Annotated in this window: 40 protein-coding genes, 1 pseudogene and 1 CRISPR repeat array (1 of these 42 cut by a window edge); of the genes and pseudogenes, 14 read left to right on the top strand and 27 right to left on the bottom strand. The window is 34.7% G+C overall.

What is annotated here, in order from left to right:
• Nucleotides 1-6897: a CRISPR direct-repeat array (repeat unit 30 nt; unit sequence GTTTTTACAGTACCTATGAGGAATTGAAAC); it reaches 3403 nt to the left of the window's first position.
• Between the two features lie 79 nt (nt 6898-6976).
• From HVS_RS04945 to HVS_RS04935, 3 genes are all read right to left on the bottom strand, one after another.
• Nucleotides 6977-8062, bottom strand: coding sequence for a transposase (locus HVS_RS04945; protein ID WP_242971690.1), 1086 nt, complete (start codon nt 8060-8062; stop codon nt 6977-6979).
• A gap of 122 nt (nt 8063-8184) precedes the next feature.
• On the bottom strand, nt 8185-8625 hold the full coding sequence (locus tag HVS_RS04940) for a transposase family protein (RefSeq protein ID WP_159063347.1): 441 nt from the start codon (nt 8623-8625) through the stop codon (nt 8185-8187).
• A 220-nt stretch (nt 8626-8845) separates the two neighbouring features.
• The gene (locus HVS_RS04935; RefSeq protein ID WP_101299764.1) at nt 8846-11692 is read right to left on the bottom strand and encodes a glycoside hydrolase family 9 protein; all 2847 of its coding nucleotides are present in this window, start codon (nt 11690-11692) and stop codon (nt 8846-8848) included.
• A gap of 272 nt (nt 11693-11964) precedes the next feature.
• Between HVS_RS04935 and HVS_RS16485 the strand changes: the two genes are divergently transcribed.
• Complete coding sequence (locus tag HVS_RS16485; RefSeq protein WP_157942989.1) at nt 11965-12123, top strand: hypothetical protein; 159 nt, start codon at nt 11965-11967, stop codon at nt 12121-12123.
• Between the two features lie 419 nt (nt 12124-12542).
• Here the strand turns inward: HVS_RS16485 and HVS_RS04930 are convergent, their stop codons facing one another.
• On the bottom strand, nt 12543-13682 hold the full coding sequence (locus HVS_RS04930; RefSeq protein ID WP_101299761.1) for a pyridoxal-phosphate-dependent aminotransferase family protein: 1140 nt from the start codon (nt 13680-13682) through the stop codon (nt 12543-12545).
• A gap of 261 nt (nt 13683-13943) precedes the next feature.
• Here HVS_RS04930 and HVS_RS04925 point away from each other — a divergent pair, with 261 nt between their 5' ends.
• The gene (locus tag HVS_RS04925) at nt 13944-15683 is read left to right on the top strand and encodes a DUF6583 family protein (RefSeq protein ID WP_101299759.1); all 1740 of its coding nucleotides are present in this window, start codon (nt 13944-13946) and stop codon (nt 15681-15683) included.
• Nucleotides 15684-15709: 26 nt separating this feature from the next.
• Here the strand turns inward: HVS_RS04925 and HVS_RS04920 are convergent, their stop codons facing one another.
• Genes HVS_RS04920 through HVS_RS04910 form a run of 3 tightly spaced genes read right to left on the bottom strand, consistent with a single transcriptional unit; the run spans nt 15710 to nt 18902 of the window.
• Nucleotides 15710-16906 carry an ABC transporter permease gene (locus HVS_RS04920; RefSeq protein ID WP_101299757.1) on the bottom strand — a complete coding sequence of 399 codons (1197 nt, stop codon included), beginning with the start codon at nt 16904-16906 and terminating at the stop codon, nt 15710-15712.
• A 39-nt stretch (nt 16907-16945) separates the two neighbouring features.
• Entirely contained in the window at nt 16946-18154 is a 1209-nt protein-coding gene (locus tag HVS_RS04915; RefSeq protein ID WP_101299755.1) for an ABC transporter permease, read from the bottom strand.
• Nucleotides 18155-18185: 31 nt separating this feature from the next.
• A complete protein-coding gene (locus HVS_RS04910; protein ID WP_101299753.1) occupies nt 18186-18902 on the bottom strand; it encodes an ABC transporter ATP-binding protein in 717 nt (238 codons plus the stop codon).
• A gap of 319 nt (nt 18903-19221) precedes the next feature.
• On the opposite strand from HVS_RS04910, the gene HVS_RS04905 reads away from it, so the two are divergent.
• The gene (locus tag HVS_RS04905) at nt 19222-19578 is read left to right on the top strand and encodes a nucleoside triphosphate pyrophosphohydrolase (RefSeq protein WP_101299751.1); all 357 of its coding nucleotides are present in this window, start codon (nt 19222-19224) and stop codon (nt 19576-19578) included.
• A 171-nt stretch (nt 19579-19749) separates the two neighbouring features.
• On the opposite strand, the gene HVS_RS04900 is transcribed toward HVS_RS04905, so the two are convergent.
• Nucleotides 19750-20499, bottom strand: coding sequence for a TrmH family RNA methyltransferase (locus HVS_RS04900; protein WP_101299749.1), 750 nt, complete (start codon nt 20497-20499; stop codon nt 19750-19752).
• A 280-nt stretch (nt 20500-20779) separates the two neighbouring features.
• Here HVS_RS04900 and HVS_RS04895 point away from each other — a divergent pair, with 280 nt between their 5' ends.
• Entirely contained in the window at nt 20780-21334 is a 555-nt protein-coding gene (locus HVS_RS04895; protein WP_101299747.1) for a helix-turn-helix domain-containing protein, read from the top strand.
• A gap of 17 nt (nt 21335-21351) precedes the next feature.
• A complete protein-coding gene (locus HVS_RS04890) occupies nt 21352-23007 on the top strand; it encodes an AMP-binding protein (RefSeq protein ID WP_101299746.1) in 1656 nt (551 codons plus the stop codon).
• A 61-nt stretch (nt 23008-23068) separates the two neighbouring features.
• On the opposite strand, the gene HVS_RS04885 is transcribed toward HVS_RS04890, so the two are convergent.
• From HVS_RS04885 to HVS_RS04840, 9 genes are all read right to left on the bottom strand, one after another.
• Entirely contained in the window at nt 23069-23875 is an 807-nt protein-coding gene (locus HVS_RS04885) for a sugar phosphate isomerase/epimerase family protein (RefSeq protein ID WP_101299744.1), read from the bottom strand.
• Between the two features lie 34 nt (nt 23876-23909).
• A complete protein-coding gene (locus HVS_RS04880; RefSeq protein ID WP_101299743.1) occupies nt 23910-25574 on the bottom strand; it encodes an AMP-binding protein in 1665 nt (554 codons plus the stop codon).
• Between the two features lie 61 nt (nt 25575-25635).
• Nucleotides 25636-26496, bottom strand: coding sequence for an amidohydrolase family protein (locus HVS_RS04875; protein ID WP_101299741.1), 861 nt, complete (start codon nt 26494-26496; stop codon nt 25636-25638).
• A gap of 138 nt (nt 26497-26634) precedes the next feature.
• Complete coding sequence (locus tag HVS_RS04870) at nt 26635-27366, bottom strand: NAD-dependent protein deacylase (protein WP_101304074.1); 732 nt, start codon at nt 27364-27366, stop codon at nt 26635-26637.
• A 111-nt stretch (nt 27367-27477) separates the two neighbouring features.
• Nucleotides 27478-27975: a sensor histidine kinase gene (locus tag HVS_RS04865; protein WP_101299738.1), complete on the bottom strand. Its 498-nt coding sequence runs from the start codon at nt 27973-27975 to the stop codon at nt 27478-27480.
• The gene (locus HVS_RS04860) at nt 27906-28559 is read right to left on the bottom strand and encodes a substrate-binding domain-containing protein (RefSeq protein WP_101299736.1); all 654 of its coding nucleotides are present in this window, start codon (nt 28557-28559) and stop codon (nt 27906-27908) included. Before HVS_RS04860 ends, HVS_RS04865 begins: the two co-directional genes overlap by 70 nt.
• 197 nt (nt 28560-28756) lie before the next feature.
• Nucleotides 28757-30046 (bottom strand): pectate lyase family protein, encoded by a 1290-nt coding sequence (locus HVS_RS04855; RefSeq protein WP_101299734.1) that lies wholly within the window; start codon nt 30044-30046, stop codon nt 28757-28759.
• A gap of 294 nt (nt 30047-30340) precedes the next feature.
• Entirely contained in the window at nt 30341-36688 is a 6348-nt protein-coding gene (locus HVS_RS04850; RefSeq protein WP_159063395.1) for an RHS repeat-associated core domain-containing protein, read from the bottom strand.
• Complete coding sequence (locus tag HVS_RS04840) at nt 36655-37836, bottom strand: S-layer homology domain-containing protein (RefSeq protein ID WP_101299729.1); 1182 nt, start codon at nt 37834-37836, stop codon at nt 36655-36657. Before HVS_RS04840 ends, HVS_RS04850 begins: the two co-directional genes overlap by 34 nt.
• Before the next feature lie 1127 nt (nt 37837-38963).
• Between HVS_RS04840 and HVS_RS04825 the strand changes: the two genes are divergently transcribed.
• The 3 genes from HVS_RS04825 (at nt 38964) to HVS_RS04820 (ending at nt 41571) form a co-directional block, all read left to right on the top strand.
• A complete protein-coding gene (locus HVS_RS04825; RefSeq protein ID WP_101299723.1) occupies nt 38964-39284 on the top strand; it encodes a nucleoside triphosphate pyrophosphohydrolase in 321 nt (106 codons plus the stop codon).
• Between the two features lie 11 nt (nt 39285-39295).
• A complete protein-coding gene (locus HVS_RS17080) occupies nt 39296-39556 on the top strand; it encodes a hypothetical protein (protein WP_235827614.1) in 261 nt (86 codons plus the stop codon).
• Between the two features lie 92 nt (nt 39557-39648).
• Complete coding sequence (locus HVS_RS04820; protein WP_242971689.1) at nt 39649-41571, top strand: DEAD/DEAH box helicase; 1923 nt, start codon at nt 39649-39651, stop codon at nt 41569-41571.
• A gap of 229 nt (nt 41572-41800) precedes the next feature.
• Here the strand turns inward: HVS_RS04820 and HVS_RS04815 are convergent, their stop codons facing one another.
• The 3 genes from HVS_RS04815 to HVS_RS04805 form a co-directional block, all read right to left on the bottom strand.
• Nucleotides 41801-45067 carry an endo-1,4-beta-xylanase gene (locus HVS_RS04815; RefSeq protein ID WP_101299721.1) on the bottom strand — a complete coding sequence of 1089 codons (3267 nt, stop codon included), beginning with the start codon at nt 45065-45067 and terminating at the stop codon, nt 41801-41803.
• Nucleotides 45068-45202: 135 nt separating this feature from the next.
• Nucleotides 45203-46393 (bottom strand): AbfB domain-containing protein, encoded by a 1191-nt coding sequence (locus HVS_RS04810; protein WP_101299719.1) that lies wholly within the window; start codon nt 46391-46393, stop codon nt 45203-45205.
• A 143-nt stretch (nt 46394-46536) separates the two neighbouring features.
• A complete protein-coding gene (locus HVS_RS04805) occupies nt 46537-47274 on the bottom strand; it encodes a sigma-70 family RNA polymerase sigma factor (protein WP_101299717.1) in 738 nt (245 codons plus the stop codon).
• A gap of 289 nt (nt 47275-47563) precedes the next feature.
• On the opposite strand from HVS_RS04805, the gene dinB reads away from it, so the two are divergent.
• The 3 genes from dinB to HVS_RS04790 all read left to right on the top strand — a co-directional run bounded on the left by dinB (nt 47564) and on the right by HVS_RS04790 (nt 49831).
• Nucleotides 47564-48805 carry a DNA polymerase IV gene (gene dinB, locus HVS_RS04800; RefSeq protein ID WP_101299715.1) on the top strand — a complete coding sequence of 414 codons (1242 nt, stop codon included), beginning with the start codon at nt 47564-47566 and terminating at the stop codon, nt 48803-48805.
• A gap of 145 nt (nt 48806-48950) precedes the next feature.
• Complete coding sequence (locus HVS_RS04795; RefSeq protein ID WP_101299713.1) at nt 48951-49187, top strand: hypothetical protein; 237 nt, start codon at nt 48951-48953, stop codon at nt 49185-49187.
• A gap of 29 nt (nt 49188-49216) precedes the next feature.
• Nucleotides 49217-49831: an SOS response-associated peptidase gene (locus tag HVS_RS04790; RefSeq protein WP_101299710.1), complete on the top strand. Its 615-nt coding sequence runs from the start codon at nt 49217-49219 to the stop codon at nt 49829-49831.
• Nucleotides 49832-49849: 18 nt separating this feature from the next.
• Here the strand turns inward: HVS_RS04790 and HVS_RS04785 are convergent, their stop codons facing one another.
• The 4 genes from HVS_RS04785 to tnpB (HVS_RS04770) all read right to left on the bottom strand — a co-directional run bounded on the left by HVS_RS04785 (nt 49850) and on the right by tnpB (HVS_RS04770) (nt 53190).
• Nucleotides 49850-51178 carry a hypothetical protein gene (locus tag HVS_RS04785; protein ID WP_159063394.1) on the bottom strand — a complete coding sequence of 443 codons (1329 nt, stop codon included), beginning with the start codon at nt 51176-51178 and terminating at the stop codon, nt 49850-49852.
• Nucleotides 51179-51239: 61 nt separating this feature from the next.
• Nucleotides 51240-51590: a hypothetical protein gene (locus HVS_RS04780; protein WP_159063393.1), complete on the bottom strand. Its 351-nt coding sequence runs from the start codon at nt 51588-51590 to the stop codon at nt 51240-51242.
• Nucleotides 51591-51703: 113 nt separating this feature from the next.
• A complete protein-coding gene (locus HVS_RS04775; protein ID WP_101299704.1) occupies nt 51704-52843 on the bottom strand; it encodes an IS66 family transposase in 1140 nt (379 codons plus the stop codon).
• A gap of 95 nt (nt 52844-52938) precedes the next feature.
• A complete protein-coding gene (gene tnpB, locus HVS_RS04770) occupies nt 52939-53190 on the bottom strand; it encodes an IS66 family insertion sequence element accessory protein TnpB (RefSeq protein ID WP_101299702.1) in 252 nt (83 codons plus the stop codon).
• A 140-nt stretch (nt 53191-53330) separates the two neighbouring features.
• Between tnpB (HVS_RS04770) and HVS_RS04765 the strand changes: the two genes are divergently transcribed.
• The 3 genes from HVS_RS04765 (at nt 53331) to HVS_RS04755 (ending at nt 56255) form a co-directional block, all read left to right on the top strand.
• Nucleotides 53331-53924, top strand: coding sequence for a hypothetical protein (locus HVS_RS04765; RefSeq protein WP_101298571.1), 594 nt, complete (start codon nt 53331-53333; stop codon nt 53922-53924).
• Between the two features lie 169 nt (nt 53925-54093).
• The gene (locus tag HVS_RS04760; RefSeq protein ID WP_101299562.1) at nt 54094-55452 is read left to right on the top strand and encodes a DDE-type integrase/transposase/recombinase; all 1359 of its coding nucleotides are present in this window, start codon (nt 54094-54096) and stop codon (nt 55450-55452) included.
• A 2-nt stretch (nt 55453-55454) separates the two neighbouring features.
• Nucleotides 55455-56255, top strand: a complete 801-nt coding sequence (locus HVS_RS04755; RefSeq protein WP_101299048.1) for an ExeA family protein — start codon at nt 55455-55457, stop codon at nt 56253-56255.
• A 326-nt stretch (nt 56256-56581) separates the two neighbouring features.
• On the opposite strand, the gene tnpB (HVS_RS17735) is transcribed toward HVS_RS04755, so the two are convergent.
• From tnpB (HVS_RS17735) to HVS_RS04745, 3 genes and pseudogenes are all read right to left on the bottom strand, one after another.
• A complete protein-coding gene (gene tnpB, locus HVS_RS17735) occupies nt 56582-56704 on the bottom strand; it encodes an IS66 family insertion sequence element accessory protein TnpB (protein WP_108593939.1) in 123 nt (40 codons plus the stop codon).
• On the bottom strand, nt 56698-57033 hold the full coding sequence (tnpA, locus tag HVS_RS04750; RefSeq protein WP_101299566.1) for an IS66 family insertion sequence element accessory protein TnpA: 336 nt from the start codon (nt 57031-57033) through the stop codon (nt 56698-56700). The genes tnpB (HVS_RS17735) and tnpA overlap by 7 nt, the downstream gene beginning before the upstream one ends.
• Before the next feature lie 51 nt (nt 57034-57084).
• Nucleotides 57085-57399 (bottom strand): annotated as a pseudogene (locus tag HVS_RS04745) (MBL fold metallo-hydrolase); the annotation flags it as partial.
• Nucleotides 57400-57671 lie beyond the last annotated feature (272 nt).

Genomic DNA, 57671 nt, shown 5'->3' with positions numbered 1-57671 from the left:
ACAGTACCTATGAGGAATTGAAACTTTCAGAGAATACAAAGATCGATTCAACCTCGATGACGGTTTTTACAGTACCTATGAGGAATTGAAACGTTAAAAAATCCTTTAACTCGTCAAAAGATTCTTGTCCGTTTTTACAGTACCTATGAGGAATTGAAACTCTATTTCGTGATCGTTGAAATGTGCGATAAAGTTGGTTTTTACAGTACCTATGAGGAATTGAAACTATTGATAGAGCCAATTTGATTCAATGTTTCTATGGGGTTTTTACAGTACCTATGAGGAATTGAAACGATACAGCTACAGCAGGATCAACATATACAGCCACAGGTTTTTACAGTACCTATGAGGAATTGAAACGGCATCGTGTTCGACCTCACTTTCCTTAAATCTTAGTTTTTACAGTACCTATGAGGAATTGAAACATAATAGAAATAATTTTTTCTTTTATAAACACAGATGGGTTTTTACAGTACCTATGAGGAATTGAAACTTCTTTTGGGAATATTTTTCCCGTATACTATATCTACGTTTTTACAGTACCTATGAGGAATTGAAACAAGACGGTCGGTATGTAATAATTAAAGGAACCGACTGTTTTTACAGTACCTATGAGGAATTGAAACTCATACTTTCCAAATCTATAGAAGGGGCAGACATGCGTTTTTACAGTACCTATGAGGAATTGAAACGATTCCAACCTTTTTCACAACCCAAACAAATCATACGGTTTTTACAGTACCTATGAGGAATTGAAACCAGCAATAGTCCTACACTCAACAACTTCATAGCATGTTTTTACAGTACCTATGAGGAATTGAAACTCCGGTGGCGTCGTCAATTAAAACTTCTATAGATGTAGTTTTTACAGTACCTATGAGGAATTGAAACAGCTGTTAGGTAAAACCGCTCTTGCTTCTTCTGGTGTTTTTACAGTACCTATGAGGAATTGAAACAGCAAAGGTCAAAGGATGTGGTCACCCTTTCAGGTGGTTTTTACAGTACCTATGAGGAATTGAAACCAATACAGGAATAAAGCAGGAATGGAATACTAGACCAAGTTTTTACAGTACCTATGAGGAATTGAAACCAATTCGTTGTTTCATATCGTTCACTCCCGTTTATTTAGTTTTTACAGTACCTATGAGGAATTGAAACTTCTTACTATAGATGGACTAGGCAGCCCTAAAAATGGTTTTTACAGTACCTATGAGGAATTGAAACTTTTTCTTCCGCCCCCGGCGCGCCCTTTCCGGTCCGTTTTTACAGTACCTATGAGGAATTGAAACTGGTGCAAATATTCCAAAGCACCACTATTCCTATTAGTTTTTACAGTACCTATGAGGAATTGAAACTGTTGTCAATATTAATTTTATAATTTTATATCACTTTGTTTTTACAGTACCTATGAGGAATTGAAACCTATTTTGGCAATCCGCGGTGAGCTTGGTATTGACAGTTTTTACAGTACCTATGAGGAATTGAAACGCATTTACAATCCCTCCATTAATTATATTTACTATATAGTTTTTACAGTACCTATGAGGAATTGAAACTTGGAATCCTCCTAGCTCCTTTATTCTCACTAGAACTGTTTTTACAGTACCTATGAGGAATTGAAACTTCTAAATTGCTATACTCAGTATAATCACAACATATAGGTTTTTACAGTACCTATGAGGAATTGAAACAGCCTCTAATCAGTCTTTTTTAAAAAACTTGAATTAGTTTTTACAGTACCTATGAGGAATTGAAACTCCTCTGAATCCGTTTCCTGAATAAACTGGTATATCGTTTTTACAGTACCTATGAGGAATTGAAACCATAGAATGTTATTGTTTTGTAACTTTTTATTACAACGTTTTTACAGTACCTATGAGGAATTGAAACAAAATCCCTTGTATTTTTCCCTCAACTCATATAGCATCGTTTTTACAGTACCTATGAGGAATTGAAACTTTTGTAGTTGGTATTTTCAATAATGAAAAAGAAGCAGTTTTTACAGTACCTATGAGGAATTGAAACATACGGCAATAAACCGCATCAGGCGAAAGTCCATATATGTTTTTACAGTACCTATGAGGAATTGAAACCAGATTGAGCAACAACTACTGTTTTTCCTTGTCCTGTATAGTTTTTACAGTACCTATGAGGAATTGAAACATGTTTTTTCGGATTCGTCAATATATGGAATAGAAAGTTTTTACAGTACCTATGAGGAATTGAAACTCATGCTATGTATTGCCCTTGTGGCAATATATATAGTTTTTACAGTACCTATGAGGAATTGAAACCTATGTTGCTTACGTGTACTATTACTTTTAATGTATGTTTTTACAGTACCTATGAGGAATTGAAACGTGCAAGTTCTATTGCTTTATCAAAACTTGTTGTAACGTTTTTACAGTACCTATGAGGAATTGAAACGTGATGATGCGGTGGATGCAGGTGTACAATTCACCGACAGTTTTTACAGTACCTATGAGGAATTGAAACGCTCTACAGCCACTTCCTCTGTAGATACCTCTATTTGTTTTTACAGTACCTATGAGGAATTGAAACACTCCTGCAATGTGGCAGGCCTTTCTTAATCTAGGCCAGTTTTTACAGTACCTATGAGGAATTGAAACTTTGCATCATCAGATCCGCGCCTACCTTGTTTGCGTGTTTTTACAGTACCTATGAGGAATTGAAACCTGTAAGCAGGATGTAGTAGTTGAAAGGGAAATTCGAGTTTTTACAGTACCTATGAGGAATTGAAACATCGCTTCATCGACTAGAGTGTCATAATAAGACCTGGTTTTTACAGTACCTATGAGGAATTGAAACGTACCTGGATGAATTTCTTTATTGAGATTTCGCTTAGTTTTTACAGTACCTATGAGGAATTGAAACTCCGCGAACTCGTCCTCCTCGATGGTTACATACATGTTTTTACAGTACCTATGAGGAATTGAAACAGCCAGCTCATACGAACAGCTTTTATTCCTTCTCCTGTTTTTACAGTACCTATGAGGAATTGAAACTTGATTTCTCTTTTAATTATATCGATTTCCCTCTGAATGTTTTTACAGTACCTATGAGGAATTGAAACATATATAAGTTGTTTAAATGACTTTTACTGATACCATGTTTTTACAGTACCTATGAGGAATTGAAACTTGAACCGACATAACTATGACCATTCCTGGAGGTCCATGTTTTTACAGTACCTATGAGGAATTGAAACCTACCCTAGTAAAAACTTGAGATGTCGCCACTATTTGTTTTTACAGTACCTATGAGGAATTGAAACGAAAATAAGTACCTGTAAGGAAAATCATTAAACCAGAGTTTTTACAGTACCTATGAGGAATTGAAACAGCGTAGTTCCGTCATTTTTCTTAAATACATGATACGAGTTTTTACAGTACCTATGAGGAATTGAAACCCCCGCTATTGTTTACAGTCTCGATAATATTGAGAACGTTTTTACAGTACCTATGAGGAATTGAAACTTGGTTTTGCGACACGTCCGAAAACTTGGGACGTGCAAGTTTTTACAGTACCTATGAGGAATTGAAACAACTTCATGCCTAAGGGTATGATCAACAAAGCTACCGGTTTTTACAGTACCTATGAGGAATTGAAACTAAGATTGCTTTGAAGTAATTTTACATATTCTCCCTTGTTTTTACAGTACCTATGAGGAATTGAAACCTGCTTGGGCAAAAAGCAATAAAGTAAATGTTTATATGTTTTTACAGTACCTATGAGGAATTGAAACAACAACAATAAAAAGTTAAGGAGGATTGAGGAATGCTGTTTTTACAGTACCTATGAGGAATTGAAACTCATATTTTAGCTTTAATTCTTTTATCATTTTTTTTAGTTTTTACAGTACCTATGAGGAATTGAAACCTGCTTGGGCAAAAAGCAATAAAGTAAATGTTTATATGTTTTTACAGTACCTATGAGGAATTGAAACAATCTCCACAAACACCGCATCTTTCCCGAAAATATCCGCGTTTTTACAGTACCTATGAGGAATTGAAACTGCAATTATACCAGACCGACTAATTACCATTATATTAGTTTTTACAGTACCTATGAGGAATTGAAACTTCCATTCGGTAAGGCTATGAAAGAGTTCTCCCTTTCGTTTTTACAGTACCTATGAGGAATTGAAACTCCTGTGGTTCAGGAAGGCCTTCGGGTTCAAGGAAAGTTTTTACAGTACCTATGAGGAATTGAAACTTACATATAAAAATAAAAAGTAAATATAAGGAGGTGTTTTTACAGTACCTATGAGGAATTGAAACGCCTCCCTTATACGGCCTGTGGTCAGAGACGCAAATGGGTTTTTACAGTACCTATGAGGAATTGAAACGCAACAGCAGTACGCCCACCGATATTTCCAACCATCGTTTTTACAGTACCTATGAGGAATTGAAACAGAAAATCCAGGAAGTTCTGGCAACAAAGACAAAAACGTTTTTACAGTACCTATGAGGAATTGAAACCCAAACAATAGGTATAATGCATATAGCACTATACTAAGTTTTTACAGTACCTATGAGGAATTGAAACTCCACTTCTGTTGGTAAAGTCAAATCTATACACTTAAAGTTTTTACAGTACCTATGAGGAATTGAAACTTCATCGCCTCACCCCTTTGTATTTAATCGTTTTCTAGTTTTTACAGTACCTATGAGGAATTGAAACAACATACCATTTGAGTGCCAAAAATGGCATCTTAACCGGTTTTTACAGTACCTATGAGGAATTGAAACTAAGTGAAGCTAACAGAATATTAACTGAGAAAAAACGGTTTTTACAGTACCTATGAGGAATTGAAACCAACATTCCAACATTAACATTTATTGCTATATCCAGTTTTTACAGTACCTATGAGGAATTGAAACTAAATATCAGCCAAATCCTCGTAGGTCAACATAATCGTTTTTACAGTACCTATGAGGAATTGAAACTCCAGAAGACGCCCGCAAGACGAAAATGGCGCCGGAGTTTTTACAGTACCTATGAGGAATTGAAACAAATTTTTTCGGCACCGGGTTTTAAAAGTGTTGGCGTTTTTACAGTACCTATGAGGAATTGAAACCCGTAACCCTGAATATCGCTGAGTATGCGTAAACCGTGTTTTTACAGTACCTATGAGGAATTGAAACTCAGCATTTTTCAAGACATCTGCAGTATGCTCCATGGTTTTTACAGTACCTATGAGGAATTGAAACACCAAAGTATCAATTGTAATTCTTAGCCTTGCATAAGTTTTTACAGTACCTATGAGGAATTGAAACTCTTTAATTATGGAGGTTTTAATATGATAGATTTAACGTTTTTACAGTACCTATGAGGAATTGAAACATGACAGAAACACAGGTGAAAATGTAACGGGATCAAGTTTTTACAGTACCTATGAGGAATTGAAACATTTCCCTAATAAGTTTCCTCGCCTCAATAGAACCCAGTTTTTACAGTACCTATGAGGAATTGAAACGAGTTAAAATCTGATTTTTAATTTGTCTGCCTTTTAGTTTTTACAGTACCTATGAGGAATTGAAACTGTATACCTCCTTATTTTTTTTTTAAATTCCTTAATTGTTTTTACAGTACCTATGAGGAATTGAAACGTTTTTGTTGTCTTAGTGATAACTGTTCCGTTAACAGTTTTTACAGTACCTATGAGGAATTGAAACTTATCTCTGCCAACTCACTTTCGCCTATTTTATATATTGTTTTTACAGTACCTATGAGGAATTGAAACCCACACTTACACCTCCAACACTGTGTTTCCTATCTGAGTTTTTACAGTACCTATGAGGAATTGAAACTCCCATACTCTAAATTTAATTTTCATTTAAAAACCCGTTTTTACAGTACCTATGAGGAATTGAAACATGAGTTGGCCGAACTGGTACTGCCACTTGTCATGAGTTTTTACAGTACCTATGAGGAATTGAAACTCAATGCCTGCCCAATGGAGGGCAAGCTTTTCAACATCGTTTTTACAGTACCTATGAGGAATTGAAACAAAGATTGCCTGGTATTATAAGAGGGAGACAATAGGAGTTTTTACAGTACCTATGAGGAATTGAAACATTTTAACATTGGTATTCGTGGTAAGTTTATTAATCGTTTTTACAGTACCTATGAGGAATTGAAACTTTGTTGCCCAAGCTGTGATTATTTTTATGGCATCTGTTTTTACAGTACCTATGAGGAATTGAAACTTTCCTACATCGTTCTGAATTATAACACAGGGACGAATGTTTTTACAGTACCTATGAGGAATTGAAACGACGCCAATGAATTAAACCAATTTTGGACTTCATCCAGTTTTTACAGTACCTATGAGGAATTGAAACTTACCTATGATGACGGAACCTTAATTAAACCAAGAGTGTTTTTACAGTACCTATGAGGAATTGAAACAACCACAAAAACCTCCAACGTTTGCAGCACCTACAGTTTTTACAGTACCTATGAGGAATTGAAACATATATAAAAGTGGGGGGAAGTAGCCATATCCCCCCCGTTTTTACAGTACCTATGAGGAATTGAAACGCCTGCGGGATAATATTTCACCATATAGGGTGATTTGTTTTTACAGTACCTATGAGGAATTGAAACTTGTTCAGCTAAATTAATCATGTTTTTCCTCCTTCCGTTTTTACAGTACCTATGAGGAATTGAAACACCCAAATTGACAAATAGGTTAACAATCGGATAACGTTTTTACAGTACCTATGAGGAATTGAAACTTCAATAACTTGCAAGACTACCTCAATATTATATAAGTTTTTACAGTACCTATGAGGAATTGAAACTGGCGCTGTCTGCCGTAACCGCTCGATAAACACAGCTGTTTTTACAGTACCTATGAGGAATTGAAACCTAGATGTCAGGTAGAAAGAAAACAAATAGACAATATGTTTTTACTGTTGTTGTCAATAATAATTGGTTCTTTCCATAGTTAGTTGAATAACCTCATTTTTTCAAGCTGGAGAATTTTGGTTTTTAATGTCTCAAAACTACAACGGCCATACATAATTCGTTTTATTACCTTTAGTTTATTAATACACCCTTCTACAAGCCCATTACTATATTCATATTTTATCGCATTCCTTACAGCCTCCATATCTCGTTCAACTCCATTCATAAAACTGTTTATTTCCGGTATGTTTAGATTTTTAGCCCGCTCTATCCATTTATCGAAGGCTTCAATATTTTTATTAGTTAGCATATCCTTAAATTCCCATGTTATTTTATATATTTTTTCAAAAAACGGATATTCTTTGCATATCATTTCAAATTGTTTCTCACTGATTATTTTTACTTTTTCTATTGGGTGGTACAATAGCTTAAATATATTTTCTCTTTTTATTATTTCTGTTTTTGTCCCATCTTCTCTACTTCTATCGTAATATTTTTTTCTCCGTTTCTTCCAGTCTGTCATATAATGCCGCACAGTTGATGACGAACCATCATATCCCATTTCATGTATCTTTTCCACAATATATGAACCCATCATTCCTCTCTCAAGGTATTCGTCAATCGTTTTTATATATGGTGTCAGTTTCCCATTTCTCTTTTTGCCATAGGAAGCATGAACCGGATTAAAGTTTTCATCAAGATATCTTCTAACTGTTTTTCTATCAAGTCCGGTACGTCTGGATATCTCTATATTACTCAAACCTATTCTCTTTAACTCCCGCACCTCATTTATACGTTCCATTTTTTGCTTTACTTTTTCTTCATGTATGATCATATTTTTTGTCTGGAACAACTTTTCCCTTTCTTCAGGGGTCATTGCTATTAATTTATCATAAGCTCGTATATCCATATTTAAGCTTCGGCAAATTTCTGTCTTACATCTTCCTTCTAATGAAAGTTGTTTTATCTTTTCATATTTTTCTTTCAATGTGAGTTTTCTGTTCTCATTCGCCTGTTTTATTGTTTCTACCTCTTTAATTTCCTGACTGACAGATTGTATTGAAACTTGCGGTTTTAATCTCTTTTTTAGATACTCTGTTACATAGGAAGTCAAATTCTTTAGCAAATGAAAACGGTCACTTATTTGTAAAGCTTCCGGGTGTGCAAATGTCTACCATAATTGTTCCATAGCTTCTACGCTTTTTAATAGCAAAATCATCAATACAAACAGCTGTTATAGTCTTTTTATCAATTACCGGTGTTTCTTTTTTTTAAAAGATTACAAACTGTACTTTTACCAATATCCACAACATTTTCCTTTAGTATTTTTGATGCTGTAATGGAACTGCAATTTATTGATAGTCGCACAATTTCATCCTCAAGACGGCGGGTTTTCTTCGCTTTATAGGAGATAAAATCAAACCTTTCTGCAAAGGTAGTATGATTACAATCAGAATTATCACAAAAAAATTTTCTGTTACGTATAATAATAAATACCTTATTACCTTGTACTGGAAGGTCCTGAAAGGTTCTGTTATATGTGGAATGTATTCTGGATGATGGCCAGCCACAAAATGGGCATGTTACTTCTTTTCGATTGGAAGTTACTGTTATATAGCATTTGCCATCTTTTATTTCATGACTAATATAGTCTAAGTTTGGGTCTAATTGTTTAATAAATTCATCCATGGAATATAATCCTCTTTTCTTTTGTTTAATTTTCATTTATTTTATCATATATTGTCATTTAATTCAATTAACCCTGGAAAGAACCAATTAAATTTTACCACTGACAGTTTTTACAGTACCTATGAGGAAAAACGCAAATTGAAGCTAAGAAATGCTAAGTTTTTGATTAAAAAAAGGCTGCTGTACCGTCTCATTGGCACAGCAGCCTTTTTTACTTAAATCATTTGTTTACAGGGAATGAAGTAATTATCTCCAACACATATCTACCTAAAATTACTGCATCAATGGAGTCTACTACACCATCCCCGTTTAAATCTGCACTTTCCAAAGGCGCCGGAAAACCATCTGATATTTCTAGTATATACCTTGAAAGCAATGCTGCATCAACTGAATCTATCATACCGTCTTCATTTAAATCACCATAAATTATGTCTCCTCCCGGAACCTCAACCGGTTCATTTCCATATACCAATTTTGATTTTACATATACTGTGATGTTCGGATTCTCTGTAAATTCTTTTGCTTCTAAATAAGAATAGTCATTTGACTGATCATATTTTTCGTAGTCTACTTTTTCTATACTAAATTGTATTTCACCTGTTTGTGAACCGGCACCCAGTACACCTGCATCCTCTGTAAAGCTTATTTCTAAATAGGTATCTGCCAGCTCTACAGGCTCGTCAATTGTCTTTATTACACCTTTTACATTGCTGCTTCCAACATGGGCATAAGGTGATGAAAATCTCTGTTCCTGATCCCCATCTCTTGTGTACCAGTAACGTACCACAAGATCTGAAAGATTGACAGGTGTTTTTCCGGTATTCTTTATATTTATTGCTGCCCTGATATCGTTGGTTTCACTTATTGTTAAGCCACTCTTGTATTCAACTTCTAATGAATAAGAATCTGATGGTGTAGTTCCCGGATCATCCGGATCAGATGTTGGTGTCGGATCAACTACAGCAGGTTCAGGCTCTTCACCAAATACCAACTCATCACCTATATAAAGAGGAACTTTTTCTGTAATAACAAAGTCATCAAAATTCAATCCATCCCTACTGTAGTCATTTGTTGGATCCCAGTTGCTATTGTAGTTTGAATCCTGTGCAGCTATTATTGCAAATTGTACTTCACGCTTACCATATATAATACGTCCGGTCCAGTCAATTTCTACGTAATATGTGCCTCCGTCATCATACTTAAATGGCCCCTTATATTCAGCAGGTCCATCGTAACCGGCTTTGTTTTCGTCATAATATACCTCTATGGTAACATCATCTATAGACTGTCCTGCAGCAATTAACTCTGAAATGTTAAAGTAATAACGCATTTTAAATTCTGTTTCAAATCTTGGAGGATAAGCAGAATAATTGTTCAATTTTAATGTTACCTGTGTTCTTTCTTTGTTTTCCTGCTCCACTTTTGCCTCTGAGTAGAACTCTACAACAGGATCAGGCTCCGGTGGGAAATTCTCCAAAGGATAATGTCCTTCACCATAATAGGTATACAGTCCCGCCATCGCTCCTACAATTGCAGCGTTAAAATCCACAGCCACCTCATTATATACGTAGTCTGTAGTTTCATCCACATGGTAGTCATCTAAGTCAGGTCCGCCCACTAAAGCTCCCCAAAGTGTAAAGCGGTGTTCTTCCGGGTCAAGCATACTAAATGTTCTGGAACCATGAGCGGCACGGTGGTGAGGATGCTTTGCGTGGTTTTCGCCATATCCCACAATATAGCTTCTGTTTAGAGGGTTATTACCCATTATGTATTCCATTTGTCCTTTTGACCACTCTGCAAACCTCATGTCCCCGGTCTCTTTTGAATAAACCAGTGCACAAAGCTGTGCTGCTGTGTTGTACCTTGCAGAACCATAAGCATTAACCACACTGTAGCCGGATGGGCTCTGAGCTAAGAAAGTAGTATCTGAAGGATCTTCATGGGGTATTCCTGACCAATATTCAAGATTCCATCTGAAAATATACCAATCTCTTTCAGTGTTTGTTATAGGAGCAAGTTTTGCAAAAACCCCGCCCCAAACTGTATCCCAACAGTGTACCCATATGTTTTGCCATCTGTCACCTGGGTGTGCAATAATTCTTTGGAAATATCCAGTGTAAAAACCTTCATCATCTGTTTTTACTATGTCCTCAATATAATCCCAATCACCGGTTGCAATGTGTAGCCATACAGCAGCCCAAGCCATTTCATCATAGTCGTAGGATGATGTATAGAAACCTCCGTCATATCCAAGCCCTCTATATTTTACAGCAAAATCATAAAGGGCTATTGCAGTGTCCAAGCACTCTTCAGCATACTCCGGATCTTCATCTTTAAAGTTCAGATAGTTTATTGCAAGGGAAGCTGCTGCACCTGCTGCCTGGTCACTAGCCGGTGTCTCAGCTGTAGCAAAGTATGCAGGTCTTGAAAAATCCAATAAAACCTTTGAGTGCTGCAGCTCCGGAGGATTCCAGAAGTTATGGTCTATATTACCTTCTCCCACTTGATAACAATAAGCTATTACATCACCATTTTCATCCCTGTAGGTAACTTTAAGGTAATAATCGTTAAACCATCTTAATACTTCCTTTGCATGTTCAGCTGTGCCTGTAGCTTCAAAAGCATCCCTGAACTCATAAAATCCCCATCCCACTGTAGAACCTGAAAATGATCCTGGCAGTCCAAACTTAACGTGGTCTCCTGCGTCGTGGTACCCTCCACTTAAATCAATGGTACCGTCTCCATCCGGGTCTAATATGTCCCTGTATTTATCAATAAATTCCTGAGACATATTTGTACCCCAATAATCTTCTGTCATAGGAATTAGAGGCACTTCTGCGTCTTCCATATGACAATGTCCTCTCCAGGGCAATCTGTCCCCTGTTACCGGTCCACACATGTTAGCATTGTAGAAGTACAGAACCATTTGTAAACCCGCCGCAAAGTTATACTCCGGATCAATAGGAATGGAATATACTGCTAGCGGTGACGCCATTATAGAGGCCAACAAGCAAAAAACCAAAAGGAAAATCTGGACTTTTGCTTGCCTTCTAAACTTTTTTACCATTAAAATTCACTCTCCCCTTTAAATTCTTTTTTCTGGTTGAATTTCATAAAACAAGCTTATAAGCAAAACTTGCTATATTAAAACTTGCTTTATTTATATATCCCGGTTTTCAAAATTAACCATCTCACCCCCTTAAATAAACTTGTTGGAAATAAATAATTGAAAGCAAACATTATTTTTAAAAAATACAGCTTAATAATTGTAACATTTTTTATCTCTTTTTAATACTATATACTATAAAACTTATAAGTCACTTGAAAGGAGTTGTTGCTATGTCATATGACGAAAGAGCAGGAGCTGTTGCTGCAGCAAGTTCAGGTGGATTATTTGCTGGACCGTTGGCAATATTCTTTATAATAATTCTTATTATAATATTGCTTCCGCTATTTGGTTGTGGCGGATATGGTGTAGGTGGTTTTGCTAACGAATAAACTTTAAAACACAATCATCAATCAGCTACATAGCTACTAGTTTGTGGGGCTGGCTAAACATTCCTCCCCCACAAACTATTTTTCAATTTCACAAAAAAACCTGCTTATACTGCATTTATTACTTTTCATTTTCTTTCCTCCCCACAAAAAACACTCCAAATATCCGCTTACTATTATATTATCATTTTTTTCATTTTCTTTAAAGGCTAATTTATTTAATTAAAAAAAACACCGGCCCTGTTTTAGCAAAAGCTTTTAACATAACCGGCGTTTTCTTTTACTGGACTTATTCCGGATTTATTGACTTATTTCCGGATTTATTATTTCCAGATTTATTAAATAAAATTAAATTTATCAAATGAAATTCAGCTTATGTTTTAAATTGTTTTTTTAAATTAGCTTATGGTTTTTGCTTTGTCTTATGGTTTGAATTTTTTAATTTCAATTTCCAGCTCTTCTAAATATTTTGTAAGCATTTCAGGAGTTATGTCTCCCATATGACCTATCCTGATGTTTAAGTTTTCCCCGCTTTCTTCTAGCTTTTTATTTAATCCGCCATAGCCTGGGTCAAACAAGTAGCCTCTTTCTCTCATACTTTCCTTAATCGCCATTCTGTCAACATATTTAGGAATTTCTATAGCAGAAACCACCGCTGAACGGTAGCCCTCTTGTGAGAAGAATTTAAAATCATCACTTAATGAATTCTCCAGCCAGTCAGCCACCATTTTCTGCATTTCTTCATGGCGCTTAAACCTGTTTTCAATTCCTTCTTCTTCCACTATATATTTAAGCTGCTCTTCCATCTGGTTAATTAATGTACAGTTTGGAGTTGTTACAGTCTGGGATTTTTGAGCACTTGCAGCTATAGATACAAGGTCTGTCACATATCCCCTGTTTTCAACTGTCTTAGCCTTTTCTAATGCATCTTTGTGCACAAAAATAATTCCAAAACCAGCAGGAAGTCCTAAGCATTTTTGTGTGCTGGTTACATAAATTGATGGTTTTGCTTCTTCAAAAGGAACTTTCACTCCCCCAAAGATACTAACACCATCTACAAGAGTCATTGCACCATACTTTTGTATAAGCTTACATACTTCCACCATGTCATTTGTAACACCTGTAGAAGTCTCATTATGAGTAAATGTAACAACATCATATTTTTTGGATTTAAGCTTTTCTTCCAGTACATCTAAGTCTATAGCTTTTCCTGGTTTAAATTTTAACAAATCAACATTCCTTTTATTAGCAACTGCAATTTTGTTGTAAAGATCCCCAAAAGCACCTACTGATACATTGAGGATATTTTCATCATCCTTTGCCAGTGAGCGGATGGACGCTTCCATAGCAAATGTACCGCTTCCGGAAATCAGGCATACTTCATAGTCTTCACTAACTCCGGCTAGTTTTCTTAAGTTTGTTAAGATTGATTCAATTTTAACCTTTGCCACCTTATCACGGTGTCCAAATTCACAATAAGTACCTGCTTTTCGTATCTCCGGTCTTATGTAAGTAGGACCTGTGATAAATAGAATTAGATCTTTAAACTCTGTGCTTTTCATATATATTTCTCCTTTCAATATTTTATCCTATAAATTACAAATCTTTTATCTTGATAAAAGATTGATAAAAAAAAAACATTCAATACTATTTTACTACTTTATCATCAATTATTAAAGACATATAGAAAATTTTTTAAAATACATTTACTGCTTTTTTATATTGACAGAATATTATTCTATATAATATAATTTAATAATATAATTTAAAGCCGTAAGTTCTTCAATAAATATACTTAATATAGAAGATATGGAGGAATATTTATGTCTAATAAAAGTGGTTCGAAAAAAGTGGTGCTTTTTGGCGGCATAATAGTGTTTATTGTTGCGGCAGCACTTACGGTATTAGCTTTTACTTCAAATGCTTTTAAATCTCCAAAGCAGGTTTATTTAAGTACCGAAGGGAGATATGCCAAAAAAATAATTGAAAACTTAAAAGAAGAAGGGGCTTTTTTAGGAAACATTAAAAAATTATCTGAACACTCCCATGAAACAGAAAGAGAATACTCTTTAAGTATTGATTTAGACACTTCAAAGATAAATATACCTATTGGTGGAAGTATTGATTTAACTTCAATTACAGAACTTTTAGATAATTCAAAACTTGTAATAAATGAAAAGTCAAATCCGGAGAAAAATCAAAAAATTACAGGTATAGATGTTTTAATCAACAATACAAAACTTATTGATTTTATTGCGGCTTTTGAAAACGACATTTTTGCCCTTTCAATTCCTGTGGTTTTTGATAAGTACATAGTCGCAGATTTAAGCAAGCCCGAAGACGCTATAAAAGATTCAGATCTTAAGAATCTGTATAATAAACTTTCCCCTGCAGCTAATGTAATAACCCCTAAAGGTATACTGAAATCACTGTCTTTTGATGAAAAGAATTCAGATCGGGTCAAGAAAAATTATAAAAAAGTACTAAATGAATCAATTAACAAAGAACAGGTTTCTTTAGAGAAAAACGTCCCATTCAAGGTCGGGGAATTTGATTTAAAATGCAGCAAATTAACCATTAAATTTGAAAAATCAGATTTACAGCGTCTTGTAGCAAACATAATGGATGCAACGGCTGAAAGTGATGCAGTTTATGAATTAACCAAAGAAAATATAAAAAATATTTATGAGTTTCTTAAAAATACTGAATACTCAGATGAATTAGGTGATATTCAAGACATTGAAGCTGATTTTACAAAAGAAAAATTTAAAAAAGGAATAAATGAAATAAAAGCCAAACTGGAAAAAGCTTTTGATAATTTCGAGCTTCCCGATGGCATAAACATGAGTATATATATAAACAAAAAAGAAATAGTGGGAAGAACAATTGATACAAAGTTTAAAACCCCCGCATCAGATAATACGCTTAACTTAAGTGTGGACTTTAAAGGTGTATCAGAATATAAAAATAAAAACATTAAAAATTTAGAAATAGAATTTGGTTTTAGTGGCGACTCTAGCAGTGTTAGCAATGTAATTTTTGAGTACACCTTAGATGGAAATATTGACAGGGGAACTGAGTCAGGTAAAAAACACTTTAGCATAGCAGCCGGAACAGGAGGCATCTCTACAAAAATATTTAAACTGGATGCTGACTACAACGTTATATCCAATGCTAAATCAAATTCTAAAGAAAGCTCACACGACTATAAAATAAGCATTGGGGTTCCTATGATGTTTTCTGTAAATGCCGACGGCAGTTTGACAGTGAATACATGGGAAAAACCCAAAGAAAAACAGTTTGGAAAGGATGTAGATTTCAGCATAAATCTAGATATTCCTGAAAATATGCTCCTGGATAAAACATCCCTTGGTGTTGGTTTTAGCAGTAAAACCAAAAACACCCTTGACGTGGAATTTGATTTCCCTTCATTTAACCCTGAAAACTCAATTGACATCACCAATGCAAGTGAAGAGGAAATATCACAGCTTAAAAAAGAAATAGAAGAATCTGTTATAAAGTTTTTACAAAACAATGAAGAACTTATAAAACTGTTTCAATAATTAAATAATTATTTTGTCAGCAAAAATTACTTTGACAGTGCTTTTAGCCTTGGATAAGAAACAGACAGAAGCAGCATGGATAAAGGTATAAGAATTCCGGAATACCTAAACCACTCCAAACTGTTTCTGTCTATAAATATTTCATTTAATGCTTTAAGGGTTATCCCCTGGGGAGTTAAAAGTGAAACCTTCTCAAAAGTATCTGATAAAAGAGATATATCCACAAAGCAGCTTCCTGCAAAACTTGTAAGCAGTACAAAAACGGGTGTAAAAGCATTAAGCCGGGTGGCTGTTTTAAATACCGAGGCAAAAAATACCGCCATAGATGAAGCGGTTACAATAAATATAAGCAGTGCCAAAAATATTCTTGGTTCATTAAATACAATTGTCCCAAAAAAGGCATTTATAACTACAAAAACAGCCGCCTGAAATACACCGGAAATTACAAGGCAAAAAAACCTTGCCCAAAAAGAAATAATAAAACCCTTTTCCATGGTTTTAAATCTTTTTAAAACCCCGCTTTCCTTCTCTTCAATTATCCAACTGCTCCCAAACATCAGGAAAAACATTATAAACATAAGAAGCCCGCCATATACCATATACTTTTGTGAATCAATTAATTTTTTTGATTCCTCAAAAGTATGGGAAGCATTTACAATTTCATATTCAACCTGCATCAAGGGCTCTTCTTCTGTAAGCTTTATATAGTATTCATTTATTCTTTCCGCCAGCCTCTCTTTATAAAAATTAAGCTCTTCAAACTTCTCAGTTATAAGTGCATTTGACAATAATTTAGAATTTATAACCATTATTTCAGAGGATATAATCTCTGATAAAAAAGCTCCTGAAAATGAGGACGGAAGTATATAAATTTCAACTAAAGAATCTGTATCCAAATTATAAAGGCTTTCTTCAAACCCTTCTTTTAACACAAATACAGCTTCCACCTTCCCTGCCTCTAACATTATTTTTCCCTCTTCAAGGGATGTTTCAAAAACCTCCAACCCTTCCTTTTTTTTAATTCTCTCATACAGTTCCAAAGAAAGATTTGTATTGTCATTGTCTACAAAAGCAGTTCTTATAACTGAGGCATCACCTTTATATGCGGTATAGCCGTATATTCCCCCTATTAGTACAGGAAAAATTATAGCTATAACAGTGAAATATACATTTTTAAATATTAATTTCATATATGTAGATACACATAGAAAAAACCGTCTCATATACTACCCCGCCTTTCATGCACTACCCTGTCTTCTTAACTATCCTGCCTTCTTAATTTTATAAATTACAGCTGAAGATACTGCAAAAACGGCTCCTATCATCACCAAGCACATAATCTCATAAGATACATCCGGGTACCTTTCCCCGGAAAATACTTTCATAAAGCCTTCCTGAATCCACCTGTTTATTGTAAAGGTGCTTAAAACCCTTATTTTATCCGGCATTTTGGCAATAGGATAAATGCTCCCGCCGATTAACGCCATAAGCAAAATACCCATACTGCGTATAATCTCAAACTGCCGCTGGTCACGGGATACAACCAAAACAAACAAAGACCAGCATGAAACGGCAAAAACACCGGAAATAAAAACAGCAGAAATTATAAAAAAACCTGCTCCCCAATAGTTTTTAAATATTTTTGAAGTTATAAAAATTATCAGGCTCATTTGAAATATAGATATAAGCAGGGACACAATGAGTTTTGATGTCAATATCCTTACTCCTCCTGCATTGGTTGTGGCAAGCCTTGACCTTATACCCCATATTCTTTCCGTCAAAAGAAACCTGGATACAGGCACAGCTGAAAAAAGCAGGAAAAGAGCCAAAAGAGAAGCAGTATAATATTCTGTAGCCGTCAAATTATCCCCAGGATATGTCTTAATTTCAGAAACAACACTGTTTCTGTCTAAAGACTTCATTATTATATCCTGTGTAAGGGTATCAAACTCCCTGTTTAGCTCATCCCTTGCCACTCCCGTTTCATTTACAAATTTATAATAGGAATACAGCACCGCCTGACCTGATGAAACAATATTTGCGGCACCTGTTATAAGGGTTTTTATAATCATAGCCTGCTGCTCCTTCTCTACATTTCCTAAAATGGAAATGCTTTTATTATCCCCTGAAACAACGCTGGAGACAAACCCTTCAGGGATTATAATTGCCGCTGCAATTTTGTTTTCATCAATTAAAGAAAGTGACTCTTCCTCTGATACTCTGTGTATTTTGCCGATTAGCTCAATTTCCTCAAGCTGGCTTATTAATATCCTTGATTCTATGGTATTGTCTTTATCCACCACAGCCACTGAAACAGGCTGTACAACAGTGTCTTCTTTTAAAACAGGATAAACTGCATATGAAAAATACAGTATAAGTAAAACAGGCATTGCAAAAATTATAACAAGCATTTTCCAGTCAGAAAGCACCAGTTTAATATCATTAATCAAAATATTAATAAAAACCTTCACATAGCAGCACCACTCTTTACCATTACTATTATTAAATAAAGATATCTTCCAAAGAATCTTTATTGTATTCCTTCAATATATCATCCAACTTGCCGCATGTCTTCACTCTTCCCTCTTCTAAAAGAACAATACGGTCACACAGCTTTTCAACCTCATCAGTACTATGGCTGGAAAACACAATGGCCCTTCCTTCTAATTTTAGTTTCAGGATTTTGTCCATTATTTTTCTTTTGGAAATAATATCAACCCCAACCAACGGCTCGTCCATAATAATTAGCATAGGATTGTGGAGAAGACCTATGGCAATGTTAAGCCTTCTTTTCATGCCTCCTGAATATGTATCAACCCTTCTTTTTATAACATCTTGAAGATTCATATCAGATATGGCATTTTCCACAGCCACTCTCTTTTCCTTTCCGGAAAGCCCGTAAATACCTGCCCAGAAATTCAAATTATCCCAACCGCTCAAACTATAATACAGGGCAATTTCCTGAGGCACATACCCTATGTTTTTTTTTATATACTGCTTATCTTTTGTTATGCTCTTCCCGTCTACAATAATATCTCCGCTATTGGCTTTTGATATAGTGGCTAAAATAGAAAAAAAAGTTGATTTTCCGGCTCCGTTAGGTCCTACAATGCCTAATATCTCGCCTCTTTTTATTTCAAAACTTATTCCTTTCAGTGCCTCCACATTTCCATAACTCTTTTTTAAATTTTTTACTTTTACAAATGTATCTTCCGGCATATACTAAACTCCTTTTAAATAGCCTATATATTCCACTCTATATATATTAACACATTTCTTTCCTTCATCAATATATTATGTTGCATAAATTACTTTATATTATCCTATATACCATGCTGTATAAACTCCTTTATATTATGTTGTATAAGCTACTTTATGCTATGTTGTATGCTGTCTTAAATACTATATTGTATACTCGCTGTATACTATCTTGTATACTATCTTTTATACTATCTTGTAAAAATTACTTTGTAATTTAGTACAATTAATGGTATTATTATAATAGGTAAACAATATTATTTTTAGGGGGGGTTGTTTCATGAGGTCACCAAATTACAGTTCACTTTCCAATACCCTTATCAGGGACAAAATGCCTAAATACATAGAGAAAAGCGGCAAAAAAGCAATAATTGAAAAAGTAAGGGAAACTGATATGATTTTTTACTTAAACATGAAATTAAGGGAAGAAACAACAGGATATGAAGATGAAAGAAGCGTAGAAAAAATTGCAGACATCGTTGAAGTACTGTACGCTATTTTAGACTATAAAGGTGTATCCCTCAGTAAATTTGAAAAAGTCCGGGCAAAAAGGGCAAATCAATTAGGGAAATATAAAGAAAGGCTACTTTTAAAAGAAATTGTGGAAGAAGATTTATCTGACGCGTCTTCCCAGTAGTAAGCCCCTTGTAAAAAACACCTGCAAGTATAAGCAGCAGACATTAGCTATAAGCCATAAGCTGCAAGTATAAACAGCAGGTATCAGCTACAAACATAAGCGCATAGGCAGCTGGCATTAGCTACAAGTATAAGCTGTAAGCGTAGGCAGCTTTATAAAAATAAAGCAGCTTTATTTTTCTTTGCAACCGCAAAATTTGTCTTTAGAAAACTGATACAGTGCAATTCCTATTGATACAGGCAAGTTTAGTGAGTCTATTTTTTCAGAATGATTTATCCTTATGCTTTTACCATAATTTTGAAATTCATCACCTAAACCCGATGATTCATTTCCAAAAACCAGAGAATATAACGGTTTACCATACCCGTTAAAATCCTGCAAACTGTACTTGCCGTCTAACATAAATGTAAATACCTCATGATGCTTAAAAAAGTTTAAATAGTCTTCAAAGGAATCAAAGTATTGGAAATTAACATTAAACACCGCCCCCATTGAAGCCCTTACCACCTTTGGGTCATAAATATCAACACCAGGGCTTATAATTGCTAAATTATCTATTTCAAAGCCTAAAATGGTTCTTATAATAGTCCCTAGATTTCCCATATTTCCTGGATTTACCAGCACAACATGGGACTTATTTTCATCAAGGCTTGAAGTATACTTTTTAAACAGTCCTATGACATAGCAATTGTCCTTAGGACTTAAACGGTTTATCAGCTTATCATTAACCTGTACTTCAACATTAAGATTTTTACAGTATTCAAGTATTTTTAAATAGTTGTCATTATCAACAAAACTTGTGCTTACTATAACTTTAAATAATGCATCAGGCTTGGATTTAATCAATTCAAAAGTGGGAAATGCCCCTAAAGCATAAGAATAATTTGAGTTTTTATTATATTTTTTTATTTTTTCCGTCATACCAAACTCCTCTTATCTTCCTAAAGTCTTTATAACTTAATATTTAGTACTAACTTCATATCCACTAATTTTATCATATTTTATATGTCTTTTCTACTATGTCAATACCATATGTTATAAAATATTAATAAAACTGCTAAAAGTCTTTTTGTTTTTTAAGGTTAAAAAGTTAAAATAATATGTGGAAAATATAATTCATCTTTGCTAGAATATAATAAAAGCAATAGATGTATTTAAAATGCCCTTAGTAATTCAAATTAATTTTAAAGGATGTGAAGATATGTCTGAACAACTAAAGCAAATGGCAGAAAGGATAAAAACCCTTAGGGAACTTGCTGAGGTGTCTGTTGAAACTCTTGCAAATGACATTGGTATATCTGCAGAGGACCTTAGAAAGTATGAAAGCGGCAATGAAGACATACCGGTAAGTGTTCTTTTCAGCATTGCAAACAGGTTCAATGTTGAGCTTTCGGCTCTTTTGACAGGAGAAAGCCCAAGGCTCCACAATTACCTAGTTGTGAGAAATGGAAAAGGCCTTAAAGTAGAGAGAAGAAAAGAATACGACTATCAAAGCCTTGCCTACAATTTTGCCAACAAAAAGGCAGAACCTTTTTTAGTAACAGTAACCCCTGACACGGAAGAAACCCCTGTAAACTATAATTCCCATGCAGGACAGGAGTTTAACTATATATTAGAGGGTACTGTTAAAATCTTCATAAATAATCATGAAATAATCCTCAATGAAGGGGATTCAATATATTTTGATTCAGGAAACAAACATGCCATGAAAGCTTTAAATGGCAAAACTGCCAAATTTCTTGCAATAATTTTATAGAAGAGAGGTTTAAATAGATGTTAAGTAAATATGTTTCACAGGTTAATTTTAATTCTTATGATGAATTTATCAAATCCTTTGAAGTTCGCGTACCGGACAATTTTAACTTTGCTTACGATGTGGTGGACGAAATTGCACGCACCACACCTGATAAAGTGGCAATAGTCTGGTGCAATGATAAAGGGGAGGAAGCCGTTTTTACATTTGGTCAGCTAAAATACTACAGCGACAAGGCGGCAAACTTCTTTAAAAGTGTGGGAATTAAAAAAGGCGATCCTGTAATGCTTATTTTAAAAAGAAGGTATGAATTCTGGTTCTGCATACTTGCCCTCCACAAATTAGGGGCTGTCTGCATACCTGCCACACACCTTCTTACCGCCAAAGACATTGTCTACAGAAACAATGCTGCTGATATCAAGATGATAGTCACTGTCAATGAAGAAGATGTTATAAAGCATGTTGAAGATGCACAAAAAGAATCACCAACATTAAAATTTAAAGCACTGGTTGGAGGCAGCCGTGAAGGCTGGTACGATTTTAATTCCGAACTGGAAAAAGCTGATGAAAATTTTGTAAGACCAACCGGGGAGGAAGCAACAAAAAACAGCGATACCTCTTTAATTTATTTTACTTCCGGGACAACAGGTATGCCTAAAATGGTACAGCATGATTTTACTTATCCTTTAGGACATATTCTAACTGCAAAGTACTGGCAGAATGTACAGGAAGATGGCTTGCACCTTACTGTGGCTGACACAGGATGGGCTAAAGCCGTATGGGGTAAAATATACGGTCAGTGGACTGCAGGAAGTGCTGTTTTTGTCTATGACTACGATAAATTTGTCCCAAAGGAGCTTTTAGAAGTCATAGTTAAATACGGTGTTACAACTTTCTGTGCACCACCTACAATATATAGGTTCTTTATAAAAGAAGATTTGACCAAATATGATTTCAGTAAACTTAAATACTGTGTAGTTGCAGGGGAACCCCTAAACCCTGAAGTTTACAATCAGTTCTATAAAGCTACAGGATTAAAACTAATGGAAGGTTATGGTCAAACTGAATGTACCGTTGCCCTTGCCACTTACTCCTGGATGGATCCTAAACCGGGTTCAATGGGTAAGCCTTCACCTGGATACGACATAGATATAGTTGATGAAAACGGAAATTCCTGTGATGTGGGCGAGGAAGGACAGATAGTAATACGCACAGACAAGAGAATACCTCCTGGTATGTTTAACGGCTACTATCGGGATGAAGAGCTTACAAAAAAGGTCTGGAACAACGGGATTTACTACACCGGCGATATGGCATGGCGTGATGAAGACGGGTATTTTTGGTTTGTTGGAAGAGCCGATGATGTTATAAAAAGCTCCGGCTACAGAATCGGGCCTTTTGAAGTGGAAAGTGCTCTTTTAGAACACCCGGCTGTCCTTGAATGCGCCATAACAGCAGTACCTGACCCCATAAGAGGCCAGATTGTTAAAGCCACAGTGGTGCTGGCAAAAGGCTATACAGCAGGTGATGACCTGGCTAAAGAGCTTCAGGAACATGTAAAAACAGTAACAGCACCATACAAATACCCACGAATAATTGAATTTGTAGATGAACTTCCTAAAACTATAAGCGGAAAGATACGAAGGGTTGAAATAAGGGAACAGGATAGTAAATAAGTTTAAAAAAATCAGGATAAATTTAAAATCAGGGGCTGTGAAACATAGCCCCTGATTTTTTCTATCTAATTATGCCTTTAATATAATTTATAAACTGGGAAAAAGCCACTCCTGGGTCTTCTAATTCATCACACCAGCGCTTTACCCATTCATAGGAGATGTATCCTTCAAAATTATTTTCCATAAGAAGCTTAATAGCTTCTTTTACAGGAACATCCCCATGACCTGTCATTTTATATTTCACCGCTCCCTCTTCCATGACAGAGTCTTTTATGTGCACATGTTTAATAAAATCCTTCAGCCTTGAATAAGTTTCTTCAACAGGTTCATTCATAAAACGGTAAGGATGGTGTACATCCCACAGTACTGCTATATTGGCACTGCTGACTTTTTTCATAAGTTCTGACATTTTCAAAGAATCTGAAAGCACTCCGTTGGTTTCAACCAATACAATAACATTCTTCTCTTTTGCATAATCTGCAAGCTTTATAAGGGAATCTGCCAAAAAGTCTAGGGAAATATCCTCTTTTGGCTCAGCCTGCCCATCCCCTAGTACACGCACGTATTTTGTACCAATTGCAGAAGCTGTATCAATATATTCCTTTGCTTCCTCCATATTGGTCTCAATATTTGACTCATCAAATAAGCAGCTGGAAGAAGTAAAGCATGGTATACTCAAACCCATCTCTTCTAGCTTTTTCTTTGTCCCCTCTATATTTTCCGGCAAAAACTCCTTGATTTTCGGGGCATAAAGCTCTTTCCCCACTCCCCGTATCTCTATGCCGTTAAAACCCAAATCCTTTGCCATTGCCGTTATTTCTGCCCAACTCCATTCAGGACATCCAAGGGTGGAAAATGATACTTTCAATGCTATCCCTCCGTTTCTTTAATTTTTAAACCATTTACGCTGTTTCTATATTTGCCTCATCATGAAGCTTAAGCTCTTCAATTGCCATTTCCCTTAACTTATACTTCTGAATCTTTCCGCTGGCAGTTATTGGATACTCATCTATAAATCTCACATAAGAAGGAACCTTATGCCTTGCCATATTATCTTTAACAAATTCCTTAATCTCATCTTCAGTAGCTGTTTTACCGTCCTTCAATATAATATACGCCATTACCTCTTCCCCATACTTTTTGCTGGGCACACCTATAACCTGTACATCTTTTACAGCAGGGTGGGTATAGAGAAACTCCTCAATTTCCTTAGGATAGATATTTTCACCGCCTCTTATTATCATGTCTTTAGCACGACCGGTAATTTTGAAATAGCCTTCTTCGTCCATAACTGCCAAATCCCCTGTGTGAAGCCATCCATCCTCATCTATGGCATTTGCCGTTGCCTCCGGCATTTTATAATAGCCCTTCATAACATTGTAGCCCCTTACAACCAACTCACCCTGTGTATTAGGTGGCAAATCTTCTTTAGTTTCAGGATCCACTATTTTTACTTCAATAAAAGGCAAAGGTCTTCCAACAGTTGAAACCCTTCTTTCTATACTGTCATCAACCCTTGTCTGGGTACAAACGGGTGAAGCTTCTGTAAGACCGTAGGCAATGGTTATTTCACTGGCTCCCATCTCTTCAACCACCTGTTTCATAACCTTTACAGGGCAAGGGGAACCTGCCATGATACCGGTTCTTAGTCTAGGGAATTTAAACTTTTTAAAATCCGGATGCTCCAGCATGGAAATAAACATTGTAGGAACGCCGTGTACCCCTGTACACTCTTCATTTTGAAGGGCTTCCATTACCCTTACGGGATGGAAGTGGTCAAGAGCCACTATTGTAGTACCGTGGGTAACACATGCCATTATCCCAAGCACCAGTCCAAAGCAGTGGAAAAACGGCACCGGTATACACAGCCTGTCCTCGTGGGTAAGATTCATACAGTCACCTATGCTTTTTCCATTATTGACAATATTGAAATGGGTCAGCATTACACCTTTAGGGAATCCTGTGGTTCCTGATGTATACTGCATATTAACAACATCATGCACATCAATATCTGCCTGTGCGGCTTCTAATTCTTCATCTGATATTGTCTCTGCCAGTTCATACAGTTTGTTCCAATTAAGCATCCCCGGGTGTTCTTTATCTCCAATGTATATTACATTTTTAAGCATTGGAAGATTAGGAGAATCAAGCTTCCCCGGTTCAGAATCTTTAAGCTCAGGACACAGCTCATTAATTATTCCCACATAATCTGCATCCTTATAACCATCTATAAGAATCAATGTAGTTGAGTCCGACTGTCTGAGAAGGTATTCTACTTCAAAGTTTTTATAGTTTGTATTTACCGTAACAAGTACAGCACCTATTTTGGCAGTGGCAAATATGGAAATAAGCCATTCAGGATAATTTGTTGCCCACACGGCTACATGGTCGCCTTTTTTTACCCCCATTGCCATAAGCCCTTTTGCCACCTGGTTGCATATATCCCTAAACTGTGAATATGTTTTCCTAAAATTATGGTCTGTGTAAACCACCGCTTCATGGTCAGGATACTTCTCTGCCATCCCGTCCAGTAAATCTCCCACTGTTTTTTTTATTAACTCCTTCATATTGACCTCCTAATTAACCTCCTGAATTCTTTTATAAATAAAAAAATAGATAAATTAATTATCAGGCTGAAATCCCAAATATCCTTATTGCATTCCCGCCTAGTATAAGGCTTTTTTCTTTATAATTTAAATCTAAATTGGCAATTCTGTCAAAATCGTGACTAGGGCTTCCCCAGGGATAGTCTGAACCAAAGAGCAGCCTTTCTGCACCTATAGTGTTTATCACATCAACAACCACATCATCATCAAGCCAGCTGGGCTCATTTGTCTCTAATATGTCAGGGTAGCCGCTTATAACAATTGATGTGTCAAAATACAAATTTTCGTACTCTTTTGAAAGCTTTATTACATCATCTATATTCCCATCAGCCATATGGGTGAGTATTATAGGTATATCCTGGTATTTGTCAATTACCGGGATTATGCATTCAACATCTGAAAACTCATTGAGCCTTGCATTTGAAACTCTCCCACAGTGAAACTCAATGGGAAAAGCAATCTGGTTGCAATAATCATAAAGAGGCTCTAGTGCAGGGTGTGTAGGCATAAACCCTTGAGCCATATTATGAAATTTAATACCTTTTGCTCCTTCACTTATATACTTCTCTAACAGGGGAAGTATGTCCTCACCCATATCCGGGTGAAAGCTCACCAGCGGAATAAGGCATTGGTTTAATTTAGACATTTCTATAGTCCACATATTATTGGAGTCAAGAATTTTAGGTGGCGCAAAATTTGCCATTACAGAATAATCAATCCCCGTTAAATTCATCCCCTGGATTAAATCTTCTATAGTCCCTTCCCCCGGAACATTAAAATCAATTGAATATACCTTATTAAAAGATTTTATTATTTTCTTCGCTATTTCGTCAGAAGAAAAGGTATGTACATGTCCGTCAACTGTCTTTATATTTTCAAACACTTTCTATTTCCCCATTCATCTATAAGGTGTAAATAATTCTAAAATAATTATATACTATTACTATAAGATAATTAATATACTATAAGATAATTATATACTATAAGATAATTATATACTAAAAAAATATAATTGCCAGTATTAATCTTCAAATAAACTGCCCAACACTTTTCCTATACTGTCGTTTATTACTAAATTGGCATTCTTGTCATAGGGTGTGGCAGACTTATTTATAAGAACCAGCTTATCCCCCCGGTAATATTGAACTAAACCTGCAGCAGGATAAACTGCCAGGGAAGTCCCCCCTATAATAAGCATCTGGGCATTTTTTATGTATTTTACAGCTTCTTCAATTGTATATGAGTCAAGGGGCTCTTCATACAAAACCACATAGGGCTTTATAATGCCGTTACACTTATTGCATTTTGGAACAATTTCAGGACTGTTTAAGACATAGTCTAAGTCAAAAGCCTCAGAACAGTTAAGACAGTAATTTTTATGAATAGTCCCGTGAAGCTCAATAACATTTTTAGATCCTGCCATTTGGTGCAGCCCGTCAACATTCTGGGTTACCACCGCTTTCAGCTTCCCCTCTTCCTCAAGTCTTGCCAGTGCTTTATGAGCGTTATTTGCCTTTGCATCTTTATAAATCATTTTGCTTTTATAAAACTCATAAAACTTCTCAGTATGCTCCATAAAAAAAGTGTGGCTGAGTATAACTTCCGGCGGATATTCATAATTATTTTTTTCACTGTATATTCCGGTATCTGCTGACCTGAAATCAGGTATACCGCTTTCCGTTGACACTCCTGCACCGCCAAAAAAAACTATATTGTCACATTCATTAACCATAGCCTTAAAATCTTCATACATACACTCTTCACCCCTTCTTTCTTTATTCATAGCATTTTCCCATGTCATTTTTCCCTGTCTTTTTTCCTACCTTATAGTATATAACCTATCTTCAAAAATATCAAAATACTTTTACAGTTTTCTAATAGGTATGGATATATAAAACACACTTCCCTTTTCTTTGCCATCTTCAAACCACATTTCCCCGCCAAATTTGGCCTTTATGGTAGAGTAAGACAGAAGAAGGCTCAGCCCTGTACCCTTTTTCCCTTTAGAAGTAACCATGTGTTTAAAAATTTTATCTTTAACCGCCGGCAGCATTTTGTCACCATAATTCCTTATTTTTATTATAATGGAATCTTCCCTCCGGCATACATAAAAATCAGCTTTATATGCATTCTCATCATCTTCCCTGTATGATTCAACTGCATTTATTAAAATATTGTCAATTACTTTTACTAAACTTATTATGTCGCCTGATACCTTTGTTTTGTCATCAACCTCTGTATTGATACTTAATTTTAACTTTGAAAGTTTCTTGTTGTTATTTGAATTGATTTTTACTTTTTTATCTTGTCTTTTTCCATTAAAATAAGTGCACCATTTAAAATATTGCTGATTTGGGCCCATAATGATTCAAAATGTATAATGTCATCATTTACCAGCTCAAAGCACAAAAAACCAAAATTATCTTCTTCAAAATACAGTGGGTTTATCAGATAATAAAATCTTCTGTCTTTTGGAATAAAGGATTCAGGCACTAATCTTTTTGTGTCAAAAACCTTTTCATCTTCCTTTATTTCCACCCTTTCTCCGTCTTTGAAAGCATATAAAAGAATAGACTTTTTAGGAACTTCAAAGGTTTCTTTAAATAAAAAAGTATCTATTTCGTGCTTTTGGGATAAATCATCAATTGCCTTCAGTGCACCTAATGCCATATCGTCATTTAAAAAAACAGCTGCATCATACCGGATATCATTTAAAATTACTTCTTTCATAATTCTATATCCTGTATGTGAGTTGAAATTTCCATTAAATATAATATTCTCATCTACAGGAATGTTATTTTCCTTTAATACTTCTAAGTAGCCCTCGTATCTTTCCATCGCTTCACAATTATTTTCAGGTCCTGTTACAAACATAATCCTTTTATAATTGTGATCCTCAACTAAATGCTTTACAAGGCTTTTCATTCCTGCTTTATTGTCTGTCAATATACTGGTAACTCCCGGTATTTGAAAAAATATAAGTACCTACATATTAAATCGGAATATATAGGGCTTTTTCTTATGACATTTTATAATTTGCATAATTATGTTATTGTAAAGTGTCAATTATTCGCTTTGAAAAAATTGTCTTTATTAAAATTGTCTTTATTTTTAATATACAAAATCTCCTTTGATATTTACCCTTACCTGTTGCCTGCACCGGCAGTAACAATGTTTTTTACGTTATTGCCCGGATCCATACTATAAGCATATGGGGGAGTAAAAACATAGGAATTTGGAGCCCACGAAGGAATGGCGGTATTTATAAATACATTTCCGTTATTCCAGTGAATTTTCCCTTGATCACTGCTGTTATTGCTGTAATTTCTCCAGGCATTTTTTTGATTTTCAAAATAGTTGTTTTCAACAAGTATCTGGCTGTGAACACCTACACCAATATTGTAAAGGGCACCCGGACAGCCAAAGTAATTATTGTAAACATGTACCTTTCCAAAGCGAACCCTAGGCATTCTTTGGTCACAGCCGGTGTCGTACCAATTATGATGCATGGTTACATGAAGCTTTCCTGCATCATTTGAAGCACTGTCACTGTTTCCTATAAGGTTTACAAAATTATGCTCTCTTTGGTTGATGTACCTAAACCTGCACCAGGAAACGGTAACAAAATCCGATGCCCTTACTATATCTAAAGAGCCGTCTGCACAATCATAAAAAGTACATTTAGTTACAAAAACCTTGGTACTTCCTGAAATTTCTATACCATCACCTGTTCCTGCACCATTAGGATTTGTTATATTGAGATTTCTTATAATTACATTGTTAACTCTTTTAATTGAAATACAGCCTTTAATGGTGCTGTTTGAATCTTTACCCTGTATTGTTTTATTTGAAGCTACACTAAGTTCTGAGGAACCTAAATCTATATAGCCATCAACAATTATAACCATTTTTGATGATGAACCTGCAGCATTTCTAAGCTCTGATGCATTTTTAACGGTAACTACAGCCCCGCCTTCTCCGCCTGTTGTTCCTTCTGCAAACCCGTCAGCAATGCTTTGCACAGGCGGAAAAGTTGGAGTTTGCGTAGGTGTTGGTGTTTGTGTTTGTGTTGGTGTTGGTGTTTGTGTTGGAGTTGGAGTTTGCGTTGGCATTGGTGTTGGCGTCTCAGTTGGTGTTGGGGTTACTTCCCCGACAGGTAAAGTTTTGATAATTTCCAATAAGTATCTTTTCATTATATTATAGTCAATGGAATCCACTCTGTTATCAAGGTTTAAATCTGCATATTTTAGCTGCTTGTCATCAAATTCATAAATTTCAAGTATATATCTTCCCAATAGTGTAATATCCCTTGAATCCACTATATTATCCCCGTTTAAATCACCATAAATGCCGTCAGGATTAGCCTTAACAATAAACGAAAAAAGCATAAAAAAGACAAATACACTGCTTATAATTTTTGCACTTTTTAACATTATACCCAATCCCCCTACATAATTTTTATTGATTAAATACCTTATATTAAATACCTTATATTAAATAGATTCGAAAAAAGCCAAATTTTGCTGGTCATTTAGAAAATTTTTAGTTTTATCAGTAAGCAAAATTACACATGCAGGAAATTGAAATTAAATTAAGAAATGTAATGCCGGCTTTACTTCATCAACTGATTTCTTTAATTTTTAAACCTCCTATGCAATTGAATTCAATTACATAGGAGGTTTTTTTAATATTTAATACAGTACAACAACATCAGAAAATATACAATTTTACAGCCACTTGTCTATAAAATCAAACAAAACGTCCACTAAAGTTTTTGAAGCAGCTTTTATGTAGTCAGGCTTTTGATAATAGTCATATTTGTTAGGAGATAGTTCATCAAAGAAGTCCGCTATGTATACGAATACGTCTTGTAATGCCTCTAAATACTTTACTTCCTCTAAAAAGGCTAAACTTGGAGCAAAATCACTTGCTGAAAGTTCATTATTAACCATCCCTTTAATGATTTTGGAAACATCAAATTCTAACGCATTGAATATCTTAACCTTTATTGGGAAGGCAAGACTGTAAGCAAATGATTCATAGTTACTTCTCCACGCTTTTATCATTTCCCTGTATGCAACTCTCTCCAATTCCCTGCCTTGAGCATACATTTCTCCAAAGAATGGATAAACATGTCCTGCCGCAACATTTTCAAGCACAAAATGCTGCATGGCCATTGCGGGTTCTAATATACATGCTGCAATATTTGCTGTATCAATTAAGTTGTGAAAAAGCATATTTGCGTAACTGATATATATAGTTTCCATTGTTACAACAGTAATTGAAAGCTCTATAAGTGTAAAGGCATATCCTGATGGATCTATGTTGTTTACAGGGTCGTTGCCGCAATAAGTATATTTATGAAGAGTACGTGGATCATACATAGTTCCGGAATACTTATCAGCACTTAAAAATCTGCCAATATAAGGATTGTACCAGCGTGCTCTCAAATTATAAAAACCAGTATTAAAATCATATTGCTCTCCGGTAAACAGAAACTCATTTATAGTTGTCCCTGTTTTTGAAATTATATTACCAAATGCATCATAGTCATAAGTGTCAGTAATATTCTCATCCGTGTCTGTTAATGCCCTTGTACTTCCGGTACCATCATAATGATAATAACTTACTGCTCCTTCCCTTTCCTGACTTATCAAATCATCTCCATAAACATACTTAACAATAATTGAACCGTCTTCGTCTGTCTCCTCAATAATCATTGAATAATCCCTGTTAATATCAACAAGGTACTTGCTTATTTTCCCATTTGCATCCATTCCCACTTTTACTCCGTTGGCATTATATAGGTACTTCACATAACTAGTTTCAGCTGCACTCGTTTTCTTAACTTCAACCAGCCTGTTTTCATAATCATAGCTATAAGTCTCTGAATCCGTTGCTGAAGTTTTGCTTAACGTGTTTCCGTTGTTGTCATAGCTATATGTATAAGTTCCATCAGATGTCAGTCTGTTATTTTTGTCATATTCATAAACAGTTGTAACACCATCATCAGTTTTTGTCAGTCTGTTTCCAAATGCATCATAGGTGTATTCTATTACTTTTGTTCCTGATGAATCTTTTATTGTTTCAGATAAAAGCTTGTATGTATCGTCATAAACATAATCAACTGTCCTGCCGGTGTGTTCTGTTACCTTGGTTCTATTGCCGGAAGGTCCTAAATCATATGAATATGATGAAATAATTTCACCTGTTGATTTTTTGTTTGTAAGTTTTACCAGCCTGTTAAGCGTATCATACTCATACTCTGTTTTTGAACCATTTGGATACTCAACACTTTTTCTGTTTCCTACAGAGTCATAGCTGTATTTAGTTATATTCCCTTTATTATCTTCTACGGTTTCCAGCCTGTTTAATTTGTCATATGAATAAGTAATTTTACTATTTGGTGTCTCAATACTTGTCCGGTTTCCTGAAGCATCATAAGTATATGATATGAAAGTACCATCTGGATTTACTTGTTTTACCAGCCTGTCTCTTAAATCATATTCATATGTTGTCTTTCCTGTCCCATCTGTAACAGAACTTTTTTTCCCTGAAAGAGTATATGTATATGTCTCAAAGGTGCCATCTGGGAAAAGTTTTTTGGCTAATCTTCCATTTTTGTCGTATTCATACTTTATAGTGTTACCATTAAAATCAGTATAGGAAACAAGTAAACCGGTGCTGTCGTATTCAAAACTTTCTGACATTACCATAGGCAATGTTCTTTTTACTTTTCTGCCAAGCTTATCGTATTCAAATTTTGTAATATTTCCATTGGCATCTATCTGTGCAATAAGATTGCCAAGTTGGTCATATTCAAAAGAAACCTCATTATTTAAAGCATCCGTTACCTTTATGAGATTGCCATCCGGACTGTATTCATATTTAGTGGTTTTACCGGCTTGATCTGTTTCAGAAATTTTATTTCCATTAGTGTCGTATTCATTAGTAATAAATGTACCATCACTATAAATGACCTTGACATTTCTTCCAGCCATATCATATTCATACATGGTAATATTGCCATTAGCGTCAGTAACTTTAGTTACATTTCCTTTACTGTCATATTCATATAAAGTGGTATTCCCAAGGGCATCAGTTACGCTAATATTTCTTCCTGCTGCATCGTAAGTATATAATGTACTGTTTCCTCTCTCATCTGTCTTCCTTACAATATTACCCACTGCATCATATTCAATGGCTTCAAAAGCCCCATCAGGATAAGTAGTCTTTACAAGCCTTCCTAATTTATCGTAACTATACACTGTTTTCCTGCCCAAACGGTCAGTAAATGATGTTTTGTTTCCATTAGCATCATATGAATAGCTTTCTTCCGTTCCATCAGCATATTTTATTTTTATAAGGTTGCCCATATCATCATACTCATATTCTGTACGGTTTAATGCTTCATCCACAGTATATGCCTTTTTGCCAATCTCATTGTAACCAATTTCAAAACTGCCGCCATAATGGTCAATTATTTTAACCAGTCTGTTTTTCTTGTCATAGGCATATCTTGTAACTATTTCTTCCTCTCCATCCGCTGTAGTTCTTTTTACAATCATTGCTACCTGGTTTCCGTTTTCATCATACTGATACATAGTAACCTTGCCTGACGGGCTGGTCTCTGATGTTTTTAAACCATTTGAGTCATATGTATAACGGGTTATATTGCCTTCAGCATCTTCAATACTAACTAAATTACCGGAATTATCATAATTATATATAGTTTTCTTACCGGAGGAATCTGAAACACATACAAGGTTTCCTTTATCATCAAAGGTATTTACAATTACATTTCCATTTGGCTCTTTTATTGATTCTATTTGTCCTGAACTATTATAGTAATATTCAATTTTATTGCCCAGTTGGTCAGTTTTACTTGTAACCCTGTTTTCTGAATCATATGTAAAATATATAGTATTTCCTAAAGCATCGGTTTCGGATAGTTTATTATTATTTGAGTCAAAGGTGAATGTGGTTTTATTACCCATAGGATCAACCATCTCAATGATATTTCCTTTTTCATCATAGTTATAAACAGTTATATTTCCCATTCTGTCTTCAACGATTTCCTGGCGGTTTTCTATATCACGGGAATATTCAATTCTGTTTCCTTCAGCATCCACACGCGCTATAAGCCTGCCATCGTCGTCGTATTCATTGCGTACAGGCATTTTGCCCCTTGGATCCATTATGCTTATAATGTAATGATTTGAATTGTATGTAAACTTTGTAGTATTCCCCTCCTGATCCGTTACGCTAACAAGATCCCCATAATAGTCATATTCGTAAGTAACTTTGTTCCCCATTGGGTCAGTGATAGAAGTTATGCGTCCTTCTGAGTCCCTGTCAAATACAACTTCTTTTCCGGAAGAGTGGCGTATTCCGTCTTTGTTTAAAATTATAGTATTACCATATATATCTGTAATACTTTCAAGTCCTGTGTGTTGGTTTATTATATATACAGTACCATCTGGTTCTGTAAGTTTATACCTGTCCGGATTATATAATATTAAGGAATCTGAAGAATATAAAGCAACCCCTTCTCCTTCTTCTAATACATAACACTCATTATTGGTCAGTGCTTCAAGTTTTGAATATGTTCCTTTTTTTGGCTTATAAGAAACGGTAACTGTAACAGCACTACCTGCAATAGGTATAAGATTTCTTTCATAAGGACTTAATACAGTTTCAAATTCCTCTACTTTGCCATTTGGATAAGTTATTGTTACTATATGAGGTTTTGTCTCTGTTAAATAATATTTCTTGATAATTCCTCCTGATACTCTTTCTTCCCAATTCTTACCTGGTTCACAGCTTTCACTAAGCTTTATATTATTTAAGCTTAGTGTCCAGCCTACTCCAAAATCACCCTTATTCTTAATCCTGCTGTCATAAGTCCGTATAATTGTAATAGGAATCCCTGCTACAGGAATTAACATATCCTCGTAACTCAAAGTGAAATTCCCTATTTTTGCTCCACCTTCAATTTGGTATGTAGTTGTTACTACTGCCATATTTCCGCTCTTATCTTCAGCAGTAAGCCTTATATCATACAATCCATTTTTCATTAGTGTAGGATCTATTATACCTAAAACACCATCTTTTACCGGCTCAGTTCCCCTTGAGATCTCTGTGTAATTATTTTCATCTTTTACTGAATATTCAAGTTTATACATGATAAGATTTTCATCACTGACAGTCCCTATGATTTTTGTTGGCATAGTAAGTTTCGTATCAGGTTCAGGAGATATAATTTCTATAAACGGACCTGTTTCATCCCCTTCTTCTATAAATTTTATTTCTTTACTTGAATATCCCTCATTTCCTGCTTCATCATATGCATATGCATCTATTTTAAACACACCTGGAGAACCTGACGTGTATTTTATTTCATCAGATTCATTTAACTCTACAGGGGCATTATTTATTTTTATTAATTTTTCCACCACACCTACATCATCATGTGTATTTATCGTTATTGTAACTTCATCATTGACTTTTAAAACATCTGCGCTTGTCTCTATTTCTACAACGGGTCTTGTAAAATCATCTGTTATCTTAGGTGTAGGCTCCGATGTTGGTGTTGGTGTTGGCGTTGCTGTTGGCGTTGGCGTTGCTGTTGGCGTTGCTGTTGGCGTCGGCGTTGCTGTTGGCGTTGGCGTTGCTGTTGGCGTTGCTGTTGGCGTCGGCGTTGCTGTTGGCGTTGCTGTTGGCGTTGCTGTTGCTGTTGGCGTTGGCGTTGCTGTTGGCGTTGCTGTTGGCGTTGCTGTTGCTGTTGGCGTTGGCGTTGCTGTTGGTTCAACTACCTGTATCTTTACAGATGCATTTGATGTAATTTTACCATCAAATACTTTCATTCTTATTAGGTAAGAACCTGCCTCATTAAAGATTGCATTCGTTGCATAACTTGTTGGATTATCAAAAACAACTTCACCAGATCCTTCTACTTTTTCCCACTCAAATTCTAAAGGAGTACCATAAGGCTTACAATCATCATATGTATCTGCCCTAAGTTCAACAGTTTCACCTGCCACTATATTGCTAATTTCTTCAACTCTAATAACAGGTTTTTTATTAGAACTCATTTTTAAAGAATAATCTTTTTCTGAAACTGTCAAATCATTAAGTATTGGACTTTTTCCATCACTTGAACGGGTTAATCTTACTTCGATTTTCAGATAACGCCCGTCAGGCACATCAAAACTACTCATATTTCCTGCTTTAACACTTTTGCTAAATGTTACATTATCTTCACTGCTTGATAAATAAACAGATATATCGCCGTCATTATATACTGTACCATTCCATTCAATATTTCCCCATTTGACGCCTTCTTTTCCACTGTCAAATACTACAGTCCAGGTACCTACAGGAGGTGCCCCCCTCAACGTACTTCCTGTCATGTCACTATAATTATAAAGATTTCCTCCTAAATACGGACTTATATAGTCTACTTCACCAATTGGAGTAACCCCGTCCGCTCCTATTGGTCCTTTATTTGGATCAATTCTGTACACTTTTCCTTCATTAAGATGCGTAACCCATATTTTACCCTTAGCATCTACAGCTACTCCGGTAGGTCCACTACCAACTTCGACGTTTCCTACATATGTTCCGTCATTTTTTATTCTTCCAACGGTGTTTCCATTAAGAGAATGTGCAACCCATATATCTCCATTATGGTCAGCTACACACCCCTGGGCATAATTGAATCCGTGTTGGTACACACCAATCAAAGTGCCGTCCGGAGCAAATTTTCTTATTTGATTGCCTGTATGAGATGTATTCCATACATTACCATACTTATCTATTGTTAAACCATAGCTATCATGGCTATATCCTGTCCAATTTTTACCGTTGGCTCCTGACAAAGGCAGTGATGTGTCCCATCTAAGCATAGGTCTTGAAGACCATATCACACCATTTTCATCAATTAGTCCTCCATAGCCTCCATATCCCACCGGTCCTTCTGATTTAATAATTTTCCCTGTCTTACCGTCTATCAAATCAAATATTCTATTTCCTGTACCACTTACCCATACATTGTTGTCAGCATCAACAGACACATGTCTTGTTTAACCACACTATTTCCATCCCTGTTTGCCACCCATACATTTCCTTCATGGTCAACTGTTGTCCTGGATGGATTTAAAGGCTGACCTTCCGGTGCTGTTCTATACTCCCCAAGTATTTCTCCTGTGTCTGTATTTATTTTAACCACGGTACCTTTACTGGAAACTGCAACCCACATATAGTTAAAAGTTTTAGTGGTTTCATCTAGTTTTAGACAATCAATTTCTTGAGAAGAAAGATTTATTTTTATCCCCTCTTCAAAATCTTTTGTAGTAGTATATGTACGATAAATTTTACTTACACCTGTAGGTGTCGGTTTTGGCTTTGAACCCCCACCAGTACTTGGAGTGCTTGGTTTAGGTGTCGAGGTAGTTGTTGGTTCCGGTGTTGACTCCGGTTCCTTGGTTGGAGTTGCTGTTTCAGGTGGAACTAGCGGTGGCGTCTCTTCCGGCACCTCAATATATTTAAGCACAACATTCAACATTTGAACTGCTTCTGCCCTTGTTATTAAATTATATGGTTTAAATGTTCCATCAGGATAACCCCGGACTATTTCATGAGATGCAAGATTTTTTATACTCTGATATGAATACTCTGGAAAAGTATCTTCATCTTTAAATTTAAATTCATCTGCACCTTCAAAAAAATCCACTTCAAAAAGCCTTGATACAAGTACAGCTGCATCCTGCCTCTGCATATTTGCCATTGGTTTAAATGTACCGTCTTCATATCCGGCTACTAAACCTTCACTTGCTGCATAAGATACTGCATTATAAAACCAGTCACTTTTATTTACGTCTGTAAAGCTACTTCCTTCTACCTTTTTTTCTTCCTTAAATATATTTACAACCATAGCTGTAAATTCTGCTCTGGTTACAAATATATCCGGACGGAACAACCCGTCATCATAACCTACAACCCATCCTTTAGCTACAAACTTTTCAATAACACTTTGACACCAATGATTTTTTATATCCGGAAAACTTTGATTTTCATCATTAGCATTAACATTTGATATCTTTTGGATACCTTGTCCATAAGTGCTATCTTCATTTGAAAGATTTAATCCTTCAGCGGCATACGCCACCCCTGTCATTATCATGGAAATGATAAGCAGATAAGAAATAATTTTTGTTTTCACTTATAATTACCCCCCGTAAATATATCTATTTAAAGTAATTATATATCATAACAATTTAATATGAAAGAAAAATCTTTTGATTATTCTTTAAAAGCTCATACTGATGACTAATCAGGAAAAATCCTATACCCCAACTGGCAAGGTTTGCTGCCAGGCCATATACATATTTCCGGCTTTTTGTTTTTCCTTTAAGAAACTTAGCAAACAAAACAGACTCAAACAATATTATTCCCAATTCAACAGGGAACTGGCAAAATAAGCGGCCATAGATCCGGAACTTATTAAATAAATACATCCGACGGTTCTTCTTCATTTTATGTTTCCCCATTTAGTACCGGCTTTTTCACTGTCAAATACCGTTGTCCATGTTCCCTCCTGGGGAATTCCAACCCTGACAAGTGCAAAGCTTCCGTTTGCTATGCCTCCATAGCCGGCATAAACAGCTTATTTTTTTGTCTATAAAAATATACTTAACAAGTTGTTTTTGGAAAAAATAGCCTTTAAGACCTTGCTAATTATAGCATATAAAAATATACAGTTCAACCACAGATTTTATGAAATGTTATGTTCAGTAATTTATTGCATCATGTATAGAACCTTTAAGAATTGTTAAAGCAGCATAAAAAATCAATATAACAATTATACTAAATACAATTAAATAAATAAGCCTTGTAATTATTACCGCCTTTTTTCTTATTTTTCTCCCATTTATCTCACGATATAAGTTTATTACATATGTAAAATATAAAAAGAGAAAACTCCCCGGAAGAGAATAAACAAATAGTTTGAAAAAGAATTGGTTTGGGAAAATTAGAAACGCAATAAAAGTTCCAATGATTACTAATATACAAATAGTTACTTCTATGGAATTTCTTGAGTGTAATTTGGATTTTTTCACAACCCCCATACCCCTTTTGCAGTTAATTTTTCTTACCCTCACTTGATTTTACTTGCTGTAATTTTAACACTTCATGTATCTATACAATTAAAAAATTTTGCCCCACTAAAAATTATACCACATAAACCCGTTATTTAAATTGCAAAACAAAAAATTGCTTTCTAACAAACAGTTTATATGTTATGCTTAAATCTAGGAAGCACCATCTAAAATTGGAGGATGATTGTTGATGAAATCCATAAAATATAATAAACTAATAAGAGACAGAATTCCTGAAATAATAGAAAAAAGCGGGAAAAAAGCCATAGTTGAAACACTTAATGAATCTGATTACATTAACTTTTTAAAAGCAAAATTAGAGGAAGAACTTGAAGAATTCAAAAAAAGCGAAGATATTGAAGAAATAGCTGATATTATAGAAGTACTGTATGCTATCGTAGAATTTAAAGGCATGTCTGTTAAAGATTTGGAAAAGATACGATTAGAAAAAGTTAAAAAAAGAGGTGCCTTTAAAAAGCGACTGCTTTTAAAAGAAGTTATTGAGAACTAGGAGGCTTTTAAATGGACATAAAAATTAAGGAAACCGGTAAGTTGGGTAGTTATGCTGAAGATCTTTTCATAGAATTATTTTGTGATACTTTTGGTGCAGATAAATCTCAATACCTGTTTCCTCAGTATCCTTTTATGGATATTTATGGAAATCACCGTTTTATAGATTTTGCACTTGAAACTGAAAACGTTAAAATTGCAATAGAAATTGACGGAGAAACATACCACAACCCTAAAAAGTCTCAAGGTATAAATACTATGATGATTTATTAAAACAAAACAGTCTTGTCTACAATAATTGGAAAGTATACAGGTGGGTATATAATCAATTAAAAGAACAACCTGAAAAAGTTAAAGACCAATTGTTGCAATTTCTTGGAGAAGTGCCCTTATTCCGTTTAATAGAAGATTTTCTTCCGCAGCAAAAAGGGAGTTTTTTTGAATGTAAATTTGAATTAAAAGAACATCAAATATCAGCCCTTGAAAACCTGCAAAACATGCGTAAAAGAAATGAAAGTATAGCTCTACTATATCACGCAACAGGTGCTGGCAAAACAGTAACAGCTGTAACTGATGCTAAAAATTTTGGTGAAAGAACCCTATTTATTGCCCATACAAAAGAACTGATAAAACAAGCTAAAAAAACTTTTAAACAAATTTGGCCCCAGGTGTCGGTGGGAAGTTATTTGGGAGAAGAAAAAGAAAAAAACGCTTATGTTGTTTGCGGCAGTGTTCAAAATGTATCTCAAAACCTGGATGATTTTGCCCCGGACGAATTTGGCTATTTAATTATCGATGAATGCCATCACAGTGCAGCAAATACTTATAAAAAGATATTAAATTATTTTAAACCAAAATTTACACTGGGTTTAACTGCAACACCTGAAAGAGCTGACGGTGAAGATTTATTTATGTACTTTAAAAATGTAGCACATAAACTTGACTTAAAAACTGCCGTTGAAATTGGTGAACTGGTTCCGGTCAGGTGTATAAGAATAAAAACCAATATCGATATTTCCAATGTTAGAATAAACGGTATAAAGTATAATTCTCAAGATTTAGAAAGCAAATTATTTATCCCTGAAAGAAACAACATAATAGTCAATACATACCTTAATTATGTTAAAAATAAAAAAACAGTGGTTTTTTGTGCCTCAGTAAGTCACGCAGAGGAAATTGCAAGACTTTTTAGAGAAAACGGTGTAAGCTGTGAAGCAGTTTCAGGCTCTTTAAAATCAAAAGAAAGAAATGATATTCTGGACAAATATGAAAAGGGCATAATTAAAGTACTATGTGCATGTGACCTTTTAAATGAAGGCTGGGACAGCCCTTCAACAGAAGTTTTGTTTATGGCAAGACCTACTATGTCAAAGACTCTCTACCTCCAGCAACTGGGACGTGGAATGCGTAAAGCTCCTAATAAAGAGTATGTCATGGTATTTGATTTTATAGATAATGCAGGGCTTTTTAACATGCCTTACTCGCTACACAGGGTTTTTAACATAAATGAATACCTGGCCGGAGAATATGTATTGGCACCTGCTGAAAAGAAACAACTTGATAAAGAATTGTTCAGAAAAGGAGAAAAACCAACAGTATATCTTGACTTTCCAATTGACGTTACTGATTATGAATTAATTGACTTATTTAATTGGCAAGATAAGGCAAAAGAAATGATATCTCAATTTGAATTTGTGCGTATGGTTGATGTTCAATCTGAAACAATCAATAGATACATTAAAGAAGGAAAAATTATACCTGATATGGAAGTACCCATGGGAAATAATAAAAGCTTTAAATATTTTTATGAAGAAACTGTGAAAAAATATGCAAAACAGTTTAACTGGGATTTAATCACCGCTGCAAACATGAAAGAAAAATTTATGAATATGGTAGAAAAAATGGACATGTCCTATTCCTATAAGCCTGTTTTACTAAAAGCAATGTTTGAATATGTAGATTCTGACGGCAGGGTAAGAGTTGAAGATATTGTTGATTATTTCATAGACTTTTATAATGAGCGTAAAGAAAATGGTCTTGTTGTGGAAAAGAAAAACAGTGTATTTTGTAAGGATAATTTCACAAGAAAAGATGCAGAACGTACTATCTTTTCAAATCCCTTTAAAAGATTTCAGGACATGCGTTTTATGGACAGGTGCAGGGAAATTGAATATGTCCGGTTTAACAGACATATCTTTAAAAAACTAACCAAAGAGGATATTAACTGGATTATCTCACATTGTGATAAAAAACTTAAAGAATACTATGAAAAAAGGTCATTTAAATAATTCCTATAGAAAGTCCCTTCGTTGGATTAATTTCTAAAGCCGGTATTTTTATATTGATTTAAAAAATCCACTCGCACCTTTCTCTGTAATTTTTCTTTCTCTAATTTGATAAACCTAGGGCAGATTTACCTAAAATTAATAAAGAACTGCTGATTTTCCAGCAGTTCTTTAAAAAGCTATTGTATCTGTTTTAATGCCTTATTATGTTATCACCTTATTAAATTGGCTTTTATCCCTCATGGAAGAAATATGGAAGTGCATCATAAATATAATGCCTTACATATCCCCACCAGTGTGTAAGACCCGGAGCTACAAGGAAGTAGAAATTACCCTTAGAGAAATCTGAAGTATAATCAAACTGAGGGAGCGTTTTCATAACTTCAATTTGAGGTGCAACATTAGGGTATGCAATATCCTCTGAACCGGTTGCAGCAAGAATAAAATACTCTCTCTTTGAAAGACCGGATCTGTCAATTGCAGAAGCAATGGAATATGCCTTGTCGTGAGCAGAATTACCTGACCAGTGGTCACCACTTAAAGGCATGAAATATCCAACGTAATCCAGACAATTAACCATTACAGCCCATGTTGCAACTGCACCCATTGAGAAACCACCAAAAGCTCTGTGCATTCTTGAAGCAGCTATTCCCTCAGGAGTTGTTGACTCTGCATAAGTAGAATACTTGCTTTCTACAAATGGAATTACATTTTCTCTAAACTCCCTGTAGAAATTTTGAGCTGTACAGTTGCCACCGTTGAATGTAGGTGTTACAACTATCATAGGCTCAATATCACCGTTCATAATCATGTGGTCAAGAATAAGATGCAAATTAACATCATTGCTAAAAATTGTGTTTTCGTTTTCCCCACCACCATGCATGAGGTAGAAAATGTTGTATTTTTTGTTCGGGTCATAGCCGTAAGGAAGATATACATTAAGACTCTTCATTCCGTTTATACTATTATATGTTTCTCTAACAATCCTTCCCGGCTGCGGGCACTGAGTCAGATAAGAATTAGGAGCGGGTCTGTATTGTAATGCCGGATCATAGTTAAATGGAGGTTTACCAGGATCTTCAGGCTCCTCAGGTTCAGGCTCCCAAGGTTCAGGCTCTTCCTCAACAGGAAATCTGTCAATTATTTCTAATATGTAACGTGATAAAAGTGCCATGTCATTGCTGTTTACTTCGCCATCCTGATTAACATCAGCTGCACGCTCAGCAGCTTCGCTGGAAAATCCTTCTTGCAGTATACCTCTCATTGCCACTACTAAGTCAATAGAATCAATAATACCGTCAAAGTTTACGTCACCTAGCTTAAACTTAGTTTCACCAGGTCCGGTAATTACAGTTCCTGCAACTGCTCCAATTGCTTCATCTACGTAGAAATCCATGGTACCTTCCGCTGTTTCCACATAAACATACATATCTGTTGCATCAGCCGGAATTGTGTATTCCGGGTTATATAAATGAACCCATTGGTTTGCAACAGCAGTCTTCATATCTATAGTATCGTATTGGGGATCCCCGTTTGAATCCACGTATTGCAGTTTCATGCAGAATGTTGCAGAAGTAGCGCCTCCGGTAAACATAGCAACGGAACTGAAACAATATTTATTTCCAGGGACATATGTTATAGGACTTAATGCACGTTGTGCACCGTTCCATGCATCTGTACGACCGCTAACGAAAAGTGCCCCTGAGCCTTTATAAGATGCCCTGTTACTTAAAGCAACTTCTGCCGGTCCCCTGTTATTCCATTGTCCCATGCTGTCTTCAAATGTATCATAATAATAATATCCATTTCCATCCGGTCCCTTTGGCTGTGTTGTGCCACCGTCATTAGGATTACTACCATCTCCCCATTCCGATTGAGGAACAAGAGAAGCTAATGCATGGTAAGCTGCCTTTGGTTGGTTATTTCTATCAAATAAAAGAGGTGCGTTTTCAGAACCTATCCATGTATTTGCATCATTAGGCCCCCACACGCAGATTGCCGTAACCTTCCCTTTATTGGAGTTTTTATTTACATCAATGGCTGCCTGGAAAACAGCTTTATATTTATCAGCCTGCTGCTGTGCACTAAATTTACCGTTTTCTGTACTTATATCAAGTTCCGTAATCTGAACATCACAGCCTATATTAATATACTTATGCAATGCAGTTGTATAGGTTTGTATACCTGTAAACCCATTCATATCTGAATTAATGTGAGACTGCATTCCCACACCGTCAAGTAAACCCTTATTGTATAAGGATGTACACATTGCAACTATACAGTCCCTCTTATGATCCCAATATTCGTTGTAATCATTATAGTAAAGCTTACAACCTTCCGGAGCATATTTTCTTGCATATTCAAATGCTTTCTCAATAAACTTGTTATCCCCATAAATCTGAACCCATGGAGATCTACCGTTTCCATATCCCGGTTCTCTTGCCCCACCAAAATTTCTGGTTCTGTTAGCATCATCGCTCACAGCCTCATTTACAACGTCATAGGCATAAAGATTTAGTGAAGGATACTGCCTTTTTATTTCAGCAAACATATTTTTTATGTAGCTTTCCATACGCTGATCCATCACTGATTGAGATGCCCAACTGCCATTGTTTTGGAAATTATCTTTGAAGAACCACTCAGGCGTCTGGCTGTGCCAAACCAGGGTGTGACCTCTGACAGCTATATTATTTTGTGCGCAAAAGTTTAAAATACTTGCTGCACGATTTAGGGAAACCCTGATATTTGTATTAGTTGAACCTGATTGCACCAGTGTAGCATCAGGCTTCATTTCGTTTTCAAGAGTAATGCTGTTAAATTCTTTCAAAATCATAGCGGTTATTGTTGAATTGTTTACCGTTCCGGAGTTAAGTACCGAACCAACTCTAAAGTAATTTGCATACATATCCTTTAATCCCACATTACCATTTGCTGCCGATACTGTATTTGTATTAATTCTTTTCTTTTCAGTTATGGTTACATCGTCAAAAATAAAATCTACAGTACTGTCAGTTGTAATTGACAGAGTAATATCGGATGCAGTTTTTGGTGCTTTATATTCTGCTGAAAGCTTAGTCCATTCCCCGCCGGCAGCACTTTCAGTTGCAATCACTTCTGAATATAACTCACCTGTCTTTATATCCTGGTAACTTAAAGAAAGATTAAATGTTTCAATACCATCCCCGTCATGCTTTACAAAAACGCTGTAATTGTAACTTTTGCCACCATCAAGATACAATCCTTTTTGCGAATACGCCCCGTCATTTTTGGATAAACGGTTTGTTACCATCATCCCCCTTGTAGAATTGTGTCCCAGATTTTCAACTGCTGATAAAATGGTACTTTCTCCAATATTGCACCATCCGTCATAGTTAATTTCAAAGTTGTCATAAACAATCCTTTCCTCATGTACCCTCCCCGCATTCAAAGGCGTTGCCCAAATCAGACCGGTTGACATTACAAACGCTATCACCGATGCTAAAATTTTCTTGAATTTCATACTAGTACCTCCCGTAGTATATTTTTTATTTGGCAAACCCTTGCCCGGGCATAATTTTGCCCTTTACCTTAGATGTACGAAAAATAGGCTTTTTTTCAGTTGGGAATTTGACTTAATTACAATTAATTTGCAAGGCTACTCAACTTTTATTTCAATAAATGTTGCATCTTTTTTGTCGAGTTCGGTAAATATTTCTTCAATATAAAGGGCAAATTCCCTGTGCCTTATATACCTGTTCGGATAATTAAAAGACTGAAAAGAAATCATGCTTCCATCCGCCAAACCCGGTACAATTCTAAACGTTGCATCTGCTTTAAATAAATCCGTGTCCTCGTATTTTTTCAGGATAAGTTCAAAATTTTCATGTTTTAGATAATATCCCGGGTAATTCATTGACTCAAAGGAAATGCAATCTGCTGCTGCAAGTCCGGGAACTATCTTAAATATAGAATCCTCAATAGGATCTACATATGGAGAAATACGGGCTCTAAACGACTCAGTCCGTATATAATACCCGCGGTAATTACTAGATTCAAATCTCCTATATATTGAATCGGTATTACCCTTTTCTAACATCTCTATCAGATTTGCCACAGCAGCCTCTTTAACATCTTCAATTGAAAGCTCATTTTCCAAGCTTTTGTATGCTATATATCTGCCGGTGGATATGCCTTTACTTATTGCATCCTCCCTTTCTTCTATATCTGCATGAAGGAGGTAAACATCTGCTTTGTATCTGTTTTCTATATCATTTTTCATCTCATTTATAATAATATCCAGCCTTTGTCTCTTCTCATGGATTTCACTATTGTTTTCTTCCATTTTCCAATTTAATGTACTTGAAATCAGTATATAATCTTTTGTATTCCCGCCGATTTCACCCTTAGCTTTTAATTCATTTATCATATTATCAATAACTTTAGAAATGTTAACCTTGTCAAACTCTATATTATTTAAAATTTCTCCTGCATCATCATCTAGTGCAACTAAATTTAAAACTCTCCCCTCATAGTCAATTTCCATCTCAAAACCAGGATTTATATCTACACTTATGTAGGCAAAAACCCGGGGGCTGTACAAAATGTTATTTATATCTATTATTCCTGTAAAGCTCATTAAACCTATTATCACAAGTATTATACATGCGGCACTTAAAGCCAGTTTTACTAAGGCATGTTTTTTCTTAATAATTTCCTTACCGGTAAATTCAACTTCCTTGCCCACACAAATTGTAGGGCTTCTCTTAATATAGTAGCACTGAAAATCTTCTGTAGTTACAATGGCTTTGTTTTTAGTAAGTTTTATTACAATTCCCTTATACTTCAATTTTCTTCCCCCTAACATCCTTTTTTAAGGATTTAAGCTTTTATTTGCCGCTTCAAGATACTTTGCAACCTTTCTTAAATTTCTAAACTAATTTGTAAACTTACCTAATTTCTAAACTTGTGATAAATTAAAATTGTGATAAATTAAAATACTTTGTTTAAATACCCTTTAAAGTTTTTGTAATCACTTTCAAGTAGTATACATAAACATATGATAAATGCCCTGTTTCTCTCCACGGTTTTTGGATGAACATCAATTAATTTTGAAAGTTTCTTCATCTGTATGTACTTTTTAGTTTTTAGTTTGTTTAAAATATCCTCATTCTCAATTATTTTTTTAGCAATGTCCACACACATTTGTTTTGAAGCTTTATGCTTTGGTACATAGTCCGGCAGTTTTGTAATACTCAATCCAAAACTTTCTAATTTTTTTGAAAAATCTTTTAACTCCCAAATAAGCTCATATCTGTCTGATTCCTGTCCAATATCATACATATTTAATTTTCCCTCAAGTTCCTTCTCGCTTTCCCTATAAAAATACGAAAACGGAATTTCTTTTTTGTCAATAGACGATGTTTTCCTGTAATAATCTATCATTCTCCTTTTTATCACCATTTCTGCAAATTTAAGAAAATTTTTGCTTCTGCCAATATCAAATCTCTCAATAGCTTCATCAAAGGCTATTAGCCCTATACTATACTCATCACTGCTTTTTAAATCAGATGTTTTATAAGAACAAAAACCAGAAACAATGTTTAATATAAAGGGAATGTAGTCCTTTATAAACTGTTCTTTTAATTGTTTGTCTCCCTTTTTAATTTTTTCAACAATCCTGGTTGCCGTTTCAGCAGTATAATTTATAGCAGCTGTAATAAATAACATACATCTCTTCCCTTTACTTTTCTATTTATACTTATGTTTATGTTACTAACTTTTGATTTTTAGTGTCAAGCAAAATATGCCTATGCCATTTTTTTAAAACTTTTAAGTCAATTTGTTATTATGTAATGCAGCCAATATTATAACATGATTTTTAAACTTTTTTATAACAATGTTCAACATTAACATTAAAACGCTTTTACAGAATTATATTTTGCATAAATTTAATTTTATTTATATCCTTGACTTCGAACATGTGTTCGTGATATTCTATATATAGCAGGTGATAATAATGGAAAGAGTTATACTTCACTCAGACCTCAACAGTTTTTATGCCAGCGTTGAGTGCATGAGAAATCCTGAAATCCGGGATAAACCTGTGGCTGTCGGTGGCTCCGTTGAAAAACGGCATGGAATTATTTTGGCAAAGAATTTAATTGCTAAAAGTTATGGGGTTAAGACGGGGGAAGCCATTTGGCAGGCAAGGCAAAAATGTCCGGATTTAATCGTCTTGCCCCCTGATTATAAGACCTATATTTATTTTAGCAGCGAGGCAAGAAGAATTTACAATTGTTATACGGATTTTGTAGAACCCTTCGGGATAGATGAATGCTGGCTTGATGTTACCGGTTCCTGTAAACTTTTTGGAAACGGTAAGTATATTGCTGATGAAATAAGAAAGCGGATAAAAGATGAACTGGGTATTACTTCCAGTGTCGGAGTGTCCTACAATAAGATTTTTGCAAAGCTTGGAAGTGACATGAAAAAACCCGATGCCACTACTGTCATTACCAGAGATAATTTTAAAAAGAAGGTATGGCCGCTCCCTGTTTCACATTTGCTCTATGTAGGGAGAGCCACGGCAAAAAAGCTTACCAATATAGGGGTACATACTATTGGTGACCTGGCAAACTTGAGTTTGGACTTTCTCAGGAAGTTTTTGGGTAAATGGGGTGAAACCCTATGGATATTTGCCAATGGCCTTGATACGGTACCTGTTATGAAAACCGACCTACATCCTACCATTAAAGGTATAGGCAATAGTTTGACAACGCCAAGGGATTTGGTAAATAACGAAGATGTAAAGCTGCTACTTTATGTGCTCAGCGAAAGTGTATCCGAGCGCCTTAGAAGACATAATTTTAAAGGAAAAACCGTTCAACTTTATGTAAGGGACAATGAACTGAACAGTATTGACAGGCAGGCAAAGTTAAATTGTGGAAGTTTTATTACAGAAGATATTGCAAGCAAAGCTTATGAAATATTTTTAAACAACTGGAAGTGGGAAAGACCCATAAGAAGTATCGGGGTAAGGGTAACAGATCTTGTAACGGCAGATACCTATGTGCAGCTTAGTCTTTTACATGATGAAAAACAAAAACTTAAAAAAGAACGGCTTGAATACAGTATAGATGAAATACGAAGGAGGTTTGGACATTATTCTGTTCAAAGGGCACTGGTACTTACGGATAAAGCCTTAAATGCCAATCCCGTTGAGGAGAATGTAATTTTTCCTGTATCATATTTTAAATAGTTAAATTTTGGATTGTTAAATTTTAGATTGTTAAGTTTTTGATAGTTAAATTTTTGATAGTCATTTGATAGTTAATAGTTAAATTACAGATATCTAAATTTTTTAAAGGCATATTTATTATTATCACTAAAAGAGGTGTTTTTTAGTGGATAAACCAGCTGTAGAAGTAATAGCATATTATAATTTAGACGGTGATATTATTCCTTTGAAGATTAGGATTGATAAAGATAAGGTATATAGCGTTGATAAACCGGGAAAGCCTGTAAAAGGTGCATCTTTAAAAATTGGAGTTCAAGGTGTCAGATATTCATGCTTTATCGGCGGAAAAAGAGCATATCTTTATCTCAATCATGAAAATAAATGGTTTATTGAGCCGGTATAAATGGTATTATACATATTGAGGTGATTTAAATGTGTGGAAGATATGTTGCATTTACAGATAATGAATATGAGGAAATACAATCTGTTATAGATGAAGTGGCAGAAAAATTTAAAACAGCGGAAAATATTGCAAGAGGTGAAGTGTTTCCTACAAATATTGCACCGGTGATTTGTGAAGAGAGCGGCAAGGTTGTCCTGACTGCCATGAAATGGAGCTATGGTGAATATTCTGGAAGACCCATTATAAATGCCCGAGGGGAAACAATAAATTCTAAAAACATGTTTAAAAATTCTTTTCACAAAAGGCGATGCCTGATCCCTGCTAAAGCCTATTTTGAATGGAAGAAGGAAGAAGGTGCAAAAAAGAAGACAAAATTTGAAATATCCATACCTCAAAGTAAGATATTCTTTATGGCGGGTATATATAATGTTTTTAAAGACAAAAACGGTAAACCCTACATTGGGTATGCCATAATTACAACATCACCTAATGAAACTACGGCCTTTGTTCATGACAGGATGCCGGTTATTATTGAACCTGGTATGGAAAAGCTGTGGCTAAGGCAGTCTGATAATATAGAAACTTTAATTGATATGTTAAAACCCTACACCTATGGCAGTATGACCATGAATGCGGTAAGTTAGGGTAAAAGTACGGCATCCCTAAAAAATAGACTCGTCGTCATTCCATCCTATTGATTCCCAGCAACCTGATTCACTATAGCCTTCCATAACCTGCTTCCAACGCTCATCTGTAAATCCACCGCTTACAGAGCTGTATTTTACTTCTTCAAAATCACTTTTGTAAGATGTATCTACAGTTAAAAGATTTATACCGTTGACGCTTTGGTTGTTCATTACCGATACTGACCCCGGCTCTTTTTGAAGTTTTCCTCCTATGCTTCTTACAGGATTGTTGTTTATATTAACTGCTTCCCTTCTGTCGGTTATGTATATTAAATCCGTTTCGTACCTAAAGGAATTAATAAGGGCGTTAACTAAATTTTCATGGTCTTTTGTTTTCCCAGCTACAGGCTTATATGTTACAGTCTCAAGGGTGATTTTATATTCACCTGCAGGATTAAAATAATAGCCTGATTTTATAGGATAGTCAAATCTTTGAAATTCCTTGTCCGTCGCAAATACGGCCTTGTCATACAGGTCTTTTCTGTTTATACCCTTTTCTGCCGCATCCCTTCCCTGATAGTATTCATTTGTCATTGGGCTTTTTAATTCAACTTTTATATTGGCACTGTTTTGCTGGAGGAAAGTTCTTTTGTATTGTCCGTCAACAGCAGTCCAATTATGTTCTCTTCCGTTTTCATCTATGTGGCACATCCATCTTATCACATCAAAAGGGTAAGGTTCACTCTGCCATAATAGGCTCTTTTGCAAGTACATGTTTCCGTTGTTCTCTATTTTATTTTCAAAACTTGGTGGTTTTAAATCCTTTTTGCCGTTATATATGTAGGCATTTATAAATATTCTATCATTTCCTGGATTAAACGGCGCCTTTGCCACACCTTCAACTTCTATTTCATCTTCGTCATATAAACCGGTATCTCTTTTGTAAACATATGTCCTTTTTACCTCTCCACCGTATGTAAATTCCCCGTCTAAAACTTTTGGTTTTTTAGGGTCAAGCAAATTAAGCCACTTCTTATTTAGAGGGTCATCTTCAAAAACAGGCCTTTCCACAGTTGCCGTTACATTAGGGTTTAATACTATCGTATCGCTGTTTTCACTAACACCAATTGTTTTTGGGCTGTATGATTTGAATAGTTTAATGCCTTTTAATATTTGAGAATCTTTTTGTTCTATGTTTAAACTTCCTGTAGCAAGGCTTCCTTTTTTCCATTCCCCCCATGGTTTAGTTAAATGGGCGGTGATGTCTTCGCCCTCAGCTAAAGGAAAGCGTATTTTTCTTGACAGTGCCCACAGCCCCGCCATTTTTAAATGTTCCTGAACCAACGGAGCATTCATCGGAAACATATACCTTTCCTCCGCATACAAGTTTAAATCCCTCCACAAGGTGTCCTGAGGAGTCTTTTATTTATGAAGGAGCAATTGCTCCTAGTTCCTGTATTGGTCTTACAAGGATTTTATCTATATTGGGTATGTCAAGAATGTGGCTGTAATTTTCTATATCAGGTATGTCAGCTAAATGTTTTATTTCATCTATTGTAGGTACATTAGGAGTGGCAAATGGGTCGGCTTTATTAAAATAACCCCATGCACCGCCCAAGCCAACTGATTTATTTCCACCGGATTTTCTACTCCAGATGGCATAAAGGTTCATACCATAGTCGGGGTCAACAAATGGAATTTGTACTTCGAGTACGTCATCGATAGGGAGTGTAAATAATTTTGTGGGTTTAGATTTTATGTAAATCCTTCTCAGCAAGAAACATTAATTAATTTTAGTTTACAGAATATATAACTGCATTTTGTTTTTCATTATAGAATTTTGCCAATTATTAAAGTTTTATACATAAATTTTTTAATAATTGGCAATACTTATTTGTCTAGCAAATTTAAAAAAGTAAAAACATAAAAGTACAATGTTAATTTAATTTGCTTTTTGTCAATAATTCTATTGAGGCCCGGCTCTGCCGATAACCTGCAATGCTGGGAAGCAACAGGAAACCTGCAACCGGGCTGAAACCATACAAGTTTCAGGGAAGCGTATAAAATCCTATATAAGATTCTATATGTTTTTTGATAAAGGAGCTTTGCAGTGTTTAATTTTAGTGCTAACCACATGGTAGTGATAAATTGCAAAGAATTAGATAGATACAATATTTTTACAATTCCATTTTTCTCTAAAACTTTCAAAGTAGTTTCATCAGCTTGAATGTAATTTCTTTTAAGTAACTCTTTTTTCATTATTTTATAAATTAGTTCAAATTCATTAGCAGCTCTAACTATCCAATTTGATAATGTTTGTCTAGATAAGCTTAATCCAAGCATCTTAAAATAGTTTTCCTGTCTATATAGAGGTAGCGCATAAAGATATTTAAGACTCATTACATGACTTAATATTTCATTTGAGGCCATACTCTTAGAAAGTAAAGTATTTGGTGCTTTAGAAGTAATTATATTTGTTTTTTCCTCTTCTGGTTGACAAGATTTACATGCATAACTATAGTTTATATGTTCTTCTACATATAGTTTGGCTGGAATATATTTTAATATTTCTTTAGAAGTAGTTCCTATAAAATCCATAGGGGTAGAGCAGCAATCACACTGCCTTTCATTTTCTTCAAGTTTGTGATGAATTGTTACCCTTTCTAATTCTGATAAGTTCTCTTTTTTAGTATTCTTTTTAGAAGACTTGTTTCGTATATATTTAATCTCTTCTTTTTCTGGCTCTTCTTTCTTGAGGTCACTATAAAGTTCAGCTTCATTAAAGAGAGATAATTGCTCACCAGAAAATTTTTCGCTTGATTTTCCAAAAATCTTTTTATTTCTATTTAAAATTATACTTTTTAAATTTTCTATTTCGATTTTTAATGCATTAATTTCTATATCTTTCGATTTTAATTCTTTGTCTTTCGATTTTAATTCTTTGTCTTTCGATTCTAATTCTTTATTTATATCAAAAATTAATTTTCTTGTATTTTCATCAAGCTGGATTTCATCGTGAATTTTTTGCACTTATAATAACCTCTAATCTCTTATTTTTTATAACTATATTATATCACAAAACCCTTTATATTACCAGCTTTTAAAGGGTTTTGTTTGTAAAATTTTTAAAAATATTTTCTACCTTTGACGGATTTAAATTTTGAAGTTGTTCTTACTTCATATCCTTTTAATAACCACTTTAACTCGTCTACGTCTACTTTAAGAGCCTCATCTTTTGTCATTGGCCATTTAAATTTATTTTCTTCTAATCGGTAGTAATACAACCAAAATCCATTATCAAAGTGTAATACTTTTAGTTTGTTCATCTGTCTGTTACAAAAAACAAATAGTGCCTTTTCATAAGTGTAGATTTTCATTTTAATTTAGGTAAATCTACCCTTATTTTATCACATTAAAATAGGTGAAAAAAATTTTTAACCCTACCGCAATTTGAAAAAATATTTTCACTTTACAGTAGGATTATTTTTTATAATATATTGCGGAGGGTGATGTAAAAATGCAATATATCTTCAATGTTCATGAAGGAATTCATGAATATATTAAACTTGGGAGAAATTATCCTTTTCCACCGCCACCAACTAAAAGATGTCACAATCCAAAATGCAATAAATTAGTTAGTTTCCGCAAACATGGCTTCTATGAAAGATATTATTACTCAAAAGAATATAAAGGGAAAATAGTAATCAGACGCTATATATGTCCTCTATGTGGATGCACCATATCATATATTCCTAACTTTTGTTTACCCGGATTTATTAATGCAATAAATCATATTTTTGAATACATATATAATTTATTTTATCGTAAAGGTAGTATTAATTCAGTTATAAAACAACTAAATCTAAAAAACAACGTACAGTTTTCAAGGCAAATTCTATACTATTACAGAAAAAAATTCATTAAAAATCTCAATACAATACAAAATGGATTAAGACAAATAATACACAAAGTGAAATTACCGGATGAAACACTTGGAAACACAGAAAAAGCAAGAAACGTTTTAGCAATAGTAGTAAGAGAATTCCCCAACATTCAACTATTCTCTCAAAAATACTATCAAGCTACCGCTAAAACATTTCTTGCAGCATGATTATAACATTAAAATAGGATTTTAAAAAGCGTCTTATGAAAAATTTTTAATGAAATCAACCGCAACACCATATTTTCCTTTACTTGAGCAAATAACTATGGTAACATCCGTGGTAAAGAACAGCCTGACCGGTCATGGCTTCCTAAAAATGCAACAGGAGGTCAGGAATATGTTAAGTGAAGAGGTAAGAAATGCCATTGCGTTAAAAAGATTTTCACTGATAAGTCCGATCCTAAATGGACAAGTGAATAATCGTAAGGACTATTATGCTCAAATTTCATCAAAACCCGTAGAAATGCCACACTATGGCATAAGAAAATATTCACCTAAAACAATAGAGTCCTGGTACTGTGATTACATGCGTGGAGGATTGGATGCATTAAAACCCGGATACCGGAAAGACAGGGGTAATTGTAGAAAAATAGATACAGAACTTGCTGAAAAAATCCTTGAGACGAAAAGAAAATATCCTAAAGCGCCTACTACAATCATCTATGATAAACTAATAAAAAAAGGCATATTAAAAGAAGGGCAAATATCACTTACCACACTATACAGGTTTTTAAAATTTTCAAATCATGAAAGCATTTATGAAACTGAAGAGAAAAAAGAAATTAAAAGATTTGCACATCAATATATAAATGAGTTGTGGTATGGGGATTTAATGTATGGACCTTACATACAGGAAGGCAGGAAGAAAAGAGCCACATACTTATTAGCATATATAGATGATGCATCAAGACTTGTACCTCACGGAGAATTTTACTATACACAAAATTTAGAATCGTTAAGGCATTCATTTAAAGAAGCGGTGTTAAAAAGAGGCATACCTTCCTTGCTCTATACGGACAATGGGAAGATTTACCGTTCACAGCAGTTTGAATTTATGTGCGCGGACGTAGGATGCGCTCTTATACATTCGAAACCCTTTGTTGCACATAGCCGGGGAAAAATAGAAAGGTTCTTTTTAACAGTTAGAAAAAGATTTTTATCCCAACTTAATATGAATAAAATTAAGAGTTTAGAAGACCTGAATTTTGAGTTTTGGAAATGGCTTGATGAGGATTACCATAAGAAGCCTCATTCATCACTTAAAGGGGTAACACCGTTAGACTTTTTTATGTCACAGGCTTCAAGAATAAAACAATGTACTGACCCTGCACAGTTAGAAGAAAAGCTTCTTTTACGTGTAAAACGCAAAATTAACCATGACGGCACATTTTCCATAAACAATATACTGTATGAAACTGACATTAAGTTTGCAGGTTTAAGAGTTGAAGTCAGATATGACCCTCAACGGCTTGACATACCTTTTTGGCCGGTATTCATATACTATGAAGGCAAGAAAATCGGTGAAGCCTTGCAGGTTAATTTTCATGACAATGCCCATATGAAACGAAGGGGCAGACCTAAAAATTCTGAGTTAATAGTGGATTTACAAAATAACGAAGTATCTGTAACACATGCTGACATGCCTAAATCAAAACAAACAATTTCATTTAAAACAATTATGGAAGGAGAGAAATAATTATGTTCAGACAGTTTTTTGGACTAAAATACAATCCTTTTGGAAAAGAAATTGATATTTCTGATGTTTATGAAAGTGAAGATATTAAGGAATTAAATTCAAGATTTAAATATATTCAAAACATCCGGGGAATGTTTCTTTTAGTCGGTGAACCGGGAATGGGAAAATCCACCGCCTTAAGAAAATTTTCAGCCGGGTTAAATCCGGGACTTTACAAACCCTGCTATTTTTCTCTCTCAACAGTTACCGTTATGGATTTTTACCGGGGTCTTTTAATATCTTTAGGAGAAGTGCCTTCACATAAGAAGGTTACAATGTTTCATCAGATACAACAAGCAATAATGTCTTTGTACTATAATCAAAAAATTACTCCGGTTATTATCCTTGACGAGGTACAGATGCTGTCAAACAGCATACTTGAAGAATTAAGGCTTTTATTTAACTTTAAAATGGACTCTGAAAATCCTTTTATATTAATATTGTCGGGGCAATCGCAAATCAGGAACAAATTACAGTTAGCGGTAAATGCACCTTTAAAGCAGCGTATAGCCGTAAAATACGTAATGCAGGGGTTAAAGCCTGAGGAACTTTCAGACTATATTTTTACAAGGCTAAAGTCTGCCGGTTTACATGAAAATATATTTACCCAGGCTGCAATTGAAGCTATTTATTCTGCATCAAAAGGCGTACCCCGCCTTGTTAACAGTCTTGCAACCTCAAGCCTTATGTATGCTTGTTCAATAAAGCAAAAGCATGTAGATGAAGAAATCGTATACCAAGGACAAAAAGATTTTGATATCTAAAATACTTTTATCTTTAACCGGCAGCCTTAGTACAACGGTTATAAACCGTTTAAGTAATAAATGTTGTGAACTTATTGAATTTATACTTAAAAGTTTTCTATTATCAATATTTTGATTAAAATTTTAAGAGCAGTTAATCTGCTCATTTTTATTATACAAATTTGAAAGTGTTATGCAATACTTATTTTTCCAAATTTTATTTTGAATCCTACTGGAATTTGAAAATTTGATTATCGCGTTCCTATTTTAATTTGAAAATATTCACTAATTTGTGGTAAAATTGACCTAAAATAATTTGAAAATATTATCTAATTTAATTTGAAAATTTACACATAAGGATCTAGCTTAAGCTCCATCTTTATTATAACCATTAACCCATCTATACTTTTTCTTAAGTCCGTGACACCACTAGCTAAATATACAGTATCTATCTCATTAATATTTAACAACTTCTTACTATCTCCTTTAGTGCATTTGATAAAGATAACTCATCTGAATTAGATATATATATTTTAGCCTTTCCAATTTCTATTCTTATTTCATTAGATGGGTTAAGATTATTTTTTACATCAGGTGAGTTCTCTATTTTATTTTTCCTACCATTTAAATTAATAGCATGAAATATTGATTCGTTTTTCTTCCTTAGTTTTTTTCTTTGATAATATAACCTATGGATATTTACATCATACTCTCTACAAAAACCAGATATTGTTCCTTCATATTTTGAGAATTTTTCTAAAATATCCTTCCAATATTCATTTGTCTCTATTTGATTCAATTAAAAAACCCCCTATACTTTTGATAATTCAATTGTATAGCAAATTTTTTAGTATTTATATCCGTTAATTCTTTTACGCTTACCATAAACGGGAACATTTATCTCTTTTAGCACATAAGGTAAAGCTCCAATGTGATCCTCGTGACCGTGAGTTATAACAATTCCTTTTATCCTATCTTTATTATTTGTCAAATATGTAGTGTCCGGAAGTACTAGGTCGATACCAAGCATCTCATCGTCCGGAAACGTCATACCACAGTCAACAACAATAATATCCTTCCCGTACTCAAATACCGTAATATTCTTTCCTATTTCTCCTAATCCCCCTAAGGGAATTATTTTTAGTTTTCTTTTTCTTTTTGCCACTGTAATCCTCCAATTATTATTTACACCTAAAGTGTTTACATCTATATATATTTTCAATCAATTTTTTAAATCAAGATTGAATGCAAAAAAAAATTACATTTTAAATATTCACTCAATAGTGTATATGTATGAATATATTCTTTTTCACATTTATTACATACACCCGCTTTATCTATATGACTTCGCAAAACCTGTATAAAACGATGTAAAGTATTTCTTGGCGAAACCTATAAACCTTTAGTATCTCATAAAAATACATATATTTTTTGATT

It is taken from the genome of Acetivibrio saccincola (assembly GCF_002844395.1).
Taxonomy (GTDB): domain Bacteria; phylum Bacillota; class Clostridia; order Acetivibrionales; family Acetivibrionaceae; genus Herbivorax; species Herbivorax saccincola.
This window is presented reverse-complemented; position numbering and strand designations above follow the sequence as displayed.

Coding starts and splice junctions, on each gene's coding strand:
- HVS_RS04910 (WP_101299753.1), bottom strand. CDS start 18,902: ATGCCGGAAGATACATTTGTAAAAGTAAAAAATTTAAAAAAGAGTTAT.
- HVS_RS04930 (WP_101299761.1), bottom strand. CDS start 13,682: ATGAAAAGCACAGAGTTTAAAGATCTAATTCTATTTATCACAGGTCCT.
- HVS_RS04760 (WP_101299562.1), top strand. CDS start 54,094: ATGTTAAGTGAAGAGGTAAGAAATGCCATTGCGTTAAAAAGATTTTCA.
- tnpB (WP_101299702.1), bottom strand. CDS start 53,190: ATGAAAATCTACACTTATGAAAAGGCACTATTTGTTTTTTGTAACAGA.
- HVS_RS17080 (WP_235827614.1), top strand. CDS start 39,296: ATGGACATAAAAATTAAGGAAACCGGTAAGTTGGGTAGTTATGCTGAA.
- HVS_RS04880 (WP_101299743.1), bottom strand. CDS start 25,574: ATGAAGGAGTTAATAAAAAAAACAGTGGGAGATTTACTGGACGGGATG.
- HVS_RS04765 (WP_101298571.1), top strand. CDS start 53,331: ATGCAATATATCTTCAATGTTCATGAAGGAATTCATGAATATATTAAA.
- dinB (WP_101299715.1), top strand. CDS start 47,564: ATGGAAAGAGTTATACTTCACTCAGACCTCAACAGTTTTTATGCCAGC.
- HVS_RS04785 (WP_159063394.1), bottom strand. CDS start 51,178: ATGTTTCCGATGAATGCTCCGTTGGTTCAGGAACATTTAAAAATGGCG.
- HVS_RS04755 (WP_101299048.1), top strand. CDS start 55,455: ATGTTCAGACAGTTTTTTGGACTAAAATACAATCCTTTTGGAAAAGAA.
- HVS_RS04895 (WP_101299747.1), top strand. CDS start 20,780: ATGTCTGAACAACTAAAGCAAATGGCAGAAAGGATAAAAACCCTTAGG.
- HVS_RS04905 (WP_101299751.1), top strand. CDS start 19,222: ATGAGGTCACCAAATTACAGTTCACTTTCCAATACCCTTATCAGGGAC.
- HVS_RS04855 (WP_101299734.1), bottom strand. CDS start 30,046: ATGTTAAAAAGTGCAAAAATTATAAGCAGTGTATTTGTCTTTTTTATG.
- HVS_RS16485 (WP_157942989.1), top strand. CDS start 11,965: ATGTCATATGACGAAAGAGCAGGAGCTGTTGCTGCAGCAAGTTCAGGT.
- HVS_RS04925 (WP_101299759.1), top strand. CDS start 13,944: ATGTCTAATAAAAGTGGTTCGAAAAAAGTGGTGCTTTTTGGCGGCATA.
- HVS_RS04815 (WP_101299721.1), bottom strand. CDS start 45,067: ATGAAATTCAAGAAAATTTTAGCATCGGTGATAGCGTTTGTAATGTCA.
- HVS_RS04865 (WP_101299738.1), bottom strand. CDS start 27,975: ATGGGCCCAAATCAGCAATATTTTAAATGGTGCACTTATTTTAATGGA.
- HVS_RS04805 (WP_101299717.1), bottom strand. CDS start 47,274: ATGTTATTTATTACAGCTGCTATAAATTATACTGCTGAAACGGCAACC.
- HVS_RS04790 (WP_101299710.1), top strand. CDS start 49,217: ATGTGTGGAAGATATGTTGCATTTACAGATAATGAATATGAGGAAATA.
- HVS_RS04935 (WP_101299764.1), bottom strand. CDS start 11,692: ATGGTAAAAAAGTTTAGAAGGCAAGCAAAAGTCCAGATTTTCCTTTTG.
- HVS_RS04890 (WP_101299746.1), top strand. CDS start 21,352: ATGTTAAGTAAATATGTTTCACAGGTTAATTTTAATTCTTATGATGAA.
- HVS_RS04920 (WP_101299757.1), bottom strand. CDS start 16,906: ATGAGACGGTTTTTTCTATGTGTATCTACATATATGAAATTAATATTT.
- HVS_RS04900 (WP_101299749.1), bottom strand. CDS start 20,499: ATGACGGAAAAAATAAAAAAATATAATAAAAACTCAAATTATTCTTAT.
- HVS_RS04870 (WP_101304074.1), bottom strand. CDS start 27,366: ATGTATGAAGATTTTAAGGCTATGGTTAATGAATGTGACAATATAGTT.
- HVS_RS04940 (WP_159063347.1), bottom strand. CDS start 8,625: ATGGATGAATTTATTAAACAATTAGACCCAAACTTAGACTATATTAGT.
- HVS_RS04825 (WP_101299723.1), top strand. CDS start 38,964: ATGAAATCCATAAAATATAATAAACTAATAAGAGACAGAATTCCTGAA.